Source organism: Bradyrhizobium sp. NBAIM08 (assembly GCF_020193935.1).
Lineage (GTDB): Bacteria > Pseudomonadota > Alphaproteobacteria > Rhizobiales > Xanthobacteraceae > Bradyrhizobium > Bradyrhizobium yuanmingense.
In genome coordinates, this window is the sequence record NZ_JADYVR010000001.1 from 1,178,819 (window position 1) to 1,233,366 (window position 54,548).

Genomic DNA, 54,548 nt, shown 5'->3' on the forward strand with positions numbered 1-54,548 from the left:
GTCCGGGCAAGGACGGCCTGATCGTGCTGATCGCCGAGGACGATCTTCGCGAGATCGTCTCGGTCGGGCGCAGCCGCAAGGCAGCAGCCGAGGAACCGGCAGCCAACGTCTGGTTCGGGCCGTTCAATTCATCGGAGACGACCATCGAATGGCGCGCGGCCGGCGCAAGGCCGTTCGCGATCATCCAGCGCTGGCACATCGCCGACAATTCCGATCCCGACAAGCAGGGTCGGCCGAACACCAAGGCCATGCTGGTCGTGACCCGGCTGCCGCCGGGTCCGGTCTGCCACGTCGCCTATGTCGATGGGATCGCCAACCCGAACGCCAACGAGCTCGCGCGCAAGGCCGCCGACGATCTCGCCCGCGGTTTCGCTTGCGGCAAGGACGAGGTCAAGATCATCGGCGCGCGCGGCCGCGCCGTCGAGCTCGCGACAATGCGCTAGGCATTGTCCTTGATGCGGCGGTAGCGCGCCAGCAGGCGCTCGCCCTTCGCGGCAATGCGCCTGGCCGCTGCCACCGTCCTCGGAACAGGCTCGCCCCAGGCATGTGCCGACAATGCGTGCCGGGTCGGCTGACCCTTGGCATCGACCAGCGGTGGCACTTTGGCGCGGCCGTAGAAGCGAACCGCCCAGCTTCCCTTCCGGCGCATTTCCTGCGGGGTCATCTCGGATTGTTTCTTGGTGACGCCTGGTCGCAGATGGGAACCCTGCTTGCGGGCGAAAGCCTTTCTGCCAGCTGCTGTCAGCCCGCCCCGCGGATCCTTTTCACGCGCGGAGGCGACGCGCTTGCGCGAGGACTTTGAGGTCTTCTTTGCGTTACGCTTGCCGGTTTTCCTGACAGATTTCTTCGCAGACTTTGCCTTGGAGGATTTCGACTTGGAAGGCGTCTTCCTCTTGGAGGTCTTCTTCGCTGCCACGCGCATGTTGTCCACGAGGTTGGGATAGCGTCGCCCGGCGCGGCGGGCGCGTGCCTTCGCCGCCGATTTCTGTGCAGGACTGAGATGCTTGGATGCCTTACCCGCGCGTTTACGGGGGTTGGCACGTTTCCAGGGAGAGCGCGATGCCTTTGCCATGGCGCATCAACGCTTGAATAAAGCAAGAGTTGCGTCACACCTGGTGATCAGGAGCCGGGCAGCTTATCGGTCACTGGAGCGGTCAGCATCGTCTCGAGCAGCCGCTCGGCCGTCGTTCCCTCCGGCAGCCGCGCGAGAATGTCCTTCAGCCGTCCGTCGAGCAGCAGCATGGTGAAGCCGTGAACCAGCGACCAGGCTCGCGCGATCGCGGCGCCCTGGTTCAGCGTCAGCGCGTCGCCGCTGATCTGCTCCTGCCGCATCATGCCGATCGCATTGGTAAGGCCCGCGAAGGATGCCTCGGCCGCCTCGTGCAGCGACGGCCTCGAATAATCCAGCCGCTCGGTGCGGAACATGATGCCGTACATGCCAGGATGGGCCTGCGCATAGGCGATGTAGGCTTTCGGCCGCGCCAGCGCGGCTTCGAGCGGCGTGGTGGCGGCATCGCACGAAGCGTTCATGACCGCGTTGAACTGGCGGAAGCCGACGGCCGCGAGCTCGCTGAGCAGGCCCGTCAGGTCGCCGAAATGATGGGTGGGAGCGGCATGCGAGACGCCGGCCTCGCGCGCCACCGCGCGCAACGTCAGGCCAGCGAGCCCGTCGCGCTCCAGCACCCGTTCGGCGGCCTGGAGCAGCGCCTCGCGGAGCGCGCCGTGATGATACGGCGTCTCGGTCTTGGCGGTTCTGGCGCGCCGCGAGGCGCGCGATGCCGCGGTCGAGGTGGTTTTTCTTAGGGCACGCGGGCTGCGCGCCGCGTCGCCCTTGGTGTCTGTCTTGGCCATTTGCAAGCTATATGACGCAATATTGACAGTGTAAAGATTTCGCTTGACGAAAGCTGCGATCGGGTCTACTCAATCTTTACGATGTAAAGATAAGGGAGGATTCGCCGTGCAGCACGACGCCATGGCCGAGCGCAGCAACAATATCGCGCCGATCCCATTCGAGGCCGACGCGCCCTTCCTGAAGATCGTCGGCGAATTGCCGCGCGAGCTGAACGGCACGCTCTATCGCAACGGCCCCAATCCGCAGTTCGATTCGCCCGGCGCGCACTGGTTCGTCGGCGATGGGATGCTGCACGCCTTCCATCTCGAGAACGGGCGCGCCAGCTACCGCAACCGCTGGGTCCGCACGCCGAAATGGCTCGCCGAGCACGACGCCGGCCGCGCGCTGTTCGGCGGCTTCGGCCGCAAGCTGCCGGATGCGCCGGCAAACCTGACCGATGGCGGCGTCGCCAACACCAACATCGTCTTCCACGCCGGCAAGCTGCTGGCGCTGGAAGAAGCGCACCTGCCGACGGAGATCGAGCCGGGCACGCTGGCGACGCGCGGCTATCACAACTACCAGGGCCGCGTCGCCGGCAGTTTCACCGCGCATCCCAAGATCGATCCCGTCACCGGCGAGCTGGTGTTCTTCGGCTACAACGCTGCGGGCCCGCTGACGCCTGCCCTCTCCTACGGATCGATCGACGCAACAGGCAAGGCGACGCGGTTCGAGCGGTTTGAGGCGCCCTATGCCAGCATGGTGCACGACTTCATCGTCACCGCGAACCATGTGCTGTTTCCGATCCTGCCGATCACGGGCAGCATGGAGCGCGCGATGAGCGGACGGCCGCCTTATGCCTGGGAGCCGGACAAGGGCGCCTATGTCGGGGTGATGAAGCGCAGCGGCACGGCCAAGGACATTGTCTGGTTTCGTGCCGAAGCGTGCTACGTCTTCCATGTCATGAATGCGTGGGAGGACGAAAACCGCATCGTCGCCGACGTCATGCAGTTCGAGGAAGCGCCGCTGTTTCCGCATCCGGACGGCCGCCCCACCGATCCCGAGAAATCGCGCGCCCGCCATTGCCGCTGGACCTTCGATCTCGCAGGCAATACCGACCGCTTCCAGCAGACCTACCTGGACGACCTCACCGGAGAATTCCCGCGCATCGACGATCGCCGCGCCGGGCTGAAGAGCCGTCACGGCTGGTACGCCTGCGCCAATCCGAAACTGCCGATGTTCGGCGCGCTGTCGGGCATCGTCCATGTCGACGGCAACGGCAGGCGGCTCGGCCAATATCTGCTGCCGGCCGGCGACACCATCTCCGAGCCTGTTTTCGTCGAGCGATCCAGGGATGCCGCCGAAGGCGACGGCTGGCTGCTCGCGGTGGTCTGGCGTGCGCGGGAGAACCGCAGCGATCTCGCCGTGTTCAACGCCACCGATATCGAGGCGGGTCCTGCCGCCCTGGTGCAGCTCGGACATCGCGTCCCCGACGGCTTCCACGGCAATTGGGTCGGCGCGGCGTAGCCCTCGTCAACGGGCGCGAGGAGATCGCGATCCCGGAATCCACGTGGATATTGCGTGGTCAAAGAAAGCCCGATGCACATGCTCTCGATCACCGCGTATTCCACCGCTGTCATCGCCCCGGCCGGCGCCGTACTTGCATGCTTGGCGATACGGCTGCGCCGGCGAAGCCTCACGTTCTTCGAAGGCGGCGTCCTGCTCGCTGCCGGCCTTCTACTCGCGGCCGCACTCCCGATGGTGTCGCGCCTGCCCTGGACGGGGTTGGTCGACGAGATGACCAGCCAGCTCGTTGCAGCACTTCATTTTCTGGAGGTCGTTTACGTCGTCTTGACATTGTAAGAGACGGGTGGTCCGGCGCGGCTCCCTGTCTCGCGCATCGCGCTCTGCTTGTTGCGGTTCCGAATCCCGCGCTGCTGGTCCCGGCCTGGCATTCTGGTCGGGGGCTGCCATGCGCTATCTCGTACGCGGTTGTCTTCACAAAGTGATATGCCGGGCATCGCCGGATCAAGTAGGGTGCGGCAGTCTGCGCCCTGCCCACGACCGCGAAACAGGAATGACGATGAAGGACGTATTCGCCCGCCTCGCCTCCGACCTCCTCTCCGTTATCATCTTCCTGGCCGTCTATCTCCTCACCGACAACGTGATCCTCGCAACGGCGGTGGCGATTGCCGGCGCGTTCGCGCAGGTGCTCTATGCGCGCCTCAAGGGACAGCCGCTCCACTACATGACCTATGCGAGCCTCGCTCTGGTCATCGTGCTCGGCGGTATCACGCTGCTGACCAATGATCCGCGCTTCATGCTGGCAAAACCCTCGATCGCACATTTCGCGATCGGCGCGATCATGCTCAAGCGCGGCTGGATGCTGCGCTACATGCCGCCCGTCATCGTCGAGACCGTCCCGGAATATGTCACCATCGCGGGCTATGCTTGGGCGGCGCTGATGTTCGTGATCGGCGCCGGCATGATGGCAGTCGCCGCCACCGGCGATCTGAAGCTCTGGGCGTTCTATCTTATGGTGGTCGCAGGCGGCGCCAAGATCCTGGCTTTTGCCGTGCAGTACTTCGTTCTGCGGCTGATCGTAACCAACCGCCGACGCGCCGCTGCCCGCGCCTAAATGCCCTACCGGAGCGTTAGGCAGGAGCTGCGAGTTGGGCTATAGGCTCGGCCAGGGACGGCCGCGGATCGTCGCGGACCGCCGCAATCTGTTCGGGAGACGGGAATGGCCGTAGACGGCAACTGGAATCTGACCATGACGACGCCGATGGGCGAGCGCCAGGCGACGCTGAGCCTGAAGGCTGCTGGCGGCACGCTCACGGGCACGCAGGGCGCGGAAGGCAATACCACCGAGATCTTCGACGGCACCGTCTCCGGCGACAACGTCTCCTGGAAGGTCTCGATCGACAAGCCGATGCCGCTCACGCTCGAATTCACCGGCACGGTCTCCGGCGACAGCATCAGTGGCGAGATGGGCATCGGCCCGATGGGCAGCTTCCCGTTCACGGGCGCGCGGGCGTAAACCGCGCGCTGCACCGATGCGTGCGCTCCTCCTCATCGCGGCGGCAGTCCTGTCTGCCGTAGCACAGGCCGCGCGCGCAGGTGACAGCGAACCGGCGTGGCGCGCGAGCGCGCTCGCCTTGGTGCCGGCAGGCTATGTTGCCGGCACCGCTTATCGAACCGAGGGGTCGACCGGTTATCTCGCGGTCTATCCCGCGACATCGAACGATCCGAAGACACCGGGGAGCGTCTTTGCGGCGCGCCAGGTTCTGGTCGTCACGCTGACTGCGGACGCGACGCGGGCGACGTCAGCCGAGCTGAAGCCGCGCACCGGGCCGGCCCCTGATAACGACGACAATGATTTCGCCGGGATGCACGCCGAGCTCGCCGCCAAGCGCGCAAAGCTGCCTGCTGGCACCGAGCCCTGCGATCTCGGCGCCTGGTCCATCGACAAGGATTCCAGCGGCCTCAACGTGCGCGCCGAGCCGTCGATCAAGGCGCGCGTGCTTGGCACATTGCCGCCGCCCTACCGGCTGAGGCTCGGCGGCGCCGAGAACACGCCCGAGGGCGGCTGGCTGACCGAATTCCGCATCATCGGCTTCAGGGACGGCTGGTTCCTGATCGAAGACGCGAGGCCGCCGGGCAAGGACTATGAGGACGAGACGCGATATCCGCGCAGCGCGCCGAGGCCCTATGCCGGGCGCGGCTGGGTCGCCTCGAACAAGGTCGGCGCGAACTATGCCAGTGGCACCACGCGCATGGGCGGGCTGTTTCAGGCGCCCTTCATCGATGCCAAATGGATGCCGGCCCAGCGCGAGCTCGGCGGGCCGCTCGACACCGACGGCGGCCCGAAGCGCATCTTCGCCTGCAGTGGGCTCTGGGGTCTGGTCGAGAGCCACGACGGCGTCCGCGGCTGGTGGCGCGCGCTGTGCTCCAACCAGGTCACGAATTGCAGTTGAGGCGCTGAAGCATTGGCTTCGTCATGGCCGGGCTTGTTGTTCAGCCATCCACGGCTTCTTTGCGGCACTAAGAACGTGGATGCCCGGGCCTTCGCCTCGCCGAAGCGGCTTCGGCCGCGCAGGCGGGACAAGCCCGGGCATGACGATCATTGTTACGGCACGAGCATCTTCCCCCGCGCGCGTGCGGGTGAAGCAACTAGCCCAAATTCAACTCCTTGAAGAAGTCGTTGCCCTTGTCGTCGATGATGATGAACGCCGGAAAATCGACGACCTCGATGCGCCAGATCGCTTCCATGCCGAGCTCGGGATATTCGAGCACCTCGACCTTCTTGATGCAGTGCTCGGCGAGGTTCGCCGCGGCGCCGCCGATCGAGCCGAGATAGAAGCCGCCGTATTTCTTGCAGGCCTCCCGCACGCTAGGGGCGCGGTTGCCCTTGGCGACCATCACCATCGAGCCGCCGGCAGCCTGGAACTGGTCGACGAAGGAATCCATGCGGCCCGCGGTGGTCGGACCGAACGCGCCGGAGGCGTAGCCCTCGGGCGTCTTGGCGGGACCGGCATAATAGACCGGATGGTTCTTGAAATAGTCCGGCAGCGGCTCGCCCTTCTCCAGCCGTTCGCGCAGCTTGGCGTGGGCGCTATCGCGCGCGACGATCATGGTGCCCGTCATCGAGACCCGCGTCTTGATCGGATATTTCGAGAACGTCGCCAGAATGTCCTTCATCGGCTGGTTGAGGTCGATCTTGACGACCTCGCCGCCGAGCGACTCTTCGACCTGCGGCAGGTATTGCGCGGGATTGTGCTCGAGCTCCTCAAGATAGACGCCGTCCCTGGTGATCTTGCCGAGCACCTGGCGGTCGGCCGAGCAGGACACGCCAAGCCCGATCGGCAGCGAGGCGCCGTGGCGCGGCATGCGGATCACCCGCACGTCGTGGCAGAAATACTTGCCGCCGAACTGCGCCCCGACGCCGAGTGACTGCGTCATCTTGTGGATTTCCTTCTCCATCTCGACGTCGCGGAAGGCGTTGCCGTCGGGCGAGCCGTGCGTCGGCAACGCATCGAGATAGCGCGCCGAAGCGAGCTTCACCGTCTTCATGCACAGCTCGGCCGAGGTACCGCCGATCACGATGGCGAGGTGATAAGGCGGGCACGCGGCGGTGCCGAGGGTGAGGATCTTTTCCTTCAGGAACGCGAGCAGCCGGTCCTTGGTCAGCACCGAGGGCGTGGCCTGGAACAGGAAGCTCTTGTTGGCGGAGCCGCCGCCCTTGGCCATGAACATGAACTTGTAGGCGTCATCGCCCTCGGCGTAGATCTCGCACTGCGCCGGCATGTTGTTGGCGGTGTTCTTCTCCTCGTACATCGAGAGCGGCGCGACCTGCGAGTAGCGCAAATTGCGGCGCAGGTAGGCGTCACGCGCGCCTTCGGACAGCGCCGCCTCGTCGTCACCGTCGGTGATGACGTTGCAGCCCTTCTTGCCCATGATGATCGCGGTGCCGGTGTCCTGGCACATCGGCAGCACGCCGCCAGCCGCGATATTGGCGTTCTTCAAGAAGTCCAGCGCGACAAACTTGTCGTTCGGGCTCGCCTCGCCGTCCTCCAGGATCGCGCGGAGCTGCTTCAGATGGCCGGGGCGCAGATAGTGGTTGATGTCGCCAAAGGCCGCCTCCGACAGCGCCCGCAGCGCCTCGCGCGACACCACCAGCATGTCCTTGCCGAGCACCTTCTCGACCCTGACGCCCTCGGACGAAATCTTCTTGTAGGGCGTCTCGTCCTTGCCCAGCGGGAACAGCGGGGTGTGCTTGTAGGGCGGAACGGGCTTGGACTGGTCGGGGAAGGCGGTGGGAGCGTTCATGGGGCAAATCTCGGGGTTTTGGGGCCGTGGCGGGCCTCTCAGCATAGAAGCGTTCTAAGCGCATTCTAGCCAGAAAAGAAAGGGAGCGGTGCGCATGGGAGGGGTAGGTTCGGCACGGGAAGGCATTGGCACAGCTCGTGGAAATGCCTCTGCCCACCCTTGCGATTCGCGTCCGCCGACGCTTGAATGCGTGCCCTAAGGGGCTTTTCATCATGACATTGAAACTGAACGTCCGCGGCGCGATCCTGGTCGCCGCCGCCTTCACCGGCCTTGTGGCTCTCGCTTCGCCTGCCCGCGCCGATCGCTGCGACGACAGCGCCAAGGAGCTGGCGAGCCAGGTCGATCGCCTCAAGGTGAATTTTCGCGCCGCCAATGTCGTTTACCTGACGCACCCGGCGGCCAAGGAGCTGTCCGTGGGTTGCCGCGGCGACAAATATTCCATCGAGCTCTACGCCAAGGGTGATCGCAAGCCGAAGCCGGAATTCTACGCGCTGGTCGGCTCGATGGCGGCGATCGTCTTCACCGTGACCAAGGACGACACCACGACGGGAGCGACGCGCTGCCTGAAGCGGATGGGTCTATTGCGCGGCGACAAGGTCACCATGCGCTACCGCCGGCTCAACATGGAATGCACCCGCACCAAGACAGAGGCGTCCATTGCCATCACGCGCGGCAAGGACGAATAGGGCACGCGCCAGCTCTTTCCGCACCCTTGCGGGGTGCGTATCGCGCGATGGCGTCCGCCGCATACTCCGTCATTGCGAGCGCAGCGAAGCAATCCAGTCTGTATCCGCGGAAGCAGTCTGGATTGCTTCGTCGCAAGGGCTCCTCGCAATGACGGGGAGAGGCCTCGTCGTCTGGTTTGCGGATGCCACGCGTGCACAGCCTTCACCGCGCCAATTCCCTCACATTTTAACGATTGGCTTGAAGGAAATTTCGCTCCTCGCAGGGCAGGCTTGATTGTTTCCATGTGTGAGGATTTGCGGATGAAGGTTTCTACCGTTGCGCCCCCGCCGATCGCGATCGTGGTTCCGAACTACGACACGACCAAGCCGCAGGACGATCAGACAAAGGTCAAGGACGAGAATCCGACCTTCAAGCCGCAGCCGCCGGCGCCGCTGCCGCCGGGTCAGGGCACGCGGATCGATCAGCTCGCCTGATCAGGCGTCCCGAGACCGAAGCGCCCGATCCGGTCGATCGGGCTTTTGGCGTGTCCGGCCGCATCTTTGCCGGATAGCTGCACCAGGATCATGCGCCGTTCACTCGGGACCTGCGCATGTTCGCACGGCTGCTATTGCGGAACACCGTGTTCGTCGTCGGCATGGGCGCGCTGCTGTTCGCGTGCGCGGGGACGCTGCATTGGCCGTCGGCCTGGGCCTTCCTCGCAACCTCCGCCCTGCTCGGCCCACTCTGCGGCTGGTGGCTCTACCGGACCGATCCGGCGCTGCTCGCCGAACGCCTGCGGCCGGTGCTTCAAAAGGATCAGCCCGCCGCCGACAAGATGTTCATGGCGCTGTTCATCGTTGCCATCCTGGCCTGGCTTGTCCTGATGGGGCTCGACCGGCGTGTTCGATCCTCTGACATGTCGACGGCGTTGCAGGTGCTCGGACTCGGGCTGTTCCTGGGCTCGACACTGTTCACCATGTGGGTGTTCCGCGAGAACTCGTTCGCCGCGCCCGTGGTGAAGCTGCAAGCCGAGCGCGCGCAGCACGTGATCTCGACCGGACCCTATGCCTATGTCCGCCATCCCATGTACAGCGGCATGATCCTGTTCTTCACCGGCGTGCCGTTGCTGCTGGGATCGTGGTGGGGACTTGCGATGATGCCGCTCCTCCTCGCCTTGCTCGCGGTCCGCATCCCGATCGAGGAGCGCACGCTGCGCGAGGGTCTGCCCGGTTACACCGATTACACGGCGCGGGTGCGCCATCGCCTCATCCCCGGCGTCTGGTGAACGCGCCAACTGCACGAAGTCGCTATCGGTCCAGCTCGCGATAGCGGCGGAAGATGCCCTGCTCGTTGAAGGGAATGCGGCGCTCGCTTGCGAGATAGGCCTGGATGTTGGGCCGTGCGGCGATGCGGTCGTGCAGGCCGACGAGGCCCGGGACATCCTTCTCGAACGCCTTCATGCGCTTGGGGAAAGCATACCGCAGCCCATCGACGAGCTGGAACAGCGAGAGGTCGACATAGGTCAGGCGCCGGCCCGTCACGTAAATGCCGCCGCTCCCGGCGAGGAGCCGCTCGAAATAGCCGAGATATTTCGGCACGCGCTCGTCCCAGAAGTCGGCCGTGCGCTTCTTCGCCGGCGCCTTCTGATCCTCATAATAGAGCGAGGGCCCGAGCGGATGATGGGTGTCGTGGATCTCGACGACGAAGTCGGTGATCGTGAGCTGAAGCTGGTGCACCCAGAGCCTGCCGGCTTCCGTCTTCGGCGCAAGCCCATGGCGGGAGCCGAGATAGAGCAGGATGTTGGCGGTCTGGCCGATGACGAGCTTGCCCGCTTTCAGGAACGGCGGCGCAAAGGGCGGCGTGCCCTTCTGCGCATCCATCATCTTCATCATCGCGGCCGATCCGCGCGGACCGCGCGCGACGTCGACGTAAGCGGCGCCCGCCTCCTCCAGCGCCAGCCGCACATATTCGCCGCGGCCCTGGATCTCGGGCCAGTAGTAGAGCTCGTATGTCATGGGGGAGGTCCGTGAGCGTGGAGGCGATCGGACCAATGTAGCACGTGGCTGAAGGTTCCGTCAGCGTGAGGCGGAACGGCGGTTCAACATACGCCGTCATTGCGAGCGCAAGCGACTTGTCCGCCGAAGCCTTGGCGAAGGCGGAAGCAATCCTGAAATGCCTCCGCGGAGACACTCTGGATTGCTTCGTCGCAAGAGCTCCTCGCAATGACGAATGGAGAGAGCTCCGCGACGGTGGAGAGAACTCAGCGCCTCAATTCGCCGCGAAGCAGTACAGCAGCCCGTCGCCGCCGGTGGTCTTCAAATCGGCCTGCGAGCAGCCGCCGTCGGGACCGCGCGAGGGGTGAGAGCTATTCCAGGATTTCGAGGGTTCGTCGTCGCGCAGACCCCGGCGATCGAAATGGCCGACCATCGCGGCGCCTTGCGTGCTCGACGTCCAGTTCTTGCAGGTGCGATCGTCCGGCCCGGCGAACGCGGTGCCGTCCGGTTGCGATCCCGTGAGGATGTCGTGCCGGTTCGGCTGGTCGCCGGCACCATTGATGACCTCACCCTTTTCGCTGAGCGCGGTCTGCTTGGTGAGATTGTTCGTCGCGCCGTGCAGCTCGGCGACGTCCTTGGCGATCACCGTGCCCTTGGCGTTCTGCCACGGCCCCTTGCCGATGCGATCCTTGGCGTTGACGGCCGGCTTGCCGTCGGCGGCCTGCGTCGACAGATAGGCGCGCCAAGTCTTTGTGCCGGCGCCGGCCGCTTGTGCAAGCTTCTGGCATTGCGCGTCGGCTCCTTCGAGACCGCCGAGATCGGCGCCCTTGCCGGGCCCGTTCGACGTCACGAAGAAGGTCATGTCGGCCGACTGCGCTTGCGCCGATGGGGCAGCAAGCAAGACAATAGCCAGCGCAACACCGGAAATCGTCATGGATTTCTCGATACGGATCATCCTGTCCTCCCAACGTTTTTTTTGTTCGCCGCCTGACTTCAACCCGAGGCGCCCCCGCTTATTCCGATGCCGTGCTGCGAGAGGCCCAAAAGAAAAGGGCGCCGTGCCGAAGCACGACGCCCTGGTTCCTCATCTCGTCCGCGATCAGTTGGTCTGCTGAATCGCTGACAATTCCCAGCCTGTGCCCGGCCGGCGGGCGAAGGTCCAGATCTCGGTCGCCTCGCCCGGCTGCTCGCTGCCGGCGACGATTGCGCCGGTGTTGCGATCCACCGTCTTGTCGGTGAGCGCGAAGCGCAGCGCCACCGTGGCATAGTCGGTCTCGCCTTCGCGCCAGGCTTCCGCGAGGTCGCCCTGCAACAGCTTCACGTCCGCGACCTTGTTGACCACGTTGCGGGCGCGGTTCTGGGCGAGGTCCTGCTCGAAATAGGAGACCATTTCCGGCGTCGCGAGCGTGTGCAGCTTGGCCACGTCCTCGTTCGACCAGGCGGCCTGGACGTCGCCGAGCAGGCGCTCGAACGCCTCATAGTCGTCCGGCTTGATCTCGAGCGGCGCGTTGTTGGCGCCGAAGCCGAAGCCGCCGAGTCCGCTACCAAGGCCGCCACCGAGGCCGCTGCGATAGTTCGTCTGCGGTCCGGGCGCTGCGCCGGCCTCAGCATTGGCGTAAGCCGCCCGCGGAGTGTGACGGCGCTGCCACCAGGACATTGCCAGCCGGACCACGAGCACCACCAGCGCGATCTGGATGATCAGGCCGATGATCGAGGACAGGCCGCCGAGGCCGCCGAACAGGCCGCCACCGAACAGCATGCCGAGCAGGCCGGCGCCGAGGAAGCCGGCCGCAAGGCCGCCCATGAAGCCGCCGGCGCGGCCAAACAGGCCGCCGCGCGCCGGCGCGGTCGCGGCCGAGTTCATGCCTGCGCCCGGCTGGGTGTAGGTGCGGTTGAACTGCGAGGCCGAGCCGGGTGCGGTCGTGGTCGACGGCGGCGCCGAATAGGAGCGCGTACCGCGCGAACCGGACGACATGCCGCCACCCGCGCGGGCGTCGGCCGACGAGATCGTCAGCGCGGTCGGCAGCGCAAGCGCCAGCACGACGGCGATCGTGTTGAAGAATTTCCGGGAGCGAAGCGAGAAAGTCATGTGCGTTTCCCAAATCCCCGGCATGGGGACGTGCCCCTAAGATGGTCAGACTTCCCGAAAAGTGAAGCCGGTTTCGGAACTTGCGGCTGCGGCCCTCAGTCGCGGGGATGTGGCAAAAGCCCATATATGACAGGGGTTTTACGGGAACCATTGGAGGATGCTTACCGCCGGGTTTACGACCCGATTTCCGCTTTTCCCCGGGTCCGCGAGCCGAGCTGGCCCACCAGCCGTCATTGCGAGGAGAGCGGCAGGTCTCACCCCTGCTTCGTCATCGTCTCCTTCACCGCCGCGACCAGCTGGCTGAGCGTGAAGGGCTTTGGCAGGAAGTCGAACTGCTGGCCTTCGGGCAGGCTCTTCTCGAAGGCATCCTCGGCATAGCCGGAGACGAAGATGAACTTGATGTCGGGGTTCTTCTCGCGCATGGCCTTCAACAGCGACGGGCCGTCCATCTCCGGCATGACGACGTCGGAGACGACGAGATCGATCGCGCCACTTTGCTCGTCCAGCACCTCCATGGCCTCGACGCCGTTCTCGGCCTCGACCACGGTGTAGCCGCGCGAGCGCAGGCCGCGGGCATTGAGCGCGCGCAGGCCCTCCTCGTCCTCGACCAGCAGGATGGTGCCCTGCCCGGTGAGGTCGGTACGCGGCTTCGCCTCTGCCGCCGCAGCGGGCGCGGCTTCCTTCGCGGCTCCGCTGGTCGCGCCGATTGCGGCTGCGGGCTGCTCGACCTGCACCTCCGGTTCGGCGATGTGGCGCGGCAGGAAGATGTGGAACGAGGTGCCCTGCCCCGGCTCGGAATCGACGTAGATGAAGCCGCCGGTCTGCTTGACGATGCCGTAGACGGTGGAGAGCCCGAGGCCCGTGCCCTTGCCGACCTCTTTCGTCGAGAAGAACGGCTCGAAGATCTTGTCGCGGATGTCGGCGGGGATGCCGGTGCCGGTGTCGGCGACCTCGATGCGGACATAATCCGCGGCGGGCATACCCTTGTAGGCGAGCTTGCCCGAATCGTCGCTGGTGACGTTGGCGGTGCGGATGATCAGCTTGCCGCCGTCAGGCATGGCGTCGCGCGCGTTCACCGCGAGGTTGACGATCACCTGCTCGAACTGGGAGACGTCGACCTTCACCGGCCAGAGGTCGCGGCCGTGGACGAGGTCGAGCTTGACCTTCTCGCCGATCAGCCGGCGCAGCAGCATGGTGAGATCGGACAGCGCGTCGCCGAGATCGAGCACCTGCGGCCGCAGCGTCTGCCGCCGCGAGAACGCCAGCAACTGCCGCACCAGGGTGGCGGCGCGCGTTGCGTTCTGCTTGATCTGCATGATGTCCTGGAACGACGGGTCGGTCGGCTTATGCGCGTTCAGCAGGAAGTCGTTCGCCATCATGATGGCGGACAGCACGTTGTTGAAGTCGTGGGCGATGCCGCCGGCGAGCTGGCCGACCGTCTCCATCTTCTGCGACTGGTTGATCTGGTTTTCCAGCGCGCGCCGCTCGGTGGTCTCGAGCATGTGCACGATGGCGGCTTCCGCCTCGGTCTCGGCCGAATCGACCGGCGTCACGAAGAACTGGCCCCAGCGTTCCTTGGCCCCTTCCAGCGCCACCTCGACCGGCGCGATATCGGCCTTGCCTTCGGCGGCCTGGTTGATGGCCGCGATCAGGAGGTGCCGGTCGCGCGAATTGACCGCGCGGAAGATCGACTTGGAGGAGGTGTCGAGCCCCAGCGCCTGACTGAGCTTGGCGTAGCGCGCATTGGCGCGCACCACGTTGCCGGCGCGATCGACGGTCGCGATCGCCATCGGCGTGTGGTCGAAGAAGCGCATGAAGCGCACTTCGGCGGCACGATCAGGGTCGCTGCGCTCGTCGCGGGCGCGGCTGATCACGAGCGTGCGCGAGGGCCCCGGCGCGCCGTCGGCGCCGAAGGCGAGCTTGTGATAGAGCCGCACCGGCATGGTCTTGCCGGTGCGCATGCGCAGGTCGATGTCGAACACCTCGGTCTTCACCTCGCCCGGCACCGCCACGATCGAGGTCAAGAGCGAAGCGCCGTCGCCGGAGACGATATCGGTAAGCTTCAGGCCGCCGGAGCCGATCTCGGCGAGGTCGTAGTCGAGCCAGTTCGCCAATGTCGCGTTGACATAGGCGAGCTCGCCGGCCGGATTGACCGAGAAGAAGCCGCACGGGGCGTGATCGAGATATTCGATCGCGTGCTGGAGCTCCTGGAACACGTCCTCCTGGCGTTCGCGGTCGCGCGTGATGTCAGCGATCGACCACACCGCGTATTTCGCCTCGCGCTTGCCGGTGCCGAGCGGGCGCACGCGCATGCGCAGCCAGCGGCCCTGATTGCCGTCATGGCCGGAGATGCGCACCTCTTCCTGCTGCCGCTTGCCCTCGCGGGCGGCCTTGAGCAGCCGGAACACGGCTTCCGAGACGTCGGGATTGCCGATGAAGACGCGCTCGACGGGGCGCACGTCCTGCGGGCCGGTGGCGCCGGTCAGCGTCAGATAGGCAGCATTGGAGTAGACCACGTGTCCGCGCGCGTCGGTGACCGCGAGCCCGTCGAAGGCGTGATCGGAGATGCGGCCGATGACGGGATCGTCGAGATTGCGGTCGGCGAAGCGGATGATGCCGGCGGCGAAGGCGAACAGGTTGAACAGGCCGACCATCGCCAGCACGGCGAGGATACCGAGGATATAGGGCTGCGCCTGCGCGCGCCCGAGCGTCATCAGCCCGACGGCCACGGCGACGAGGCCGGCGGCCACCAGCAGCACCAGCGCAATGCTGCCCGAGCGCGGCGACGGCTCGTGCGCCGCAACGGGCTCGCGTGTGAGGTCGTGGTCGGTCTCGGCGGTCATTCTCGAGCTGGCGCAGCCTGTCGGCAGAGAATCAACGCGCCACCGGGCGCGTGGGGTCCTCCCTGCCTGAATCGGACCCTGAGGTGCAAGGGCAGCAGCGACAAAAGGTACGCTGATTCCCAGATTACGGCCATTTCCGGTTCTTTTCGGGCATCTTATCCCCGCCCGGCGCTGAATCCGCGCTTCAGGCGCATGACGTAGCCGATGACTTCGGCGACGGCATGGTAGTGCTCGGTCGGGATCTCCTGGTCGATGTCCACCGTGGCGTAGAGCGCGCGGGCCAGCGGCACGTTCTCCACGATCGGGATGTCGTGCTCGCGCGCGATCTCCCGGATCTTGAAGGCGAGATTGTCGACGCCCTTGGCGACGCAGATCGGCGCGGTCATGCCGCGCTCGTAGGACAGCGCCACCGAATAGTGGGTTGGGTTGGTGATGATCACGGAGGCCTTGGGAACCGCCGCCATCATGCGCTTCTTGGCGCGCTGCTGCCGCAGCTGCCTGATCTTGCCTTTGATGTGGGGGTCGCCTTCGGACTGCTTGTACTCTTCCTTGATCTCCTGGAGCGACATCTTCTGCCGCTGGAACCAGCTTCGGTACTGGAAGAAATAGTCGGCGATGGCGACGATCGCGAGCGCGGCGACCACCGCGCCGAGCAGTTGGATGGTCATGCTGGTGCTGGCGCCGAGCATGGCGGCCGGATCGAGCCTGACCATCGCCTCCATGCGGTGCCGCTCCGGCCACAGGATCATGGTCATGACCACGGCCAAGGCGACCAGCTTGCCGATGCCCTTGAGAAAATTGGCCGCCGCCTGTTTGCCGAAGATGCGTTTGAAGCCGGCGCCCGGCGAAATCTTGTTGAACTTGGGTTTCAGGGATTCGGCCGACCAAACCAGCCGGTGCTGCAGCATGTTGCCGGCGATGGCCGCCAGCACCAGCATCAACAGGGGCACGCCGATCGCGGCAAGCACGGCGAGCTCGATCTGCTCCATCAGCGCCAGCAGGGCCTTGCCGTCGGTCTTGATCATCCAGGAATTGGCAAGCAGGTTGCGCATCGGCGTCAGCAGCCCGCTGCCGACCGAGCCCGAGAAGGTGGAGACGACGAGCGTGCCGCCTGCCATCATGAACCAGGTGTTGATCTCCTGGCTCTTGGCGACGTCGCCGCGTTCGAGCGCATCGTCGAGGCGCTTTTGCGTCGGGTCTTCTGTTTGACTTTCGGGATCGTTGTCTTCGGCCACCGATCGATCCCCCTCACCTGAGCGGCATCATCTGGTGCATGACACCGATGAAGTAGTCGAGAAAGGTGCCCATCATCGCGGTGAGCACCACGGCAAGCACCAGGAAGCCCGCGAAGATCGACAGCGGCACGCCGACGAAATAGACCTGCATCTGCGGCATCAGCCGCGCCAGCACGCCCAGTCCGATATTGAAGACGAGGCCGAACACGAGGAACGGCCCGGAGAGCTGCAAGCCGAGGCGGAACGCGGCGGAGAAGGCGCGCGTTGCCAGCGAGGCGACGTCGCCGCTCGACACGGTCTCGCCCGGCGAGAAGATCGTGTAGCTGTCGTTCAGCGCCGCGATCACCAGATGATGGCTGTCGGTGGCAAACAGCAGCGTCACGCCCAGCATGGTCAGGAAGTTGCCGACCAGCACGCCCTGCTGGCCCTGCGTCGGATCGACCGAGGTGACGAAGCCGAGCCCCATCTGCTGCGCGATCACGGATCCCGCAACCTGGAGCGCCGACAACGTCACGCGCGCGGTCGCGCCGAGCACGATGCCGATCGCGATCTCATGCAGCATCAGCACCAGCAGCGGCGCCAGCGAGCCCATGTCGACCTGATAGGCGTTGCGATGCAGCGGCAGGATGATCAGCGTGAGCAACAGCGCGATCGACAGCTTGATCCGCGTCGGGATGTTGGTCTCGCCGAGGCCGGGCAGCAGCATCACCATCGCGCCGACCCGGGCGAAGGCGAGCAAGAAGGAAGCGGCGAGCGCCGGCAGCAGCGAGACGTCGATGCGCATAATTCACGCATAGTGCCTCAGCCGCCTATGATTCGCGACGATATCCGCAGCATGTGGGCGTGCATCGAATCGGCCATGAACGGCAGCGCCAACAGCATCGTGGCAAAGATGGCGAGGATCTTCGGCACATAGATCAGCGTCTGCTCCTGGATCTGCGTCAGCGCCTGGAACAGCGACACGATGACGCCGACCACGAGGCCGACCACCATCAGCGGCGACGACACGATCACGATGGTCCAGATCGCATCGCGCGCGACGTCGAGGGTCTCGGGTCCGGTCATTTGGGAGTTCTCACTCTGAAATTGTTTGTGATTCGGGGCTCGCGAAGCGAGAACCCGGAATCCATTTAGCCGCAGCGTTGGTCGCACCATGGATTCCGGGCTCGCGACTTCGTCGCGCCCCGGAATGACGGCGCGCATCAGATCGGCATCTTCATGATGTCTTCATAGGCCGCGATGACGCGGTCGCGGACCGAGACCAGCGTGGACACCGCGACATCGGTGTCTGCGACCGCCGTAACCACGTCCATCACGTTGGCCTTGCCGGCGGCCATTGCGACCGTCTGCGCGTCGGACTTGCGGCCGGATTCCACGACGCTTCCGACGGCGTCCTTCAGCAGCGCGGCGAAGGATTGCCCGTTCGGTTCGCTGCCCTTGCCGGCGCCGGTGTTCTCCAGCACGCGGGCGAGGCTGGCGTAAGCATTGGCGGCAATTGTTGGTGATGCCATGGCTCAAATGTCCTGTTCAGCTCTTGAGGATGTCGAGCGTGCGCTGGATCATCCGGCGCGTCGCACTGATGATGTTGAGGTTGGCCTCGTAGGACCGCTGCGCGTCGCGCATGTCGGTCATCTCGACCACCGAGTTCACGTTGGGATATTTGACGTTGCCGCTGGCATCCGCAGCCGGATTGTTCGGCTCGTATCGGACGCGGAAGGCGGACTGGTCGGGCTTGATCCTGCCGAGGGTGACGACCTGCGCGTCGAGCGTGCGGTCGAGCGCGGATGAGAAGGTCGGCACCTTGCGCCGGTAGGGATCGCCGCCGGCGGTCTGCGCCGTCGAGTCCGCATTCGCGATGTTCTCCGAGATCACCCGCATGCGGCCGGCCTGCGCGCGCAGGCCCGAGGTCGCGATTGCCATGGAGCGGGCGAAGTCGCTGCTGTCATTTGCCATGATCCGCCTCCTTTAGGGCCTAACCTTTGCCGATCGCGGTCTTGAGCAGGCGCAGGCTCTTCGAATAGAGCGAGGTCACCGCGGCGTAGTCCATCTGGTTGCTGGCGGCCTTCATCATCTCCTCCTCGAGATTGACGGCATTGCCGGCGGGGCGGGTCTCGAAACCCGCGTTCTTGTTCTGGTCGAAGGCGGAAGGGGCCCCCGACGGCGCCAAATGCGAGGCGCTGGTCCGGGTCAGGACCAAGGGCCCCATGGACCCCGTGACGGCGCCGGCCTTGTCGAACTTCGGCTCGACCAGGTCGCGCGGCCGGAATTTCGGCGTGTCGGAATTGGAGACGTTCTCGGACAGGACGCGCTGGCGCTCCTGATGCCACTGCATCTTGGTGCGAAGCACCGACAGTTCCGGAATATCGTTGATGGACATCGTCGCGGCTCCCTCCGCCCCGACGGACCCTAGGGACCGCCGCTAGGCAGAATTTGCCGCCTGTATGGTTAACAGCTGGTTAAGGACCGGTCGTGATGCATGTCCCCAGCCGAAACTGATTCTTGCGCCCCCGCGATTCGAGGGCGCGAAAAGTGGCATTAACCCAACCGTTTGGCGAGACGTGCACAGGGCAAGAAGTCGTTTTGGATCGGGCGATTCATGGGTTATTAAGAGTTGGGGACGGCAAAACTTGCCGTGGAACGTTAAGAAATCGCAGTTTGGGGCATCGTCCGCCGGTGGTCGGCTCGACTGACCATGGGCACGAGAAAAGCGCCATTTGTCGGGGACAAGTATGCAAGGCAGCCCTATCACCTTCATCGTCGCGTTCATCGTCGTTCTGGCGTTGATCGGCGTCGCTGCATGGCTGGTTCGCCGATTCGCCGGAAGCCGCATCGGCGCCAACACCCAGCGCGGCCGGATGCCCCGCCTCGCCGTGATCGACGCCGCCGCGGTCGACGGCCGGCGCCGCCTGGTGCTGGTCCGGCGCGACAATGTCGAGCATCTGCTGATGATCGGCGGCCCGACCGACATCGTCGTCGAGCCCAACATCGTTCGCGCCGCGCCCAGCCGCGACCAGATTCCGCAACGTCCGAGTGCCGCCGAACCGCCGCGCCTTGCCCCCCTGCCCGATGCCGGCGGCTGGGCCGACGACGCGCCGCGGCCCGAGCTGCTCGATCATCCCGAGCCGCAAATGCCCGAGCCGCCGCCGCGGCCCGCGCGGCCATCCTTCGCCGACGAAGTGCGTCGGCCTGCGCCTGCACTGGCCGAACGCCGCAGCGAGCCGGCTCTGGGCGGCTTTACGCCGGAGCCGATCGCGCCACGTCCCGAGCGCGAACCGCGGCCCGAGCCGCTGCCGCCGCGCATCGCCCGCGGCGAGCCGCCGCTGATGCCGCGTCCGCCGCGCGGCAGTGAGCCGATGAAGATGCCGCCGGTGCGGGCCGAGCGCGCCGCGGCGCCACCGCCTCCTCCACCCGTGCCGCAGGCTGCCCCCGTTCCGCCGCCGGCAGCGGCTGCCGCGCCCTCGAGCGCCGAGCAGAATCTCGCCGAAATGGCGCAGCGCCTCGAGGCTGCCCTGCGCCGCCCGGCCGGCGAAACGGTCGCGCCTCCGGTTGCGCCGGAGCCGCCGCCCGCTCCGGCGCGCGCCGCCCGCAGCGAGCCGCCGGCACCGCCCGCTGCGCCGGCGAAGCCGGCTGCGGAAAAGACCAGCTTTGAAAATCTCGAAGACGAGATGGCCTCCCTGCTCGGCCGTCCGAAGCCATCTTCGTGAGGTTGCCCGCCCTCCCGCGTAGAGTTCTTTTCCTTTCTGTCCTGGTCGGCGCGGCTTCGCTCGCAATGCCGTCGCATGCCCAGGACATCAGCATCAATCTCGGCGGCGGCGCCGGTGGCGGCGGCGTCACCGAGCGCGCGATCCAGCTGATCGCGCTGCTCACGGTGCTCTCGATCGCCCCGTCGATCCTGATCATGATGACGTCGTTCACCCGCATCGTGGTGGTGCTGTCGCTGCTGCGCACCGCGATGGGCACTGCGACCGCCCCGCCGAACTCGGTGATCATCGCGCTCGCGATGTTTCTCACCTTCTTCGTGATGGGCCCGGTGCTGCAGAAATCCTACGACGAGGGCATCCGCCCGCTCGTCGCCAACCAGATCGGCGTCGAGGACGCGTTTCAGCGCGCCTCCGTGCCGCTGCGCGGCTTCATGCAGAAGAACGTGCGCGAAAAGGACCTGAAGCTGTTCCTGGACCTCTCCGGCGAGCCGCCGCCGGCCACGCCCGACGATCTCGCCTTACGCATTCTCGTCCCCGCCTTCATGATCTCCGAGCTGAAGCGCGCCTTCGAGATCGGCTTCCTGTTATTCCTGCCGTTCCTGATCATCGACCTCGTCGTCGCCTCCGTGCTGATGTCGATGGGCATGATGATGCTGCCGCCGGCGACGATCTCGCTGCCGTTCAAGCTGATCTTCTTCGTGCTGGTCGACGGCTGGTCGCTGGTGGCGGGGAGCCTGGTGCAGAGTTACGGGGGGTAAGGCTTCGTTCGCTGCTGCGTCCTTTCCGCTCTCAGCGACAGCCCCCGCTCCCTCCTCGTCATTGCGAGGAGCCCTTGCGACGAAGCAATCCAGACTGCCGCCGCGGAAAGAGTCTGGATTGCTTCGCTGCGCTCGCAATGACGAGTTTGTGGCGCGGTCGCGGGCCGCGCTTCGCGCGGAGACAGTCCTACCGCGTCATCTTGATCTGCCGCACGACCGGGATCGTGGGCAGCGAGCCGGTGTGGTCGCTCGCATCTTTGGCCTGCGGCGCGCCGGGCGCGCGGGCGGTGGCGTCGGGGAAGCGCTGCTTCATCTCGCGCAGGAAGCCGTCGAGCGTGTCGACGCTGGCAGCGAGCTTGGCGATCTCGGCGAATTCGGCGCTGGAGGCTGCGGCCGGCTTGCTCGCAATGTCGAAGGCGAGACGGTCGGCGCTCTCGCTCATCAGCGGGGCGTATTTCTCGCGGAAGCGCGATAGGCCGATCGAGTCGTCGGCGAGGGCGTAGCCGACGGCGGCGCGGATGATGTCGCTCTTCTCGACCGCATTGAGCGGCTTGAAGTCGCGGAAGCGGTCTCCGTAATAGAGCTCGATCTGCTCGGCGGACTCGCGCCAGCGCCGCGCCGCCCAGAAGATGTCGGAGCGCAGGCGGAGCACTTCCCGCCCGGCGACGTTGGAGACAATGTCGAGCGCAAGATCGTGACGGCCGACGTCGCTCTGCGCACGCGCCTCCAGCAGCAGGCGCTGCTGCCGGAGCTCCCCGGAGAGATCGCTGATGCGGCTCGCGCGCAGCGCGGTGATGGCCAAGTCGGGCTTGCGGTTGGCGAGATAGATCATGGCGAGGCGCGCGGCGACCTGGGCGCGCGCGGCGCCTTCGAGGCGATGATCGATCTGGTATTGCAGGAGCTCGGCGGCCTGATCGAGCAGATCGATCGAGGCGAGACGGTCGGCGAGACGGCGGATCAGCTCGTCGCCGCGGCGGCCGATCGGCGTCAGCTCGCGGAACTCGTAGAACATCCCGAGCGCCTCGACCGGCGGCAGCTCGTCGCCCTTCGGCCCGAGGAAGATCTGCGTGAACAGCTCGGAGGCGAGATCCTGCGCCTGACGCGAGGCTTCGGCATTCGGCTGCAGCCGCGTCGCGGTACGCGCGGCGGTGAGCGCATCGCGGTAGCGCCCGTTCTCGGCATAGAGGCGCGACAGCATCTGCAGCGTCTTGACCTCGATCGCATCGCCGCGCCAGGTCATCGACAGCGTCTCGAGCTCGCGCAGCGCCTCTTCCTTGCCGATCTCGTCGCGCTTCTGACGCAGCGCGATCTCGAGCTGCTTGGCCTCGGCCGCAGCCGGACGGTCATTCGAGGCGACCGCGAGCTTGTAATCGTCGAGCGCATCCTTGTCGTGGCCGAGCGCCTCGGCGAGCCGGCCGCGCAGCACGGCGAAGCCTGGCGCGGCCTCGGGCGGGACACCGACCACCTCGAGCTCGTTGCGGCGCTTGGAGGCGCCGGCATAGTCCTTCACCTCGAGGGATGCGCGCATCGCGTCCATCGTCACGATGCGCTGGATGTCGAGCGGCAGCGAGGCGATGGCGAATTCGACGTTCTTGAACTTTTCGCGCGCATCGGCCCATTTGCCCTGGCGCGCATAAGCGAGCGCCTTCCAAAGCTGGGAATCGTGGCTATTGCCGATCGCAGGATTGGCGAGATCCTTCAGGCCCTGCGCCGGCCGGCCGATCAGGATGTTGGCGATCGCATGCATGATCAGCGCGCCGCTCTCCTCCTTGTTGAGCGGATCGCTCAGCATCACGTCGGTCACGGCCTTGGCCTCGTGATACATGGCGCGCGACATGTAGAATTGCGCAAGATCGAGCCGCGGCAGCGAACGCAGCGCCGGCTCGACCGCCGAGATCGCCGTCATCAGTTCGCCCTGGCGCGCCATGAAGTTTTCCGACTGGCCCTTGCGCCAGCCTTCGGGACTGAAGATCGGGCGCACGGCGGTCGGCGCCCGCTCGGCCGAGATGTCGACCGGCGACAGGGTCAAGCCGCCCTTCTTGCCGAGAATGACCTTGTCGGAGCCGACCTCGACGCCGATCTCGTCGGAGTTCGGCCGGATCGCGATGCCGTGCGCGGATTCCAGCAGCGAGAGATCGACGAGGTCCTGCCGCTTGATGAAGCCGCGCACCGGCCGCAGCGCGGTGACGACATAGAGCGTGTCGCCGGCATCGGGATCGGTGAGCTTGTGCAGTTGGCCTGGATTGGCGAAGGGGATCGCGATATTGGCGAGCGCGGGATCGGTGATGTTGCGCGACATCATCAGCGGCAGCGGCGTCGCCTGGATCTTGTCGGCGAGCGTCAACATCCAGTTGGTCTCCTTGCCGACCTCCTCGCTCGTCAGCGAATAGACCAGCGGACGGGTGAGACGGATGCGCACCGCCTGACCCTTGTCGAGCGGGACGCGGCCGACCTCGCCGATCATCGCGCCGCCCTTGGTGCGGATCGCCTCGATATCGACGGGCTTCGGCGTATCGAACACCAGCCACACCGTGTCGCCGCGGCGGAACGCCGCCGCCGGCGTTGCGACCTGAAACGGGAACGTCACGCGCAAGCCGTCACTGTCGCGGCGCGCATCGACGCTGGCAATCGCGGGCGCGACCGGCACCTCCGCCGGCACAGCCTTGGCAGCATCCTTGCCAGCATCCTTGGCGGCATCCTTGACCGGTTCCTTCGCGACCTCCCTGGGCGCTTCGACGGGCGCAGGCGCAGCCGCCGGCTTCGCAGCTTCCTTGGGCGGTTGGGCCGCTTCGGCCGCGGGAGAGGCTGCCGGTTTCGGCGCTTCGGCGGGCGGCAGCGCGGCGGGCGCTTCCACCTTCACCTCGGGCTTGATGTCGATCCTGGCCTCGCGCGCGATCGTCTCGGAGGTCGGCGGTGGGATCTCGCGATGGGCGTCCTTCTTCTCGGCGGCGGGCTTTTCCGGTGCAGGTGCAGGTGCAGCGGCAGCCGCCGGCCCGCGACCGACCGGCTTCATCTGCGCGATCGTCGCCTCGGGCGTTGTCGCCAACTTCCCCTTGTCGGGCTGGAAGGAGACGTCGACGACGTAGTTCTTCTCGTCGCGGAACGAATGCACGTCGGCATCGCCGATCAGCGCGATCTCGACATTGGTCTGGTCGATATCGGACTTCTGCTTGATCGAGGCGACGTTCGGCGGCGCGGCGAGGACCGCGTCCGCCAGGTCGAAATTGAGATTGGCGTTGAAGACGAGCGTCAGCTTCTGCTCGTTGAGCACGGAGGAGACGCCGACCCCGTCGGGCATCTCGAACACGAAGCGCACGAAGGTCGGCTGCACCGAGGCGCGCACGCGGATCGGCGGACGCTTCCTGGACTCCGCGGCGGCACGCTGGGCGCGCAGCGCACGCTCGGCCGCGCGTGCCCGCTCGGCAAGCTCCTTGACCACGTCCATGGGCAGGCTCGGCGGCGGCCCCTTCCAACCCTCGGGCAGCAGGTCGATGAACGTGCGCTCGCCGGCGTTCATGGTGTTCACGGTGACGCGCCGCGCCAGCGACAGGCGGATGGCGCCGCCGTCAGGGTCGCGGCGGGCGGAATTGACGTAATCGGGCGCGCCTTCTGGAATGCGCTCGACGGGCACATCGACGGGCCGGTCGAAGCGGATGACGAGGATCGAGCCCGCGGTCGTCACCTCGGAGGGAACGTCCTCGCCGAGCTTGATGACGAGACGGGCAAAGCCGCCACCGGCTGAAAACGTCGCCTCGCCCCTGATCGGATCGGCCGCCCGGCCGGGCGCCGCAAGGCCAAGCAGGAGACAGGCCGCCAGCAAGGCCGCGGCGCGGGCGTGACGCGACAAGCTCCGCGCCGATGCGCGGGCTCGCGACACAAATCCAGCGGCAGCCTCTCGCGCCATTGGCGGCATTTCTTCCGGTTCGGCGGTCATGCCGGCACTGACGCCGGCGGTGCCGTCGACTGTAGGTCTCGCCAATTAAGGACTTGTTAATGCTATCTCTTGATTTGCGTCGGGAACAGCACGCCGCGCCGATCGAGCGGGGGGCCGATCCGCCAGTTTGAATTTGAGACGCAGGCGGTTAACCAGTTGTTAACGGCTGCACGACGGTGCCGTCGCGGCTGGTCAGTCCCTTTGCGGCACCCCATAGCGGACAAAGTCTTCGGCGATTCCAGCCTCGATTCTTCTGGCCTCTAAGATATCCGTATTGCCGCCATCGGTGTCGCCGAGCTTGAATCTGGCGACCCCGCGACCGTACAGCGCGCTCGCCAGCTTGGGGGCGTACCGCAGCGCCGCGTTGTAGTCGTCGATAGCCGCGGAGAGTTGTCCCATTTTCAGATTTATCAGGGCTCGCGAATCGTATGTCGCGGCGTTACCCGCTCCCGATCGAAGCACCATCTCGCAATCCTCCATCGCAGCCTGCAAGGCGCCGAGGATGGCCCGGGCCCAACAGCGTCCGCTCCAGGCCGCCTCCAGCTTCGGGTCAAGGCGAATTGCTTCGTCATAGTCCTGCGCTGCACGGTCGTACGCATTCCTCTTCAAGAACGCTGCCGCACGGTTGGCAAAGGCAGTGGCATAGTTGGGGTTGAGCTTCAGCGCCTCCTGAAAAGCGCCAAGGGCAAGGTCGTGCGAGCCCGTCCTCAGATAGGCCACTCCGAGGTTGTTGAAGGCCTTCGCATAATTCGGGTTATGCCGGGTCGCTGCGACGAAATCCTTGATCGCGCCTTCGTAGTCGGCTTTGGCGCTATGGGCATTGCCCCTGTTGTTGTGGGCGACGGCAAAGCCATTTGTGCTCCCCTCGCCCGCATCGATAAAGGCCGTGCAGGCCTCGATGCGAGCTTCGGGCGAGACCCGATCTGACCCGTTACATAGCTCGATATTCTTGAGTGAGCTGCTCTTCTTCGACGTCTGCGCCAAGCCTGACGAACCGGAGAGTCCAACGATCAGAATGAGCATCCCTGCCCTGATGACACTGGCCCGTGCGATTTTCACACCAAGCGCCGAACTCCGCGAGCGAAACGAAGCACTCATGTTGCGTCTCTCTGCCGGGCCGGACGCTGCGCCGGCATCACGGCGGCTTCGGCCGAGCAAACTTCTCAGCATCCCCGACAGATAATGAGCCTGCGATTGGCGCTTCGATCGGGCTCCGGCGCCGCGCCGGCCGGCGGCTTCTTCAGGACCTTGCTTTTGCCCTCTTCGATCAGCGTCGAAAATTTGGCTGACCCGTCATCAGAAATCTCGATGTGCGGCGTCGTACCTCGGATCCCCAACGTGGCAACGGGCGTATCGACCTTCATATCGCCGGTCTTCGCAACATTGCCCGCAACAAAAGTGAACGTTCCCTTGGCAAGACTGAACAGGGTCGCGTTGGACTTGCCGGCCGGCTCATACACATAGTGATCCAGCACCATACGGGCGTTGCTCGATAAATTGAACGAGCTGCCGTCGCTAAGATTTATTCCGACCCGGCCGTCGTCTCCGGTCAGCACCACGTCACCAAGATATACGGGATCACCCCTCTTGGCCTGGCCGGGCTCACTTGAGACATTCGCTTGAACGATCACTGCGCCCGCATGTTCGATCGTGACGGAGCCTGTGGCCGTCGCCACCTTCCCGATCGGTTTGGAAGACGAGCTGGCGACGGCGGGCCCGGTGGAATCGACTTGCGCTTGAGCCGCACTCGGCGAGAAATTGGCTAGCGCCAAGACCAAGCCGGTCGCCAAAGCGGCTGTCGTAGGTCTGCACATGATCCGCCCTTTCCGAGAAGATCCTACCGCTAGCGGCGGCTCACTTCTTGAACCGCGAAGCGCCGCCGCAATAAATAAATTTCTTGTTTAATAATTTTAATCGTTCTAATTTACCGCGGCCCTACGGAAGCGGCCACAAATTAAATAAGCTCTCGTTTGTCAATTTAATCACTTTAGCGGGAGGGATATGCGCCGGGAATGGCATTACGCGCCGCCGTCCCCGCGCCATGCGTCTCTCTGGACCAGACTTGATGATTTCGGCGGGCAAGCCTTCGGCTGCCAGCGCCCAGGATATTTGTCCCTTGGCGAGGGCCGCCCCGAAAGACCATGGCAGCACGCCGAGCCTGAATCGATCACCCAGGCGAGGTCGAGCCATGTTGGTTGCATCCGATGTCCAGGTTGGCAATAGGGCCGCCGCGGCCCTGCCCGTCCAAATCATTGGCCATATTCATACAACGATCGGCTGCGGCACGCTCGCGCGAGCCAGTGGCGTCGCCACACAGGCCGTAGCCGGCGCGCCTGTCTACCGGGCCGACGTGATAGAGACCGACGCCGACGGACAGATCACGATTCGCTTCATCGACGGTACTCTCTTCAACATCTCCTGCGACACGCGCCTGGCGCTGAGCGAATTCGTCTTCGACGTCGAAGGCACGTCACCTACAGCCCTGTTCGACGTGACCCGAGGCAGCTTCAGTTTCGTACCAGGTCGGCTGGGAGAAACCGGGTCTATCCAGCTGAATACGCCAATTGCAGGTATTCGCGCCCGGAGTCACGCGGGCGGTTTCGGAATGCTGACGCTTGCAGCATTGACTTTCTCGGTCGCGGAAAATGCCGAGGCCGCGGACCCGGACGTCACATTCCTGGATGACGACTCCATCACTTACAAGGACCTTGCGCACGGCGCCTTTGAGCTCGTGACCAAGGAGCCGATCCCACGGCACATCATCGTCGATGATCCCGGCGAAACGATCATCGTCAAGAAAGTGGGATCCACCATCAGTGTCAATCAGGTCGCGAACTCGGCCGCTCGCATGGACGAGTTGCGCGCCGCACAGCAGGACGTGCTCGCCAATCTGGACGGACAGGGGCCGCATGGCTCGAGCACGCCTCCCTTCGTCAAAACCCAATCGCTGCAGCCGATCAATTTCATTCAGCCCGACGCGCCCTCGCTGCAGAATTTGCTGGCGCCTGTGTCGCCATTCGCCATTCCCGTTTTCGACCCCATACCGCCGACACTCAGCACCGGAGCGGGGCCGACCGAGCTCGATACGGTGGTGTTTGATACATTCACTGCGACGAGCGGAATCTTCGCTGCCAGCAGCACCAGCGGCAGCGCCAAGCTGACCTTTGGCGTCATAGGGGCAACCGCCGGCGAGACGGTCCTCGGCGGAGTGACATACGACCTGTCAAAGCCCGGTCCGTACGGAACGCTCTACGTCAACAGTACGAGCGGCGCCTACACGTTCGTGCCTGACAGCATCGCGATCAACGCGCTGAAGGCGCCCACGACCGATAGTTTCGTCATCACGGTTTCCGACGGCCTCAGTTCTGCGAGTCAGACGTTCACAGTCACCATCAACGGTGTCGACGACGCTGCAATCATCTCCGGCACCACGACCGGCTCGATCGTCGAGGCTGGCGGCATTGCCAATGGAACGCCCGGCACGCCGATTGCGACCGGCACGCTTTCCGATACCGACGTCGACGACCCACCAAATACGTTCACGGCCGTGAGTTCGCCAACGACGAGCACCGGCGGCTATGGCACCTTCACGATGACGGCTGCCGGCGTGTGGACCTACACCGTGGACAATTCGAACCTCGCAGTGCAGAGGCTCAATGCCGGCCAAACGCTAACCGACAGCTTCACGGTGACCACGATCGGAGGCACGCCCCAGGTGGTGACGATCACCATCCAGGGAGCCAGTGATGCAGCGGTCATCTCCGGCGACACGACCGGCGCCGTCATCGAGGCTGGCGGCGTCGCCAGTGCTAACCCCGGCACGCCCATCGCGACCGGCACCCTCACCGATACCGACGTGGACACGATCGCAAATGCATTCACGGCCGTCGGCTCGCCGACGCAGAGCGCCGCCGGCTACGGCACCTTCACCATGACGGCTGCCGGCGTGTGGACCTACACGCTCGATAACGCCAACGCTGCGGTGCAGGCGCTCAATACCGGCGAAACGCTGACCGACACGTTCACGGTGACCACTCTGGATGGAACCGCCCAAGTGGTGACGGTCACCATCCATGGCACCAACGATGCCGCCATCGTTTCCGGCACCACGACCGGTGCGGTGACCGAGGCCGGCGGCGTTGCCAATGCGACACCGGGCAGCCCGAGCGCAACCGGCACGCTGTTTGCCGCCGACGTCGACAATGCGTCCAATACCTTCACAGCAGTGAGTTCGCCCAAGGCAAGCACGAATGGTTATGGCACCTTTACGCTAACCGCCGCCGGCGCGTGGACCTACATGCTCCACAATGCGAGCGGCGCGGTGCAGGCGCTGAATGTCGGGGACACACTCACCGACAGTTTTACTGTCACGACCCTCGACGGCACGCCACAGGTGGTGACGATCACCATTCACGGCAGCAACGACGCGGCCCTCATTTCCGGCACCACGACCGGCTCAGTGACCGAGGCAGGAACCTTCTCGCCCGGCGCTCCCATCGCGACTGGCACGCTGACCGGTACCGACGTCGACAACGCGCCGAATACGTTCACCGCGATCTCTTCACCGACCGCGAGCGACGACGGATACGGCACCTTCACGATGACCGCAGCCGGCGCATGGACGTACACCCTCGACAACAACAACAGCGTGGTTGAGGCTCTCGATTCCGGCGACACCCTGACCGACACATTCACGGTGACCGCGATCGACGGTACCACGCAGACGGTGACCGTCGCCATTCATGGCGCCAGTGATGCCGACCCCAACGATTTTGACAACCTGGCCACCGGATCCGTCGTGATCTCCGATCCTCCGAACGTGTACGGAACGCCGGGGAGCGAAACCATCGCCGGCGGCGGCGACACAGGTCAGGTCATCTATGCGGGAGCCGGCAGTGATACGGTCAATGGGACCGGCAAGACGGACGTTCTCTATGGCGGCTCAGGCAATGACACGATCAAGGGCAACGATGGCAATGATGCCATCTACGGCGGCTCGGGAAACGATACGGTAAACGCCAACAACGGCGCCGATACCATAACCGGCGGATTTGGTGCGGACCAACTCACCGGCAGCAATGGCAACGATCGTTTCGCATATTTGTTCGTTGCCGATTCCCGTGCCGGTCAGTTCGACACCATCACCGACTTCGCATCGGGAGCGGACAGGATCGACCTGACCGCCTTTGGCGCGCTCGGGTTTGCCATCCTGGCGTTGAGCTCAACCAACACGACGGTGCCGCCACATACGATCGCCTGGATCTATGACAGCGCGTCGAACGAAACCATCGTGTACGTCAACTCAACGGACCAGACCCTGCACATCGGCGATTCCAGTCTGCTCGAAATCCATTTGCAGGGGATTGCAACCGTCGATGCCTCGGACTTCATCCTGGCGCCAGCGGCGCCTGTAGTGGCGGTCGCCAGCGAGCTGACCGACCTCACCGCAACCCTGCAGAGTGATGCGGCCGGGCTAATGACGATCACTTCCGAAATCTCGTCCGACTCCGGAAGCGGCGACGGCACGCTCCTCGCAGAGAGTCCGGACATCCAGTCAAGCGAGCCGCTCCACAACCTGGATACGCCTTCGGACCAGATCGAACAAACTGAATATTCGAGCATCTCCAGTTCGGACCCGATGCAAACGCCCTCGACCGAAACACTCGCTATTGTTGCGGTAGCTCCTTCGGGCAGCGGACCGTCTACGATGTCGCAATACGTCGCCGCACCGACGGAGGCCAGTTTTGTCTTCGACCACCTGGCCGGTCCCGACACAGCATTGCTGGCCAAAAGTGGCGCGATTGCTGGAAGCGGCCACATGCCTGACATTGCCATCGCCGCGCTGAATTTTGACCAGCATGCCGCCGAACAGCACGCCGGGCGCGGGCTTGCACCGGGGAACAATGCCGGGAATCACGGCGCCTCGCCTCAAGGAAACGCCGACGAGGCGGCGCATGGCCACGGTCGTGCCAACGATGGAATGGCAGAGGCGACGCTCAATCCGAGCCTTCTGAAGTCGTCGAGCGGAGGCGCCAACCATTCGCTTGCAAGCGAGACGCAGCAGCTCGGCGAGTCGTTCAAGTTCAAGGATAACGCTTCGCAGGGCTCACAGCACAGCGTGGTGCCGGATCATCTAGACCTCGCCGGTCATCCCGGCCACGCTGGAGGATTCCACGGGCTCGAACTGGCGTTCACGCCTGAACCATCTCCGCCCGATGTTGATCCGCCTCATGGCCCAAGTCCGGCTCACGGCCACGGCTTGCACGATCTGATCTTGTGACGCCCCGAGCCAATGGGCTCTTCAGTGTTGCGTCCCGGCGCCATCGGGCGCCGAGGAGCTCTCTTCGCCAAGAGAAGATTGATCATCGTTGCCGGCCTCGCCATCCGGCGGCGCGGCATGCTGATGGCTTAGCGCGGATGTCCATGCGGATGTCATCGCCGCTATGAGCATCCGGTTGACGGCCTCGATGACGCGTTCTGCTGCGGACGAGTAGTTCATGGCCTCCTCCTGCGCTGCCGACTGGAATGACCGAAGCGTAGGACGGCGCCTTGAGCACCACTGTACGCCACTTCACACCTGCGCGCGTCAAGTCATCGCAGTCCCGGAGGATGCCGCCTGCCCCGGCTGCATCCGCCACGGGATTCTGATTTCCACCTTGACGGGTTGCTGAGCGCGCGCACTCACAACCTTCGGCTCGTTGCGGTTCGCGCGCGACTCTGAATCAGATGTGAATCTCGGCGATGCAAATCGCATTGGTTAGCTCTGGGGGTAATCAATGAGCGGAGAAGCCGGTTGCATTGTGTGTAGCAGAGCAAGAGCGGTCGTCGCGATCGTCCCGATTGCAAGAGGATATGCCCTGAAAACATATGAATGTGCCTGTTGCCACAGCACCCTGCAGCTCGTGACCCGCGTCTCGAAGGCGGCGCTGATCAAGCAGCAGGTCAATATCCTCGCCCAGATGGAGCAGCAGTTGCGCCCGCCTGTTCGCAGGGTGCAACAGGCCTTCGCGAATTAGGCGCACGAGGCATTTCTCTGGGCTTCAGTCGACAGCGCGCGGATTGAAAGCGCGCTTCTCCTCGAGCCCTCAATTCGGCTTTTGCGTCGGCTTGCCGTCGATCTTGGGCAATTCGCCGGCCGAGGCGGACTGATCGCCGCCGCCATTGGCGCGGCGGGCCATCTCGACGGTCAGCCGCTCGGCGGCTTCCGATGACATCAGGCCCAGGATGTCCGACATCTTGCGCGGCGCGATCGCCGAGGCGATCTCGATCAGCACGCCCATTTCGAGCCGGTCGAACACCCGCGCGGCATCCTTGGGCTTCATGCCCTCGTACATGGTCACGAGGCCCTTCATGCGCTGGGCTTCGGCGGCCTTCTGCTCGGCCTGGGTCGCGGAGATGCGGGTTTCCACCGCCTTCATCTCCTCGACCTTGGTCTCGATGCGCTTCTCGGCCGACTTGAGCAGGCTTTCGCGGATGTCGATCTCGCGCTGGCGCGCCTCGATCTCCTGACGCCGCGCCTGCAACCGTTCCAGGATCGCGCGCTCCGCGGCCGAGACCTGCGGCTGCCCCTCGTCGATCTTGACGACGGTGCCACCCTCCATCTTGGTCTCGGGCGCTGCCGGCTTAGGTGCTTCCTTCGGCGCAGGGGTCGAGCCGGTGATGTCGGGATCCTCGCGGCCGGTCGGGAAATTCAGGTTCTCTTCCGCCCAGGATTTCTTGCCCTGGTTCGGCTTGTAGTCGAAGACATAGCCGCCGTTGATCGCAAGGCCCGCCACCTTCAGCGTGGCGAGGCCGGCGACGGCGACCAGGACGACGGGAATGACGCGGATGTTACGAAATGACTTCATACCCAGGCTTCATGCGGCAAGGCCGTTGGATCGTCGGCGCTCGGAGAAGGCTTCGGCGGCCGCCGCCACCGCCTTCGCGGACGACGGCTTGGGCGCGGGCGCGGCGACCGTCTCCGGATTGGTGACGGGACGCGCGGCGATCGCGATCTTGGACAGGCGCCGCACCACGTTGTCGGCCTCGCCGAGCTGCTTGTAGAGCTGATCCGACATCTGCGTCGCGGCGGCGAGCTGGCTGCCGAGGTTCTCGTTGACGTCGCGCACGGCGAGCTTCAGCCCGCCGATCGCGCGCTCGGCAATCTCGGTCGCGGTGATCAGCTCGGCGATGACGGCCTTCAGCGAATGCTCGTCCGCCTTCAGCCGCCTCAAGCGCTTGTTGAGCGTGACGCAGTAGACGATCGTCAGCATCAGCAGGATAGCCACCAGCGTCTCGATCGCCATTCCCAGGGAGTGGTTCATGGGGCCTCCATCATCTTGTTCTGCTCGTCCACCTTCTCGAACATCGCAAGTGTCGTACTTGGCTTGCGCAAGGGTTTCGTCACACGGATCGCGACGCGGTCGCCGACCCGGCCCATCCGCCCCTCAGTCAGCGTGACGTCGCCGCAACGCACGGTGACGTTGGCGTCGGCGCGCATGTCGAGCGGCAGCGTGTCGCCCACCTTGAGCCGCATCAGCTGCTTGAGCGGAATGTCGGCCTCGTAGAGCACGGCGTCGACGGCGATCTCGGCCTGCACGATCTCGGTGGCGAAGTGGCCCTCCCAGACCGGGTCGCGGCCGAACTTTTCGCCCATGAACATCTGGAGCAGGACGCCCCGGATCGGCTCGATGGTCGCATAAGGCAGCAGCAGCTCGATGTTGCCGCCGCGGTCTTCCATGTCGATGCGCAGGCGCACCAGGATCGCGGCGTTGGCGGGACGGCTGATCGCGGCGAAACGCGGATTGGTCTCGAGCCGGTCGATCGAGAAGGTCACCGGCGACAGCGGCCGGAACGCCTGCTCGGCGTCGGCCAGCACCACCTCGACCAGCCGCTTGACCAGCTCGGTCTCGATCGTGGTGTAGGGCCGGCCCTCGATGCGCAGCTGGCTGGTGCCGCGGCGGCCGCCGAGCAGCACGTCGATCATCGAATAGATCAGGTTGGAATCGACCGTCGCCATGCCGAAGTTCTCCCACTCCTCGGCCTTGAAGACGGTGAGGACGGCGGGCAGCGGGATCGAGTTCATGTAGTCGCCGAAGCGCACCGAGGTGATGCGGTCGAGCGAGACTTCGACGTTGTCGGAGGTGAAATTGCGCAAGGAGGTCGTCATCAACCGCACCAGGCGGTCGAAGACGATTTCGAGCATCGGCAGGCGCTCGTAGGAGACCATCGCCGAATCGATGATCGCGCGAATGCCGGAATGGTCGTCGAGCGTGACGTCACCGACGGTGAAGCCGAGGAGATTGTCGATCTCCTCCTGGGACAACACCCGCTCGCCGGAATTCTTGCCGGTGCCGAGATCGCGGCTGCCGTCCTCGACCATGGCGGCCCATTGCAGGGCCATCGTCTCCGATAGCTCGTTCTCGGCGGCAGCCTTTGCCGCCTCGGCGGGATCCTCGCTATCGAGCGAGGCCTCCCACTGGGCGGCAATTGCATCCTGGTCGACTTGGTCGTTGCCCGCCATGATCCCTAGTCCGTCATGCTCACTGGACCACGACTTCCTTGAACAGCACGGCGCTGACCTGGATCGGGGCGACCGCCGCGTTGACGCGCTTGGTCAGCTCCTCCTTGAGGCGGAAGATGCCGGCCGAACCGTTGAGGTCGGACGGGCGCAGCTCGCGCACATAGGTCTGGAAGATGTCGGTGACGCGCGGCATCGTCGGCTTGATCGCCTCGATCTGCTTCTCTTCCTTCAGCTCCAGCACGATCTTCAACCGCAGATATTGCACGCGCTCGCCGGGCGAACCGGCGAGGTTGACCATCAGGTCGGGAACGTCGACGAAGGCCGGCGGCTTCGGCGGCGGCGCGGCCTCGGCATGATGCTCATCGCCGCTATGACGGAAGAAGAAGAACCAGGTCGCAGCACCGCCGCCGAGCACGGCGAGCGCGCCGACGACCATGATGATGAGCTTGAGCTTGTTCTTCGGCGGAGCGGCTTCCGCGCCATCAGCGGCTGCGCCGCCTTCCTCGTTCTCTGCCATGGTTGCCGCGCCCGTTCATCTCTCAAAGGGGTCGAAAGAGCGAAGCCTCCTGGCAGACAATGACGCGATACGAATGCCCCAGCGCAATGCGCTCCTCTGATGCGCAAACGCTACGGTAATAATGGTTAACGGAATCTTTCGATTGGGCCGCCGCTAGGAAAAATCTGCCGGGCAAACATGGCTAACAGAACCTTTCTGCCGCCTGCTCGCGCCGCTCGAAAGTCGCCAACACATTGAAGTTACGTGATTTTCCTGATTGGCACGGCTTTCGCTGAGAAGGGGCCGAGACTTCACGGTTTGGGAGAACCCGACGGTCTCGGTCACGGGGTCCGCCAAGGCGCTTGGGAGAGCGAAATGGCAGATCCGCTCAGGGGAGATTTCCGATGCAGAACGCGCGTCTGATCGGCTTGTCACGGCAGATGACGTTGGAGCGGCAGATGGATGTCATCGCCAACAACGTCGCCAATGCCAACACCAACGGCTTCAAATCCGACCATTCGCTGTTCGAGGAATATCTGAACTCGAACGCGCGTGAGGACAATTTCATCGGCCGCGACCGCCGGGTCTCCTATGTCCAGGACCGCGGCACCTTCCGCAACATCAGCCAGGGGCCGCTGGAGCCGACCAACAATCCGCTCGACATGGCGATTAACGGCGGCGCCTATTTCGCGGTGCAGGCCAACGGCGGCGAGTTCTATACCCGCGACGGCAAGTTCTCGCTCAATAGCACCGGCCAGCTCGTCACCGCCGACGGCAATCTCGTGCTTGGCAATGCCGGCCCGATCACCTTTCAGCCGACCGACCACGACATCAACGTCGCGCCCGACGGCACCGTCACGGTGCTCGAGGGCACGGCGCGGACCGACTCGATCCGCGGCAAGATCCGCATGGTCTCGTTCGACGATCCGGCCAAGCTGACCAAGCTCGGCGCCAATCTCTATGCCGCCGGCTCGGCGAACCAGCAGCCCGACACCAAGTCCACCCTGCAGCAGGGTTATGTCGAGAAGTCGAACGTGAATGCGGTCGGCGAGATGACCCGCATGGTCGAGGTGATGCGCAGCTACGCCGCGGTCGCCAACCTGCTGCAGCAGCAGAGCGACCTCCACAAATCGGCGATCGAGAAGCTCGCCGACGTTCCGGCCTGATTGAAGGAGAACTGAGATGCAGGCGCTTCACACCGCAGCGACCGGAATGGCGGCACAGGAACTCAACGTTCAGGTGATCTCCAACAACATCGCCAACCTCCGCACCACCGGCTTCAAGAAGCAGACGGCGGCGTTCCAGGACCTGATCTACGAGCATGTCCGCCGCGTCGGCGCCCAATCGTCGGACCAGGGCACCATCCTGCCGGTCGGCGTCGACATCGGCGGCGGCGTCAAGACCGTCGGCACGCCGCGCAGCATGACCCAAGGCACGCTGTCGCAGACCGGCAACGACCTCGACCTCGCCATCTCGGGCGAGGGCTTCTTCAAGATCCTGATGCCCGACGGTACCTTCCAGTACACCCGCGACGGCACCTTCCAGATGGACAATCAGGGCCGCGTCGTCACCGCGCAGGGCAATCCGGTGCAGCCCACTATCACCATTCCCAACAACGCCTCGGGCATCTCCGTGAGCGAGCAGGGCCAGGTCTCGGTGACGTTGCCGGGCTCAACCACCTCCTCGATCGTCGGCCAGATCGGCGTCACGCGCTTCATCAACAAGGCGGGCCTGCAGCCGGTCGGTAACAACCAGTTCACCGAGACGCCCTCGTCCGGTGCGCCGCAGGACGGCACCGCGAACACCGAGGGTTACGGCAAGCTCACGCAAGGCAGCCTTGAGCAGGCCAATGTCGACGTTGTCTCGGAGATGAGCGACCTGATCGCCGCCCAGCGCGCCTACGAGATGAACGCCAAGGTGATCAGCGCCGCCGACCAGATGATGCAATCGACCACGGCGTTGTTCCGCTGAGGTGATGACCATGATCCGCGCCACCCTCGCCGCCATCTCCACCCTTCTCGCGCTGGCCTTGCCGGCAGCGGCCGCCGACGATTTCATCGCCGCGCCGACGCTGCGCGCAAGCGTCACGGTGACTTCGGACGTGGTGCGGATCGGCGATCTCATCGACAACGCCGGATCGGCCGCGCTGATCCCGGTCTACCGCTCGCCCGATCTCGGCACCACCGGCACGCTGACGACAGGCCAGGTGCTCTCGGTCCTGCGGGCCAAGCAGGTGATCGGCGTCATGACCGGGGACATCAAAGAGGTCCAGGTCACCCGCCTCGCCCGCACGCTCGCGAGCAAGGATATCGAAAACGCCGTCGCCGCGGCGCTCGAGCGCCGCTTCGGCCTCGGCGACGCCGCCAACATCACCATCACGTTCGACCGCAGCGTCGCCGAGATGCGGCTGGACGCCTCCAACAGCGGCGCGCTGCAGCCGGTCGCAACCCGCTATGATGCCCGCAGCACGCGTTTCGACATCGCCTTCGAGATCGCCAACGACGGCAACGCCGCGCCGACCCAGCTGCGCTTCACCGGCACCGCAATCGAGACGGTGGAGGTGGCCGTGCTGACCCGCGACATCGACCGCGCCGATCTCCTGAAATCCTCCGACCTGTCGTTGGAGCGCCGGCCGAAGGCCGAGGTCGCCGGCGAGCCTGCCTCGCGCGACCGCAGCATCGGCATGCAGCTGCGCCGAGCAATGCGCGCGGGCACGCCGATCCGCGCCGCCGACCTCGTCAGGCCCGACTTCGTGGTGCGCGACCAGGCGGTCACCATCATCTACCAGGTGCCCGGCCTTTATCTCACCACGCGCGGCAAGGCGATCGAGAGCGGCGCCGAGGGCGACACCGTCAGCGTGCTCAATCTGCACTCCAAGCGCACGCTGACCGGCATCGTGACCGGCCGCGGCCAGATCACGGTGCAGGGCGCCAGCCAGTCCGCACCGATGGCACCGGCGGTCGAGCAGACCTCGTCGGTCAAGCGCGACCCCGTGCCGGCGGCCGCTGCCCTGGCGCAGAGCCTGGTCCAGGCACCCGCGTCCGCAGCCGAGATCGCCCAAGCCCAGATTCCGCAAGTCCGCCTCTCGCAAGCTCCAGCCAAGTCAGAGTAGATTCATGTCCACGTTCAGTTCGGCCTCCCGCCTTCGTCGCATCGCGATCTCTGCCCTGCTGCTTGCAATTTGCGGCTTGGCGAGCGGCTGCTCCTCGATCGACCGCCTGTCGCAGATCGGCGAGCAGCCGAAGCTGTCGGCGATCGACAACCCGACGACGCAGCCCGGCTACAAGCCGGTGCAGATGCCGATGCCCAAGCCTGAGGTCGCCTCCTACAATCCGAACTCGCTGTGGCGCAACGGCAGCCGCGCCTTCTTCAAGGACCAGCGCGCCCGCCAGGTCGGCGATCTCCTGACGGTAGCCGTGAACATCACCGACAAGGCCAACATCGAGAACGACACCTCGCGCAGCCGCAGCAACAAGGAAGATTCCGGGATCACGGACTTCATCGGCTCCCAGACGATCACCCAGGCCAACAAGATCCTCCCCGGCCGCATCCTGACCGCCGACTCGACCTCCTCGAGCGAGGGCAAGGGCAGCGTCGACCGCAAGGAAGCTCTGCAGACCAACGTCGCCGCGGTGGTGACCCAGGTGCTGCCGAACGGCAATTTGGTGGTCGAAGGCAAGCAGGAGATCCGCGTCAACTTCGAAATTCGCGAGCTGATCGTCGCCGGCATCGTCCGCCCCGAGGACATCCAGAGCGACAACACCATCGACTCCACCAAGATCGCCCAGGCCCGCATCGCCTATGGCGGCCGCGGCCAGATCACCGACGTGCAGCAGCCGCGCTACGGCCAGCAGGTCATGGACGTGCTGCTGCCCTTCTAAGCCCCTTCAAGAGCTCCCACATCGTGCTCGCGAACTAAAGGCGCGAACGACGATGTACTACGCGGCCCTCGCTAGCTCCCCTGGCGAGGGCCGCATGTATTTTGCCTGCGCCGCCAAAGCGGCGCAGGCTTCTCTCACAGCAGCATGATCCCGCGTGCTTGCGCCCATCGCTGGAGGATCTTGCACTCCTCGGCAAACGGCGGACGGTTCGCAAACCCACGAACCTGAACCGCCCTGGAACGGGTATCAAGCTCGATGGTCAGCAGCCGCTGGACGTCACCCGAGGCACGGCGACGGAGCGACCAGATCGAGGCATGCCCGGCAATGCACTTTGTCGCGTAAGTGGCGACGCAGTGACGCATGCCCCGCGTCTCAGCCACGAGATCGGCTGCGGTCCGCAACTGGACCACGACATATTCTTCGCGCTTGGCGCGGTCCTTGGACGACTTGGTCCATGACCAGTCCGCGATCGCTGCACCGGGCCAACGGTCCTCGCTCTGCTCGGGGCCTGCTGCCAGCCCCCCCGCACGGTTTCGCGCCGCCTCGGCGCGACGGCGTGCGGCCTCGATACGAGCAATCGCATCGAGATCGCGATGCCATTCGCGCATCTGCCGCCCAAGCGAGACCAGTGAACGCCCCTTGAGGGTGTACTCTGGATCACGCCGGTGGCAATCGGCGAGGTAGTCATGGAAGTCATCCATGTCCTCGACCGTGGTGGGTTGCGCGCAGAAGAAGCGCACCACCTCGCGCCAGAAGCGATGCTGAGCGCGCTGCGTCTGCGTGATCCTGGTGCGCGCGATCCGCATCGCAACAGCGGGATCGGTCGCATAGGAACGCGCAATCGCCTGCCAGATCGCAGCCTCGAAGCCGACCTTCCCCAACGGATTGAGGAAGGCATGGACCTCCTTGCGAGACAGCCATTCGGCCGCACCGGCGGCGTAGAGCGAACCGCCGCCGGCCGCCACGACATACCATCGCTTGCGCAACATGATCTCGTCGCGGCTCAGTCCCGCGCTGTCGATCCAGATCTGCTCCAGATGCTCAGCGACAGGATAGCGCGCAAAGAGATAGCGGGCGGCGCCAAGACGAAGACGCGCCGCGTCGCGAGTCTTCAGCTGCGGCTTCCATGCCGAAGCATCGCGAAGGACGTTCGCCTCGAAGCCACGCCTGGCCTCTTTGATCGCGTTCTCGAAATCCGGTGGAGGACGCGTCCGCTGCGACACATGCCGCAGCGACAGCTCGTAGGCTTCAACCCGCGCGCGCTCGGCCTCCCGCCGGCGCTGAATCAATGACTGTGCCATTGTCGTTCAACATGATTGGATGACTGTCAGCCGGACGCACTGAGAGCGTCGGCACGGAATGTGTCGATCGCCACAAAGTACTCACGGCTGGTCTCCTCAATTTTGAACGCGCAGGTTGAATGGGACGGGGCTCATAGACCCGATTGCCGGCGGGCGCAAGATGCCTTTGTCGGGATGTGTCAGAAGCTGCGTACTGCGAGGCAGGTCCGCGACATTATTGCAACGCCGCGACAGCACACTCCGCCATTGCGAGCGCAGCGACTTGTCCACCGAAGCCTTGGCGAAGGCGCGACGTACCGGATTCCCCGCCTTCGCGGGGAATGACTGCGGAGAGGACCAATGCCGCTCACGTAAACTCCGCCTCCACCACGCCGAGCCCGTCCAGCTCCATCCGCACCTTGTCGCCGGCCTTCAGCCACAGCGTCTTCACCAGGCTGCCGGTGAGCACGAGCTGCCCGGCGTGCAGCCCCTTGCCTTCGGCGGCGAGATGGTTGGCGAGCCAGGCGAGCGCGTTGTGGGGATGGCCGAGCACGTCGGCGCCGGTGCCGTGGCTGACCTCCTCGCCGTTGACGATGGCGCGGCCTTTGACCGCCTTGAGGTCCGGCACCAACGAGCGCGGGACCGAGGGACCCAGCACGCAGCCGGCGGCAAAGAAATCGTCGGCGATCAAGGTCGGCGCGCCCATCGTCTCCCATTTCACGTAGCGGTCGTCGACGATCTCGATGGCGGGATGATAGGACTCGACCGCCTCGCCGACCCATTCGGCCGTGAAGGGCGCTTCGCCGGCGGCAAGGTCCCGCTTCAGCCGCACCGCGATCTCGCATTCGACGCCGACGCGGACATAATTGGAGGCGGCGAGCTTGGCGCCGCTGTCATGGACGCCCTTCTGGAACACGCCGCCGCCGCAAGGGTGCGGGATGCCGATATAGTCCTGCATCACCTGGCTGGTGCAGCCGATCTTGTAGCCGACGAGCGGACCGACATGCGGCAGCAGCAGATCGTGCAGGGTGCGCTGGACCTGATAGCCCTCGGCTTCGTCCGCAGGGGGGCGCTCCAGCGCCGCGAGCGGGGCGTGGTTGCGACGCGCCAGCGCGATCGCCTTTGCGGCTTCGAGAATCTTGTCCATCGGCGCCGCCTCCCACGCTACGCAGTCCAAGGCGGCACTTCAGCATCCCCGCCCCGGCCTGACAAGCGCGGGCAGCATGCCCTCACCCCTTGACGAGGCCGAGCCGGATCAGGCTCTCGGCGGTCGCAAGGATCGCCTCCTCATTGGAGCGCGCCTGCCAGCCGAGCAGCGACTTGGCCTTGGCGCTGGTGGAATGCCTGATCATTCCGAGCATCGGCACGACCGCACGCAGCAGCGAAATCCGGCGCGCGGCCAGCCGCACCAGCCAGTCCGGCGCCTGGAGCCGCGGAACCCGGCGCGCTCGCGGCCCGAGTTCCCGCCGCAGCACGCCGGCGATGTCGAGGATCGACATGGTCTCGCCGGAGACCGCGATGAAGCGCTCGCCTTTCGCCTCCGGCGCAGTCATCGCCCGCAGGTGCAGCTCGGCGACGTCGCGGACGTCGACCACGCCGAAATAGACCCGCGGCACGGCCGGCATGGCGCCGTCGAGCAGCGATCTGACGATCTCGATCGAGCCGGAAAAGTCCGGCCCCAGCACGGGCCCGAAAATGCCGGCGGGGTTGATCACCGACAGCTCCAGCCCATCGCCCTCGCGCGCGACGAAATCCCAAGCCGCCCGCTCGGCCAGCGTCTTGGACTTGACGTAGGGTTGGCCGTCGACACCGGCGAGATTGGTCCATTCGGTCTCATCGAACGGCTTGTCGCGCGGCGGATGGCCATAGCCGATCGCGCCCAGCGACGAGGTGATGACGACTCTCTTGACACCGGCCGCGCGCGCGGCCCGGAGCACCCGGATCGTTCCGTCGCGGGCGGGGATGATCATCTCGTTCTCGTCCGTGGGGACGTTGGTCGAGAGCGGGGACGCCACATGGAGAACGTAGTCGCAGCCCGCGACCGCCGCCGCCCAGCCGTCGTCCCGGGTCAGATCGGCGGTGACGAAGGCCACGCTCTCGGGCGTCGCCGCCTCGCCCTCGCGCAGCATGGCGAGCACATCGGCCTGGCGCTCTGGCCGGCGCACCGTCGTCCGCACGGCATGGCCGGCGGTCAGAAGTTGCAGGACGACATGGATGCCGACGAAGCCCGACCCGCCGGTGACCAGAACAGTGCTCATGACCCACGTTCCCCGCAAGCTGGAGACTCTGTTAGCGCTGAAGAACGGCGCGCTTCGTGTTGGCGCCTTTGCGGCGCTCGATCGGCGTACGGCCTGCTGCCGGCGTTTAAGGAAATATTGAGCTGGCCCAGGCTTAATGGGGATACCCGGCTTGGGACGTCGCAGCAGGCCTGATTGCAGCGATGCTTGATGCAGCTGGATCAGCGTCTCAACTTCAGAGTCGATCTCGTTGATGCGACTCGCAAAATCTCCCGCACCTGAAGTGAAGGCTGTTTCTCATCCGAACTCACGTGAGCTCGGAGCAATCCGGTCTAGCCCGTTGATCGCGATTCACTTTTCGCGATCGCGCTGTCGCCATGGTGGGCGCGACGGCAAGCTATGGGCAATATGCGGAGCATGGCGCGAAATGGCGCCCTGCGTCCAAAAACAAAGAGCCGCATCTCTGCGGCTCGGACCTTATTCGTCGCGATAGACCTTCTCGCGTTTCTCGTGGCGCTCCTGCGCTTCCACCGAGAGCGTCGCGATGGGCCGGGCCTCGAGCCGCTTCAACGAGATCGGCTCGCCGGTTTCCTCGCAATAGCCGTAGGTGTTGTCCTCGATACGCTGGAGCGCGGCATCGATCTTGGCGATCAATTTGCGCTGGCGGTCGCGGGCGCGGAGTTCGATGGCACGGTCGGTTTCGGACGAGGCCCGATCGGCGAGATCGGGGTGGTTCACGTTCTCCTCCTGCAGAGCCTGCAGGGTGAGCTTGGATTCTTTGAGGATCTCATCCTTCCAGGCGAGGAGCTTCAAACGGAAGTACTCCTTCTGCCGGTCGTTCATGAAAGGCTCTTTGTCGGTCGGTCGGTAGTTTTTCAACTTTTCCAAGGGAGGCCTATCTTCTTAAGCAACGACTCGCGGACGGACCGGGGTCCGTTGAGCCGGGCCTTATATAGTGGCCTCCCGTGACAGACAATATTTCCCTCACCGCCCGATCCGCGCCCCCAAGCCCTTGCACAGGAAGGTTTATCCTTGAGGGCTTGGAGGCAGCTGGCCGCCCTTAATAGCCGACCGTGAAGCGCTGCTTCAGGTGGGCCGGCTTTTCGATCTCGTCGGCGAGCGCAATGGCGTAGTCGGCGAAGGTGATCCAGCTCTTGCCGTTCGCATCTGCGAGAAGCTGGTCGGTCCCGAGCCGGAACTTGCCGGTGCGCTCCCCCTCCTCGAACAGCGCCGAGGGCGAGATGAAGGTCCAGTTCAGGTCCTTTTCCTGCCGCAGCAGATCCAGGAAGGCCGAGCCCGCCTCCGCTTCGGCCTTGTATTGGGCCGGAAAATTGGGAGTCGTGACCAGCTTCACGCCCGGGGCAACCTCGAGGCTCCCGGCGCCGCCCACCACGAGGTAGCGACCGACCTTGGAGTCCTTCGCCGCACCGATCAGCTTGAGCGGATCACTGGCCAGGAAGTGCACGGAACTCACGGCGACGTCGTGACCGGCCCACAGTTTGGCGAGGCCCGCCTGGTCGAGCACATCCCCCTTGGTTGGCGTGACGTTCGGCAGGGCCGCAATCTTTTCCGGGTTCCGGGCGATGGCCGTGACCGTGTGGCCGCGGCGGGACAGTTCCCTGGTGATCTCCGACCCCGCCCGGCCCGAGGCGCCGGCGACTGCGATTTTCATGGAAGGCTCCTTTGCTTCTATGGTAACTGACAGAGACTAGATATCGCAAAGAATGCTGGTGTTAAGAGAGCACTTTGTGCTTACCTGATTACGCTGAGGTAACTGATCGCGTACAACCGGCACGCAGATGCCAAGCAACGGTATGGATTTCCGAGAACCGACGATGAAACCCGACGTCTACGCAGCGAACTGCCCCACCCGCCAAATCCTCGATCGCGTCGGCGACAAATGGGCGGTGCTGATCCTCTTGCTCCTGCGCGAGGAGCCGATGCGCTTCAATCAATTGCGCCGCACGATTGAAGGCATCTCGCAGAAGATGCTGAGCCAGGTGCTCAAGTCGCTCGAACGCGACGGCCTGATCAGGCGCCGCGCCATCGCGACCGTGCCAGTGACGGTGGAATATTCGATCACCCAGCTCGGCCTGACACTGGCGGCGGCTGTGGATCCCTTACGCGATTGGGCCGAGCAAAATCTGAAAGACGTGCTCGCCGCCCAGCGCCGCTATGATGCGCAGTTGAAGGAGGAAGCGGCGTAAGAGCCTCCGTGACTACGCCTGCCCGGCCTTCGCCAGTTCGACCTCGACTCGCAGCTCGATCTCGGAGAGCACCGCATCGAGACCGGCATCGCCTGAGGACGATTTCAGGTGGGCCGCCGCATCACGCAGCCGCATCACGGTCGAGGCGTCGAGATTGCCGGACAACAGGCCCATCTTGAGATCGTCGAGCACGTCGAGCGCAGTCCTGCCGCGGGCGACCGAGCGCTTGCGGCGCTCGACCGGATCCTCCTCGACACCCTGCAACGCTAGCAGCGCATCGATGTTGGCGGCCGCCTTCGGTGCGGCAGCGCTCCGCGTCTCCTGCGCAGATGAGGTGTCGGGCAGCACGAAACTGCCGGAGCCCGTCCGCTTGGCCTGGCTGGCCGGCGTGCCAAGCGTCGTACCGTTCGGTCCGTAGATGCGCATCGGAAAGAATCCGGGTGATCGATGCCTCACCTTCGCTGTCTTATGGTTAACGCTGCGTAAACGGCCCGGCAAAATCTGCCGACAGCCGGCAGTTTCGCTCCCCAGGGCGAACGAGTGCTGACAGCGGACGCAACAGATTTATTCAAGCTATTCAGCCACCTAGCTCGCCACCAGGCGTTGGCACAGCGCTCGCAAGGAAAGCGCCGGACCAGCTCGTCATGGGAGTGTCGTGCAAGTCCTGTCCGATTTGAGGAGCCTTTTCTAGGGGCCTTGGGGAGCAGAGATGCCAGGCGTTCGTTGGGTGAGGATTGTTGGGTTGGCCTGCGCCGCGCTGTCGGCGCTGGCGCTGTCGGTCACCTCGGCGGCGGCGACCTCGCGCATCAAGGACCTCGCCAATATCGAGGGCGTGCGGCAGAACCAGCTCATCGGTTATGGCCTCGTCGTCGGCCTCAACGGCACCGGCGACACTCTCAACAACATCCCCTTCACCAAGCAGTCGCTGCAGGCGATGCTCGAGCGCATGGGCGTCAACATCCGCGGCGCCACCATCCGCACCGGCAACGTCGCCGCCGTCATGGTCACGGGCAACCTGCCGGCCTTCGCCACCCAGGGCACGCGCATGGACGTCACCGTGTCCGCGCTCGGCGACGCCAAGAATCTCCAGGGCGGCACACTGCTGGTCACCCCCCTGCTCGGCGCCGACGGCAACGTCTATGCGGTGGCGCAGGGCTCGCTCGCGATCTCCGGCTTCCAGGCCGAGGGCGAGGCCGCCAAGATCGTGCGCGGCGTGCCGACGGTAGGACGCATCGCCAACGGCGCCATCATCGAGCGCGAGATCGAGTTCGCGCTCAACCGGCTGCCGAACGTCCGCCTGGCGCTGCGCAATCCCGACTTCACCACCGCCAAGCGCATCGCGGCCGCAATCAACGACTATCTCGGCGTCAAGACCGCCGAGCCGATCGATCCCTCGACGGTGCAGCTGTCGATCCCGCCCGAGTTCAAGGGCAACGTCGTCGCTTTCCTCACCGAGATCGAGCAGCTCCAGGTCGACCCTGATCTCGCCGCCAAGATCGTCATCGACGAACGCAGCGGCATCATCGTGATGGGCCGCGACGTCCGCGTCGCCACCGTCGCGGTGGCGCAGGGCAACCTCACGGTCACCATCTCCGAGAGCCCGCAAGTGAGCCAGCCCAATCCGCTGTCACGCGGCCGCACCGTGGTCGCGCCGCGCAGCAGCGTCACCGTCACCGAGGACGGCAAGAAACTGGCGCTCGTCAAGGACGGCGTCTCGCTCCAGCAGCTCGTCGACGGCCTCAACGGCCTCGGCATCGGCCCCCGCGACATGATCAGCATCCTCCAGGCGATCAAGGCCGCCGGCGCCATCGAAGCCGACATCGAGGTGATGTGATGCAGACCAGCGCGATCAACACCCCGCGCCTCGCCACCAGTTCGGCCTTCTCGGTCGAGAGCCGGAACGGCCGGCCGGACTTCGAGCTCGCCGCCGCGCTGCAAAGGGTCTCGCCGCAGCAACAGGCCAAGGCCCAGAAGACCGCCACCGACTTCGAGGCAATGTTCCTCAACAGCATGTTCGCGCAGATGACCTCGGGCCTGAAAGGCGAAGGCCCGTTCGGCGACACGCCCGGCACCGGCGTATGGCGCTCGATGCTGACCGAGCAATATTCCAAGAACTTCGCCCAGGCCGGCGGCGTCGGCATCGCCAGCGACGTCTACCGTACCCTCATCCTGCAGCAGGCGAAAACGATCCGCACGGCATAAGGTCAAACGAGATGAACCATTTCAACGCCTCACGTCAGCCGATGCAGGCCCAGCGCCCGGGCAGCGCGCCCGTCAGCAGCGAGGCGCGCAAGCTCGCCGAAGGCCTAATGGACGCGATGAGCGCCCTGCTCGGATTGATCGAGCGCGAGACAGAGCTCGTCCGCGCCGGCAAGGTCCGCGAGGCGATGACGCTCGAGGGCAAGAAGCAGGAATTGTCGCGCAGCTACGTCAGCGCAGTCGGCCAGCTGAAGGCAAACCAGGACCAGCTCGCGAAGTCCGCGCCGGAGCTCCTCTCGACGCTGCATCGCCACCACGATGCGTTCCGCGCGATGCTCCAGGTCAATCTCACCGTGCTCGCGACCGCGCACGCGGTTTCCGAAAGCGTCGTGCGCGGCGTCAACGCCGAGATCCAGAAGCGCAACGTGCCGAACACCTATACCGCCGCCGGGCGCAGCGCAGCGCCAGGTCCGCGCCATATCACGCCGCTTGCGGTCAGCCGCTCGCTCTGAGCAGCACGAGAACAACCGACAATTTTAGGAAAAACCGCGCGGCGATGGCGTCGCGCGGTTAGGCACGTTTCCTTACCGGGTGTTCAGTCCTGGTGTTCCATGCTTGCGTGATTAGAGGGGTTGGGATTTGACTCACGTAAGGCAACCAGGAGGCTGCCATGAGTACAGATTTCAGCATCAGGCCGGTGGGGATCCCGGCCCCCGTGCAGATCGTACCGACGTCGAATTCGGCGGCGAACGAGGCTGTGCAAACTGATCTTCCGGTGAGGCAAACGGTCGCCGCGAGCGATACGAGCGCGCCGGTGCGCAATGATTTGCCGAACCACGAGAACATCTCGCGCCAGGTCGTGTTCGACCAGGCGGCCGCGTCCTTCGTCTTTCAGGTCGTCAACGACAAGACCGACACGGTGGTGAACCAGTTCCCTGACGAGGCGATGCTCCGCCGGCGTGCCTATTTCCACGCACTGGACATGAAGTCCGAGCCCCCGCGTCCGCTCAGCACGGATCTCAGCGCCTAACGATCACGCGAGCGATGCCGATGTTTCTGCTCTGCGTCTGGCCGTCATCGGTCAGCGCGGAGTTCGCGTGCCGAGGCAAGACCACTGGCCGCGATCAGCTCCTGCCTAAATTGCGAGTTTCGCCGATGTGCTCGTGATGCGACCATCACGAATTCCGTCACGGCCGTCCGGACAGCCCTGCCGCGATATTGCGGTTGATCTCGATCAGCGGACGGAAGTGATCAAACTGCGGGCTCATCTGCAGCGCGGCGGTCTGGCTCAACACGAACACGCTGATGTTGGCGATCTTCTGCCGGACGTCGATCGGCTGCGGATTGCTGTCGCGCATCGCCTCGCTCAGGAAGATGGTCCAGAGCTTGCGGTTGAACATCAGGGCCTGCATGGTCTGCTCGCTGAGCGGATCGGCGTTGTTCACCGCGTCCTGGAGCTTGTTGGCGGCCTTGAGCAGAGTCTGCGCCTCGATGTCGCGAGGAGATGCGGTGGTGGTTGCAACACGCGCATAAGCCGAGGCAGCGGAATTCGACATCAATCACACCCTGGAGGTTACCTAGCGCGTTGTACGCGCTTAAGGATTTCTTTCCCAACCCTAGGCAGCACCGCTTAAGATTTGCTTACGTATCGTGCTTGGAAGTACTCCGCAGAATTACGGGGCACGGAGTCCTTCGTCAGCGCAACGCTAGATCTACGCACGCACGATGTAAACTCGCCTGGCGTGATGCGCGTCGATCTCGGCTAATCTCGTCTTAGCGATCTTCCTCAAAAGAACGGCGGAGCATCAGCTCCGCCGCGTAATCTCGAATAGCGAAGTTGCGCTGCGGAATTAGCGGAGCAGCTGCAGCACGCTCTGTTGCGACTGGTTGGCCAGCGACAGCGCGGAGACCGCGATCGACTGGCGCGTCGACAGCGCCTGGCTGTTCGCCGCTTCCTCATTGGTGTCGGCAAGCGTCAGGTTGGCTGAGCCGGTCTGCAGCACGTTGATCAGGTTCTTGGAGAAGTCCTGACGCACCTGCACGATCGACAGGTTCGAACCGAGCGTGGAACCTTGCGAACGCAACGTGCTCGAGGCCGCGTTCAGGCTGGCCAGCACCCTGTTGGTGGCACCGTTGTCGATGAAATCGACGCCGTTGACGAGATTGCTGAGACCGAGGCCCGCCGCATTGAACACCACGCCGTTGATGCTCAGCGTGGAGCTGCCGGTCTCGTTGAAGACCAGCTTCAGCGTGTCGCCATTGAGCAGGTTGACGCCGTTGAAGGAGGAGTCCTGCGAGGTCGTGTCGATCTGGGCCAGAATGTTGTTGAACTGGTTGACCAGGTTGGAGCGCGCGGTCTGCGCCACGGGATCCTGGACCGGCGGCTGCGCGGTGGTGAAGGCGAGAACGCCGGTGATCGTGCCGCCGACCGCGCCGCCCGCGATCGTCGAGCCGAGCGTCGAAGAGGCGTATTCATTGACGGTGGTCACCGTGAGCACGCCGTTGGCATCGATCGTGGCCGTCAGGTGATTGGCCTGAAGCTGCGCGTTGAGTTGGTCAAGCGTCTTGACGGTGCCGTTGGTGCCGTCGCCGAAGGTGACGTTGACAGGCGTGCCGCCGTTGAAGGAGGTGAAGGTCAGGGTCTTGCCGCTGATGCCGCCGACGCCCGAAGTGCGCGCCGCGGTGAAGGCCGTCGCCGTTCCCGTGTTGCCGCTGAGGCCGAAGGCGCTGAGCGCATTGCCGGTGCCAGTGATCGACAGGTCGGCATTGATGCCGGTCGAGAGCGCAAGCTGACCGCTGCTGTTGACCGACGACGGGATCTGGCCCGCGGTGGTCGAGATGGTTGCCGCGCCGTTGAAGATGCTGGCGGTCTTGACGCCGGTGGCGAGGTCGACCGCGTTAAGCAGATCGGTCAGCGTCGCGCTCTGGATGTAGACCGTCGAGTTACCGTTGCCGTCTGTGACGACGTTGCCGCTGACGCCATAGCCGGTGGCCACGCTCGCTGTCGATTGCGGCGTCTGCGCGTTCTTGAAGGTGATGGTCTTGCCGCCGATGTTCAGCGTCGAGCCGTCCTGGACCAGGGTGCCGAGCGAACCCGCGGTCGTCGAGCGGTTCGCGGTCACGTTCGCGTTGCCCGCGCCGGTCGCAGAGGTCAGGCCGAGCGCCTTGAGGAAGTCTGCCTTTCCGGTCACGCTGAGATCGGCGCCGGTCGAACTCTTCAGCGTCACCGCGCCACCACCCGATATGGACGATGCTACCTGAAGCGTGCCGACAGGGCCGGCCGAGCCGCTGACCGCGAATGTCGCCGCGCCTGCGCTGATGGTTGCGGTCTTGACGCCGCTGGCGAGGTCGATGGCGGTGAGGACGTCGTTGACGGTCGCTAGGGGCGCCGCCGCCGTTCCCTGATAAATGATTGAATTGCCGTTGCCATCGGTGGCGATGTGCCCGCTGGCGTCGAGGCCCCAGCCGGTCGGCTGGGCGCTCGGAGCAGCGCCGGTGCGGAACGTGATGGTCTTGCCGTTCACCGTGATGGTGTCGCCGTCCGCGGGCGGCGTGCCGAAGGTGGTCGATGCCGTAGTGCCGACCAGCGTCGCCGTGCCGGACAGCGCGGTGGTGCCGTCGGCGGCGAGCGCGGCCGTGCCGGTGAAGGTGCCGGCGGTCGAGCCGAGCGAGGCGCCGAGTGCGGCAGTTCCCGTGACCGGGGTCACGCCGCCGGCCGCGCCGGTATAGAGCACGTTGCTCTTCGCGGTCGCACTCGCATAGGAGGTCGTGCCGCGCAGGTCGGCCGGGGTCGCGCCGGGAATCGTGGTGGAGACGTTCGACTTGGTGGAATAGCCGACCGTGGTCTGCAGCGCCTGGTTGGCGATCGACTTGGCGCTGTCGATCAGTTTCTGCAGCGAGGTGATGCCTGTGTTGGCGGCCTGCAACACCTGGACGCCGTTATTGATGCCGTCGAGCAGGTTGCTGATGTCGCTCGCCCGGTTGTCCAGCCCCTGCGCCGTGAAGAAGTTGGTGGGATTGTCGAGCGCCGTGTTGACCTTCTTGCCGGTCGACAGCCGCTCCTGCGTCGTGGCCAGCAAGTCGGCCGTCGACTGCAGCGACAACAGGTTCTGGCGAACTGACGCCGAGAGAACGATGTTGGACATTGGCGAGTCTTCCTCTTGAACCGGATACGAATCGGCCGCGCGGACTGGAAAGCCGGCCTTTTGTCCAGTTTTAGGAGGTGTCCTTTAAAGTATGGTTAACGGCGGTTTAAGGGATAGGGTTAACCGCCGATGAACGCCCCTGCCCGCCCCCGGACGCAAAGAAAAAGCGGCGGAGCCAAGGCCCCGCCGCTCGATTTTAGTCAGTGATTTCAGCCGCTTGTTAGCGGAGCAGCTGCAGCACGCTCTGCTGCGACGTGTTGGCCAGCGACAGCGCCGAGACCGCGATCGACTGCCGGGTCGACAGTGCCTGGCTGTTGGCCGCCTCAACATTGGTGTCGGCCAAGGTCAGGTTGGACGAGCCGGTCTGCAGCACGTTGATCAGGTTCTTGTTGAAGTCCTGACGGATCTGCACCACCGAGAGGTTCGAGCCGAGGCTCGAGGCCTGCGAGCGCAGCGTGCTCGATGCGGCGTTGAGGTTGGTCAGCACCCGGTTCGCGGCGGCGTTGTCGATGAAGTCGACGCCGACCGTCAGCGAGGCGAGGCCGAGACCCTTGGAATTGTAGGTCACGCCCGTGATGTTCAGGCTCGACTTGGCGGTCTCGTCGAACACCAGCTTGAGCTGGTCGCCGTTCAAGAGGTTGACGCCGTTGAACGAGGAGTCCTGCGCGGTGGTGTCGATCTGGTTGAGGATATTGTTGAACTGAGTCACCAGATTGGCACGCGCCGTCTGGGCAACGCCATCCTGGACAGGCGTGGAAGCGGTCGAGAAGGTCAGGGCCGAGGTGAGCGTGCCGCCGATCGCACCGCCGGCAGCCGTCGAGCCGAGCGTCGAGGACGCATAGTCGTTGGAGGCGGTGATGGTCAGCAGGCCGTTGGCGTCGATCGTTGCGGACAGGTTGTTGGCCTGCAGCTTGGTGTTGAGTTGATCGAGCGTCTTGATCGTGCCGTTGGTGCCGTCGCCGAAGGTGACGTTGACCGCCGTGCCGCCGTTGAAGGAGGTGAAGGTCAGGGTCTTGCCGGCGATGCCGCCGATACCGGAGGTGCGTGCCGCGGTGAACGCGGTCGCATTACCGGTGTTGCCGGCGAGGCCGAACACGTTCAGCGCATTGCCGGTGCCGGTGATCGACAGATCAGCGTTGACGCCGGTCGAGATCTTGAGCTGACCGGACGTATTGATCGTCGAGTTGGACTGGCCGGTGGCCGTCGCAAGCGTGGCAACGCCGGCGGCGCTGATGGTCGCGGTCTGCACGCCGGTGGCGAGGTCGATCGCCTTCAGCACGTCGTTGACCGTACCGGCCTGCAGATAGACGGTCGAGTTGCCGTTGCCGTCGGTGACGACGTTGCCGTTGACACCGAAGCCGCTCGGAACGCTGGGAGCACCGGTCGAGCCCGGAACCGGCGCATTCTTGAAGGTGATGACGTGACCGTTGACGTTCAGCGTCGAACCGTCGGTGATCGTCGCACCCAGCGAGGCCGCGCTCGTGGTCCGGTTGACGTTGACAGTGGCGTTGCCTGCACCTGTCGACGTCGTCAGGGCGAGAGCCTTGAGCAGGTCGGCCTTGCCGGTGACGCTCAGATCCGCGCCTGTCGAGCTCCTCAGCGTGACGGCGCCCGCAGCGACGGTCGAAGCGGTCTGGCCGTTGCTCGTGGCGATCGTCGCCGCACCCGAGGTGATCGAGACCGTCTTGACGCCGCTGGCGAGATCGATCGCGCTCAACAGGTCGTTGACGGTCGCGGTCGGAGTGCCGGCGGTGCCGAGATAGACGGTGCTGTTGCCGTTGCCGTCGGTGACGATGTTGCCGCTGACGCCCGAGCCGGCCGGAACGGAGGACGCGCCCGGAGCCGAGCCGCTGCGGAAGGTGATGGTCTTGCCGTTCACGGTCAGCGTGTCGCCGTCGGCAGGCTGGGCGTTGCCGGCGAGGCCGGTCGCGGTCGTGCCGTTGGTGGCGATCAGGGTCATGGTGCCGCCCAGCGCCGTGGTGCCGTCACCGGCCGTTGCGCCCGTGCTGGCGAAGACGCCGATGGTGGCGCCGAGTGTGCTGGTGCCGTTCGCCGCCGTGGTGCCGCCGGCGGTGCCGTTATACAGCACGTTGCTGCTCGCCGTCGCGCTGGCGAACGAAGTCGTGCCGCGCAGGTCCGCCGCCGTCGCACCGGCGATCGTGGTCGAAACGTTCGACTTGGTGGAATAGCCGACCGTGGTCTGCAGCGCCTGGTTGGCAATCGACTTGGCGCTGTCGATCAGCTTCTGCAGCGAGGTCAGGCCGGTGTTGGCAGCCTGCAGCACCTGCACGCCGTTGGCGATGCCGTCGAGCAGGTTGTTGATGTCGCTGGCGCGGTTGTCGAGCGACTGGGCCGTGAAGAAGTTGGTGGGATTGTCCAGGGCCGAGTTGACGCTCTTGCCGGTCGACAGACGGTTCTGTGTGGTGGCGAGAAGATCGGCGGTGGACTGGAGAGACAGGAGGTTCTGACGAACCGACGCAGAGAGAACAATACCGGACATGACTCTTACCCTTCTGGCTTACGCGTCTTCGTTCGATCGCTTCCGGATCGAGTGACGGGGCTAGCGTGCCGTGACATGGCTAACAAAGGGTGAAACGCATGAAGCCCGCATAAGCGCCGGTTCACCATAAGCGAGCGGACCGTGCGCGCACGGCGCGCAATCCATCTGAAATCATTGGCAATTCCTGGCGACTACGATCCATTAACCATAACCGCTGGTTACTTTTTCGAGCGGCGCCTGCTCTCTCGAAATCTCCGAACAGTGCGCAAAAAGAAAGCGGCGGGGCCGAAGCCCCGCCGCCGTAATCGTCTTGCGACGTCGTCCGCGACTTAGCGGAGCAGCTGGAGCACGCTCTGCTGCGACTGGTTGGCCAGCGACAGCGCGGAGACCGCGATCGACTGTCGGGTCGACAGCGCCTGGCTGTTGGCCGCCTCGACGTTGGTGTCGGCCAAGGTGAGGTTGGACGAGCCGGTCTGCAGCACGTTGATCAGGTTCTTGTTGAAGTCCTGACGGACCTGCACAATCGTCAGGTTCGAGCCGAGGCTCGAGGCCTGCGAGCGGAGCGTGCTCGAGGCGGCGTTGAGGTTGGTCAGCACCTTGTTGGTGGCAGCGTTATCGATGAAGTCGACACCGCTGGTCAGCGAGGCGAGGCCCAGACCCTTGGAATTGTAGGTCACGCCGGTGATGCTGAGGCTCGACTTTGCAGTCTCGTCGAACACCAGCTTGAGCTGGTCGCCGTTCAAGAGGTTGACGCCGTTGAACGAGGAGTCCTGCGCGGTCGAGTCGATCTGGTTCAGGATGTTGTTGAACTGAGACACCAGGTTCGCACGCGAGGTCTGGGCAACCGTATCCGCGACGGGGCTGGAAGCCGTCGAGAACGTCAGCGACGAGGTCAGCGTGCCGCCGATCGCACCACCCGCGGCGCTCGAACCGATGGTCGAGGACGCGTAGTCGTTGGTGGTCGAGATCGTCAGCAGCCCGTTGGCGTCGATCGTCGCCGACAGGTTGTTGGCCTGCAGCTTGGTGTTGAGCTGATCGAGCGTCTTGACCGTGCCGTTGGTGCCGTCGCCGAAGGTGACGTTGACCGCCGTGCCGCTGTTGAAGGAGGTGAAGGTCAAGGTCTTGCCGCTGATGCCGCCGATGCCGGAGGTGCGCGCCGCGGTGAAGGCGGTCGCCGTTCCGGTGTTGCCGGCAAGGCCGAGCGCGTTCAGCGCATTGCCCGTG

At 65.0% G+C, this 54,548-nt stretch carries 54 protein-coding genes (1 of these 54 cut by a window edge); 23 read left to right on the forward strand and 31 right to left on the reverse strand.

All coding sequences use genetic code 11. The features are described 5' to 3' along the window. A protein-coding gene (locus I6F37_RS05865) for a hypothetical protein (RefSeq protein WP_225124707.1) crosses the window boundary here: on the forward strand, nt 1-443 show its 3' portion. 163 nt of this gene lie to the left of the window's left edge; 443 of the gene's 606 nt are visible here — the last part of the coding sequence; its start codon lies off the left edge, out of view; it ends in the stop codon at nt 441-443. Here I6F37_RS05865 and I6F37_RS05870 read toward each other — a convergent pair. Then, the gene (locus tag I6F37_RS05870) at nt 440-745 is read right to left on the reverse strand and encodes a DUF6321 domain-containing protein (RefSeq protein WP_225125314.1); all 306 of its coding nucleotides are present in this window, start codon (nt 743-745) and stop codon (nt 440-442) included. The two genes, I6F37_RS05865 and I6F37_RS05870, sit on opposite strands and share 4 nt — an antisense overlap. Here I6F37_RS05870 and I6F37_RS05875 point away from each other — a divergent pair. Beyond that, on the forward strand, nt 711-944 hold the full coding sequence (locus I6F37_RS05875) for a hypothetical protein (RefSeq protein WP_225114263.1): 234 nt from the start codon (nt 711-713) through the stop codon (nt 942-944). The genes I6F37_RS05870 and I6F37_RS05875 overlap by 35 nt on opposite strands. Before the next feature lie 175 nt (nt 945-1,119). Here the strand turns inward: I6F37_RS05875 and I6F37_RS05880 are convergent, their stop codons facing one another. Further along, nucleotides 1,120-1,851: a TetR/AcrR family transcriptional regulator gene (locus I6F37_RS05880; RefSeq protein ID WP_225124705.1), complete on the reverse strand. Its 732-nt coding sequence runs from the start codon at nt 1,849-1,851 to the stop codon at nt 1,120-1,122. Nucleotides 1,852-1,957: 106 nt separating this feature from the next. Between I6F37_RS05880 and I6F37_RS05885 the strand changes: the two genes are divergently transcribed. From I6F37_RS05885 to I6F37_RS05905, 5 genes are all read left to right on the forward strand, one after another. Beyond that, complete coding sequence (locus tag I6F37_RS05885) at nt 1,958-3,355, forward strand: carotenoid oxygenase family protein (RefSeq protein ID WP_225124704.1); 1,398 nt, start codon at nt 1,958-1,960, stop codon at nt 3,353-3,355. Between the two features lie 72 nt (nt 3,356-3,427). Then, nucleotides 3,428-3,691 (forward strand): hypothetical protein, encoded by a 264-nt coding sequence (locus I6F37_RS05890; protein ID WP_036043814.1) that lies wholly within the window; start codon nt 3,428-3,430, stop codon nt 3,689-3,691. A gap of 220 nt (nt 3,692-3,911) precedes the next feature. Then, on the forward strand, nt 3,912-4,466 hold the full coding sequence (locus I6F37_RS05895; RefSeq protein WP_036013049.1) for an inner membrane-spanning protein YciB: 555 nt from the start codon (nt 3,912-3,914) through the stop codon (nt 4,464-4,466). Nucleotides 4,467-4,571: 105 nt separating this feature from the next. Continuing rightward, a complete protein-coding gene (locus I6F37_RS05900; protein WP_036013050.1) occupies nt 4,572-4,868 on the forward strand; it encodes a hypothetical protein in 297 nt (98 codons plus the stop codon). A gap of 16 nt (nt 4,869-4,884) precedes the next feature. Beyond that, a complete protein-coding gene (locus I6F37_RS05905; protein WP_225150555.1) occupies nt 4,885-5,805 on the forward strand; it encodes an SH3 domain-containing protein in 921 nt (306 codons plus the stop codon). A 196-nt stretch (nt 5,806-6,001) separates the two neighbouring features. On the opposite strand, the gene I6F37_RS05910 is transcribed toward I6F37_RS05905, so the two are convergent. Next, the gene (locus I6F37_RS05910) at nt 6,002-7,657 is read right to left on the reverse strand and encodes a fumarate hydratase (RefSeq protein WP_036027899.1); all 1,656 of its coding nucleotides are present in this window, start codon (nt 7,655-7,657) and stop codon (nt 6,002-6,004) included. A gap of 212 nt (nt 7,658-7,869) precedes the next feature. On the opposite strand from I6F37_RS05910, the gene I6F37_RS05915 reads away from it, so the two are divergent. The 3 genes from I6F37_RS05915 to I6F37_RS05925 all read left to right on the forward strand — a co-directional run bounded on the left by I6F37_RS05915 (nt 7,870) and on the right by I6F37_RS05925 (nt 9,608). Continuing rightward, the gene (locus I6F37_RS05915; protein ID WP_036013057.1) at nt 7,870-8,343 is read left to right on the forward strand and encodes a hypothetical protein; all 474 of its coding nucleotides are present in this window, start codon (nt 7,870-7,872) and stop codon (nt 8,341-8,343) included. 300 nt (nt 8,344-8,643) lie between these two features. Beyond that, nucleotides 8,644-8,817: a hypothetical protein gene (locus I6F37_RS05920; protein ID WP_167361693.1), complete on the forward strand. Its 174-nt coding sequence runs from the start codon at nt 8,644-8,646 to the stop codon at nt 8,815-8,817. A gap of 116 nt (nt 8,818-8,933) precedes the next feature. After that, nucleotides 8,934-9,608: an isoprenylcysteine carboxylmethyltransferase family protein gene (locus I6F37_RS05925; protein ID WP_036027901.1), complete on the forward strand. Its 675-nt coding sequence runs from the start codon at nt 8,934-8,936 to the stop codon at nt 9,606-9,608. A gap of 22 nt (nt 9,609-9,630) precedes the next feature. Here the strand turns inward: I6F37_RS05925 and I6F37_RS05930 are convergent, their stop codons facing one another. From I6F37_RS05930 to flgB, 10 genes are all read right to left on the reverse strand, one after another. Then, nucleotides 9,631-10,338, reverse strand: coding sequence for a glutathione S-transferase (locus I6F37_RS05930; protein ID WP_036027902.1), 708 nt, complete (start codon nt 10,336-10,338; stop codon nt 9,631-9,633). 253 nt (nt 10,339-10,591) lie between these two features. Further along, complete coding sequence (locus I6F37_RS05935; RefSeq protein ID WP_036013064.1) at nt 10,592-11,272, reverse strand: lectin; 681 nt, start codon at nt 11,270-11,272, stop codon at nt 10,592-10,594. Between the two features lie 144 nt (nt 11,273-11,416). Beyond that, entirely contained in the window at nt 11,417-12,430 is a 1,014-nt protein-coding gene (locus I6F37_RS05940) for a Tim44 domain-containing protein (RefSeq protein ID WP_036013065.1), read from the reverse strand. Nucleotides 12,431-12,660: 230 nt separating this feature from the next. After that, complete coding sequence (gene cckA / locus I6F37_RS05945; RefSeq protein ID WP_036013067.1) at nt 12,661-15,249, reverse strand: cell cycle histidine kinase CckA; 2,589 nt, start codon at nt 15,247-15,249, stop codon at nt 12,661-12,663. A gap of 155 nt (nt 15,250-15,404) precedes the next feature. Further along, nucleotides 15,405-16,484, reverse strand: coding sequence for a flagellar biosynthesis protein FlhB (gene flhB, locus I6F37_RS05950; RefSeq protein ID WP_036027905.1), 1,080 nt, complete (start codon nt 16,482-16,484; stop codon nt 15,405-15,407). 13 nt (nt 16,485-16,497) lie between these two features. Next, nucleotides 16,498-17,268 carry a flagellar biosynthetic protein FliR gene (fliR, locus tag I6F37_RS05955; protein WP_225150557.1) on the reverse strand — a complete coding sequence of 257 codons (771 nt, stop codon included), beginning with the start codon at nt 17,266-17,268 and terminating at the stop codon, nt 16,498-16,500. Nucleotides 17,269-17,285: 17 nt separating this feature from the next. Then, complete coding sequence (gene fliQ, locus I6F37_RS05960; RefSeq protein ID WP_025037372.1) at nt 17,286-17,549, reverse strand: flagellar biosynthesis protein FliQ; 264 nt, start codon at nt 17,547-17,549, stop codon at nt 17,286-17,288. A 137-nt stretch (nt 17,550-17,686) separates the two neighbouring features. Continuing rightward, complete coding sequence (gene fliE, locus I6F37_RS05965) at nt 17,687-17,995, reverse strand: flagellar hook-basal body complex protein FliE (RefSeq protein WP_036013071.1); 309 nt, start codon at nt 17,993-17,995, stop codon at nt 17,687-17,689. Between the two features lie 16 nt (nt 17,996-18,011). Continuing rightward, entirely contained in the window at nt 18,012-18,437 is a 426-nt protein-coding gene (gene flgC, locus I6F37_RS05970) for a flagellar basal body rod protein FlgC (RefSeq protein ID WP_036013073.1), read from the reverse strand. 19 nt (nt 18,438-18,456) lie between these two features. Next, entirely contained in the window at nt 18,457-18,861 is a 405-nt protein-coding gene (flgB, locus tag I6F37_RS05975; RefSeq protein WP_036013075.1) for a flagellar basal body rod protein FlgB, read from the reverse strand. A 352-nt stretch (nt 18,862-19,213) separates the two neighbouring features. Here flgB and I6F37_RS05980 point away from each other — a divergent pair, with 352 nt between their 5' ends. Both I6F37_RS05980 and fliP read left to right on the forward strand, forming a co-directional pair. After that, nucleotides 19,214-20,188 (forward strand): flagellar biosynthetic protein FliO, encoded by a 975-nt coding sequence (locus I6F37_RS05980; RefSeq protein ID WP_225124698.1) that lies wholly within the window; start codon nt 19,214-19,216, stop codon nt 20,186-20,188. After that, nucleotides 20,185-20,943, forward strand: a complete 759-nt coding sequence (gene fliP, locus I6F37_RS05985; RefSeq protein ID WP_036013079.1) for a flagellar type III secretion system pore protein FliP — start codon at nt 20,185-20,187, stop codon at nt 20,941-20,943. The genes I6F37_RS05980 and fliP overlap by 4 nt, the downstream gene beginning before the upstream one ends. Nucleotides 20,944-21,130: 187 nt before the next feature. Here fliP and I6F37_RS05990 read toward each other — a convergent pair whose 3' ends face one another. From I6F37_RS05990 to I6F37_RS06000, 3 genes are all read right to left on the reverse strand, one after another. Continuing rightward, nucleotides 21,131-24,847 (reverse strand): tetratricopeptide repeat protein, encoded by a 3,717-nt coding sequence (locus I6F37_RS05990; RefSeq protein ID WP_225150595.1) that lies wholly within the window; start codon nt 24,845-24,847, stop codon nt 21,131-21,133. A 222-nt stretch (nt 24,848-25,069) separates the two neighbouring features. Further along, nucleotides 25,070-25,975, reverse strand: a complete 906-nt coding sequence (locus I6F37_RS05995; RefSeq protein ID WP_225114655.1) for a tetratricopeptide repeat protein — start codon at nt 25,973-25,975, stop codon at nt 25,070-25,072. A gap of 65 nt (nt 25,976-26,040) precedes the next feature. After that, on the reverse strand, nt 26,041-26,667 hold the full coding sequence (locus I6F37_RS06000; protein WP_306469098.1) for a FecR family protein: 627 nt from the start codon (nt 26,665-26,667) through the stop codon (nt 26,041-26,043). A 398-nt stretch (nt 26,668-27,065) separates the two neighbouring features. Between I6F37_RS06000 and I6F37_RS06005 the strand changes: the two genes are divergently transcribed. Further along, nucleotides 27,066-31,157 carry a VCBS domain-containing protein gene (locus tag I6F37_RS06005; protein ID WP_225150559.1) on the forward strand — a complete coding sequence of 1,364 codons (4,092 nt, stop codon included), beginning with the start codon at nt 27,066-27,068 and terminating at the stop codon, nt 31,155-31,157. 21 nt (nt 31,158-31,178) lie between these two features. Here the strand turns inward: I6F37_RS06005 and I6F37_RS06010 are convergent, their stop codons facing one another. Further along, complete coding sequence (locus I6F37_RS06010) at nt 31,179-31,376, reverse strand: hypothetical protein (protein WP_074448248.1); 198 nt, start codon at nt 31,374-31,376, stop codon at nt 31,179-31,181. 277 nt (nt 31,377-31,653) lie between these two features. On the opposite strand from I6F37_RS06010, the gene I6F37_RS06015 reads away from it, so the two are divergent. Then, nucleotides 31,654-31,893 (forward strand): hypothetical protein, encoded by a 240-nt coding sequence (locus I6F37_RS06015; RefSeq protein WP_036013084.1) that lies wholly within the window; start codon nt 31,654-31,656, stop codon nt 31,891-31,893. Nucleotides 31,894-31,962: 69 nt separating this feature from the next. Here the strand turns inward: I6F37_RS06015 and I6F37_RS06020 are convergent, their stop codons facing one another. The 4 genes from I6F37_RS06020 to fliL are packed head-to-tail and all read right to left on the reverse strand — an operon-like array spanning nt 31,963 to nt 34,896. Beyond that, a complete protein-coding gene (locus tag I6F37_RS06020; protein ID WP_036013086.1) occupies nt 31,963-32,724 on the reverse strand; it encodes a MotE family protein in 762 nt (253 codons plus the stop codon). A gap of 9 nt (nt 32,725-32,733) precedes the next feature. Then, complete coding sequence (locus tag I6F37_RS06025; RefSeq protein ID WP_074448249.1) at nt 32,734-33,180, reverse strand: DUF6468 domain-containing protein; 447 nt, start codon at nt 33,178-33,180, stop codon at nt 32,734-32,736. Next, complete coding sequence (fliM, locus tag I6F37_RS06030; RefSeq protein ID WP_036027916.1) at nt 33,177-34,379, reverse strand: flagellar motor switch protein FliM; 1,203 nt, start codon at nt 34,377-34,379, stop codon at nt 33,177-33,179. The genes I6F37_RS06025 and fliM overlap by 4 nt, the downstream gene beginning before the upstream one ends. Nucleotides 34,380-34,398: 19 nt before the next feature. Further along, the gene (gene fliL, locus I6F37_RS06035) at nt 34,399-34,896 is read right to left on the reverse strand and encodes a flagellar basal body-associated protein FliL (protein WP_036027917.1); all 498 of its coding nucleotides are present in this window, start codon (nt 34,894-34,896) and stop codon (nt 34,399-34,401) included. A 383-nt stretch (nt 34,897-35,279) separates the two neighbouring features. On the opposite strand from fliL, the gene flgF reads away from it, so the two are divergent. From flgF to flgH, 4 genes are read left to right on the forward strand one after another with little or no spacing between them, the layout of a single operon-like run. Continuing rightward, nucleotides 35,280-36,041 carry a flagellar basal-body rod protein FlgF gene (flgF, locus tag I6F37_RS06040; protein ID WP_128264476.1) on the forward strand — a complete coding sequence of 254 codons (762 nt, stop codon included), beginning with the start codon at nt 35,280-35,282 and terminating at the stop codon, nt 36,039-36,041. A gap of 16 nt (nt 36,042-36,057) precedes the next feature. Continuing rightward, nucleotides 36,058-36,846 (forward strand): flagellar basal-body rod protein FlgG, encoded by a 789-nt coding sequence (gene flgG / locus I6F37_RS06045; RefSeq protein WP_036013098.1) that lies wholly within the window; start codon nt 36,058-36,060, stop codon nt 36,844-36,846. A 10-nt stretch (nt 36,847-36,856) separates the two neighbouring features. Beyond that, complete coding sequence (gene flgA, locus I6F37_RS06050; RefSeq protein ID WP_225150561.1) at nt 36,857-37,987, forward strand: flagellar basal body P-ring formation chaperone FlgA; 1,131 nt, start codon at nt 36,857-36,859, stop codon at nt 37,985-37,987. 4 nt (nt 37,988-37,991) lie between these two features. Further along, nucleotides 37,992-38,756: a flagellar basal body L-ring protein FlgH gene (gene flgH, locus I6F37_RS06055; protein ID WP_225150563.1), complete on the forward strand. Its 765-nt coding sequence runs from the start codon at nt 37,992-37,994 to the stop codon at nt 38,754-38,756. Nucleotides 38,757-38,890: 134 nt separating this feature from the next. Here flgH and I6F37_RS06060 read toward each other — a convergent pair whose 3' ends face one another. The 5 genes from I6F37_RS06060 to I6F37_RS06080 all read right to left on the reverse strand — a co-directional run bounded on the left by I6F37_RS06060 (nt 38,891) and on the right by I6F37_RS06080 (nt 43,945). Further along, entirely contained in the window at nt 38,891-40,057 is a 1,167-nt protein-coding gene (locus tag I6F37_RS06060; protein WP_225150565.1) for a PcfJ domain-containing protein, read from the reverse strand. A 346-nt stretch (nt 40,058-40,403) separates the two neighbouring features. Next, nucleotides 40,404-41,183, reverse strand: coding sequence for a 2-keto-4-pentenoate hydratase (locus tag I6F37_RS06065; RefSeq protein ID WP_225147600.1), 780 nt, complete (start codon nt 41,181-41,183; stop codon nt 40,404-40,406). Between the two features lie 82 nt (nt 41,184-41,265). Then, nucleotides 41,266-42,294, reverse strand: coding sequence for an aldehyde reductase (locus I6F37_RS06070; RefSeq protein ID WP_225150567.1), 1,029 nt, complete (start codon nt 42,292-42,294; stop codon nt 41,266-41,268). 456 nt (nt 42,295-42,750) lie between these two features. Beyond that, nucleotides 42,751-43,116 (reverse strand): RNA polymerase-binding protein DksA, encoded by a 366-nt coding sequence (gene dksA / locus I6F37_RS06075; protein WP_085966600.1) that lies wholly within the window; start codon nt 43,114-43,116, stop codon nt 42,751-42,753. 217 nt (nt 43,117-43,333) lie between these two features. After that, on the reverse strand, nt 43,334-43,945 hold the full coding sequence (locus tag I6F37_RS06080; protein WP_036013109.1) for an NAD(P)-dependent oxidoreductase: 612 nt from the start codon (nt 43,943-43,945) through the stop codon (nt 43,334-43,336). A 163-nt stretch (nt 43,946-44,108) separates the two neighbouring features. On the opposite strand from I6F37_RS06080, the gene I6F37_RS06085 reads away from it, so the two are divergent. Further along, complete coding sequence (locus I6F37_RS06085) at nt 44,109-44,480, forward strand: helix-turn-helix domain-containing protein (protein ID WP_025037390.1); 372 nt, start codon at nt 44,109-44,111, stop codon at nt 44,478-44,480. A gap of 12 nt (nt 44,481-44,492) precedes the next feature. Here I6F37_RS06085 and I6F37_RS06090 read toward each other — a convergent pair whose 3' ends face one another. Then, the gene (locus I6F37_RS06090; RefSeq protein WP_036027923.1) at nt 44,493-44,906 is read right to left on the reverse strand and encodes a flagellar assembly protein FliX; all 414 of its coding nucleotides are present in this window, start codon (nt 44,904-44,906) and stop codon (nt 44,493-44,495) included. A 283-nt stretch (nt 44,907-45,189) separates the two neighbouring features. Here I6F37_RS06090 and I6F37_RS06095 point away from each other — a divergent pair, with 283 nt between their 5' ends. From I6F37_RS06095 to I6F37_RS06110, 4 genes are all read left to right on the forward strand, one after another. Beyond that, nucleotides 45,190-46,314: a flagellar basal body P-ring protein FlgI gene (locus I6F37_RS06095; protein WP_036027924.1), complete on the forward strand. Its 1,125-nt coding sequence runs from the start codon at nt 45,190-45,192 to the stop codon at nt 46,312-46,314. Next, nucleotides 46,314-46,682, forward strand: coding sequence for a flagellar assembly peptidoglycan hydrolase FlgJ (flgJ, locus tag I6F37_RS06100; protein WP_225124687.1), 369 nt, complete (start codon nt 46,314-46,316; stop codon nt 46,680-46,682). Before I6F37_RS06095 ends, flgJ begins: the two co-directional genes overlap by 1 nt. Nucleotides 46,683-46,693: 11 nt before the next feature. After that, on the forward strand, nt 46,694-47,191 hold the full coding sequence (locus tag I6F37_RS06105; RefSeq protein WP_036013118.1) for a hypothetical protein: 498 nt from the start codon (nt 46,694-46,696) through the stop codon (nt 47,189-47,191). A 158-nt stretch (nt 47,192-47,349) separates the two neighbouring features. Continuing rightward, on the forward strand, nt 47,350-47,709 hold the full coding sequence (locus I6F37_RS06110) for a hypothetical protein (RefSeq protein WP_225150569.1): 360 nt from the start codon (nt 47,350-47,352) through the stop codon (nt 47,707-47,709). Between the two features lie 157 nt (nt 47,710-47,866). On the opposite strand, the gene flaF is transcribed toward I6F37_RS06110, so the two are convergent. The 4 genes from flaF to I6F37_RS06130 all read right to left on the reverse strand — a co-directional run. Continuing rightward, the gene (gene flaF, locus I6F37_RS06115) at nt 47,867-48,235 is read right to left on the reverse strand and encodes a flagellar biosynthesis regulator FlaF (RefSeq protein ID WP_018642830.1); all 369 of its coding nucleotides are present in this window, start codon (nt 48,233-48,235) and stop codon (nt 47,867-47,869) included. A gap of 294 nt (nt 48,236-48,529) precedes the next feature. Continuing rightward, complete coding sequence (locus tag I6F37_RS06120) at nt 48,530-50,824, reverse strand: DUF1522 domain-containing protein (RefSeq protein ID WP_036027928.1); 2,295 nt, start codon at nt 50,822-50,824, stop codon at nt 48,530-48,532. Between the two features lie 220 nt (nt 50,825-51,044). Continuing rightward, nucleotides 51,045-53,324 (reverse strand): DUF1522 domain-containing protein, encoded by a 2,280-nt coding sequence (locus I6F37_RS06125; protein WP_225150570.1) that lies wholly within the window; start codon nt 53,322-53,324, stop codon nt 51,045-51,047. Nucleotides 53,325-53,653: 329 nt separating this feature from the next. Further along, nucleotides 53,654-54,548 (reverse strand): flagellin (locus I6F37_RS06130; protein ID WP_275945360.1); only part of this gene is annotated, 895 nt, incomplete at its 5' end.

Bases quoted from the DNA above. Each gene is read 5' to 3' on its own strand.
- I6F37_RS06125 (WP_225150570.1), bottom strand. From the start codon at position 53,324: ATGTCCGGTATTGTTCTCTCTGCGTCGGTTCGTCAGAACCTCCTGTCT.
- I6F37_RS06025 (WP_074448249.1), bottom strand. From the start codon at position 33,180: ATGAACCACTCCCTGGGAATGGCGATCGAGACGCTGGTGGCTATCCTG.
- flgC (WP_036013073.1), bottom strand. From the start codon at position 18,437: ATGGCAAATGACAGCAGCGACTTCGCCCGCTCCATGGCAATCGCGACC.
- I6F37_RS06060 (WP_225150565.1), bottom strand. From the start codon at position 40,057: ATGGCACAGTCATTGATTCAGCGCCGGCGGGAGGCCGAGCGCGCGCGG.
- I6F37_RS06015 (WP_036013084.1), top strand. From the start codon at position 31,654: ATGAGCGGAGAAGCCGGTTGCATTGTGTGTAGCAGAGCAAGAGCGGTC.
- I6F37_RS05905 (WP_225150555.1), top strand. From the start codon at position 4,885: ATGCGTGCGCTCCTCCTCATCGCGGCGGCAGTCCTGTCTGCCGTAGCA.
- fliQ (WP_025037372.1), bottom strand. From the start codon at position 17,549: ATGACCGGACCCGAGACCCTCGACGTCGCGCGCGATGCGATCTGGACC.
- flgA (WP_225150561.1), top strand. From the start codon at position 36,857: ATGATCCGCGCCACCCTCGCCGCCATCTCCACCCTTCTCGCGCTGGCC.
- I6F37_RS05915 (WP_036013057.1), top strand. From the start codon at position 7,870: ATGACATTGAAACTGAACGTCCGCGGCGCGATCCTGGTCGCCGCCGCC.
- flaF (WP_018642830.1), bottom strand. From the start codon at position 48,235: ATGTCGAATTCCGCTGCCTCGGCTTATGCGCGTGTTGCAACCACCACC.
- flgJ (WP_225124687.1), top strand. From the start codon at position 46,314: ATGCAGACCAGCGCGATCAACACCCCGCGCCTCGCCACCAGTTCGGCC.
- fliL (WP_036027917.1), bottom strand. From the start codon at position 34,896: ATGGCAGAGAACGAGGAAGGCGGCGCAGCCGCTGATGGCGCGGAAGCC.
- cckA (WP_036013067.1), bottom strand. From the start codon at position 15,249: ATGACCGCCGAGACCGACCACGACCTCACACGCGAGCCCGTTGCGGCG.
- I6F37_RS06090 (WP_036027923.1), bottom strand. From the start codon at position 44,906: ATGCGCATCTACGGACCGAACGGTACGACGCTTGGCACGCCGGCCAGC.
- fliE (WP_036013071.1), bottom strand. From the start codon at position 17,995: ATGGCATCACCAACAATTGCCGCCAATGCTTACGCCAGCCTCGCCCGC.
- I6F37_RS05900 (WP_036013050.1), top strand. From the start codon at position 4,572: ATGGCCGTAGACGGCAACTGGAATCTGACCATGACGACGCCGATGGGC.
- I6F37_RS06020 (WP_036013086.1), bottom strand. From the start codon at position 32,724: ATGAAGTCATTTCGTAACATCCGCGTCATTCCCGTCGTCCTGGTCGCC.
- flgG (WP_036013098.1), top strand. From the start codon at position 36,058: ATGCAGGCGCTTCACACCGCAGCGACCGGAATGGCGGCACAGGAACTC.
- I6F37_RS05935 (WP_036013064.1), bottom strand. From the start codon at position 11,272: ATGATCCGTATCGAGAAATCCATGACGATTTCCGGTGTTGCGCTGGCT.
- I6F37_RS05910 (WP_036027899.1), bottom strand. From the start codon at position 7,657: ATGAACGCTCCCACCGCCTTCCCCGACCAGTCCAAGCCCGTTCCGCCC.
- I6F37_RS06080 (WP_036013109.1), bottom strand. From the start codon at position 43,945: ATGAAAATCGCAGTCGCCGGCGCCTCGGGCCGGGCGGGGTCGGAGATC.
- I6F37_RS05895 (WP_036013049.1), top strand. From the start codon at position 3,912: ATGAAGGACGTATTCGCCCGCCTCGCCTCCGACCTCCTCTCCGTTATC.
- I6F37_RS05930 (WP_036027902.1), bottom strand. From the start codon at position 10,338: ATGACATACGAGCTCTACTACTGGCCCGAGATCCAGGGCCGCGGCGAA.
- fliR (WP_225150557.1), bottom strand. From the start codon at position 17,268: ATGCGCATCGACGTCTCGCTGCTGCCGGCGCTCGCCGCTTCCTTCTTG.
- I6F37_RS06010 (WP_074448248.1), bottom strand. From the start codon at position 31,376: ATGAACTACTCGTCCGCAGCAGAACGCGTCATCGAGGCCGTCAACCGG.
- fliM (WP_036027916.1), bottom strand. From the start codon at position 34,379: ATGGCGGGCAACGACCAAGTCGACCAGGATGCAATTGCCGCCCAGTGG.
- I6F37_RS05890 (WP_036043814.1), top strand. From the start codon at position 3,428: ATGCACATGCTCTCGATCACCGCGTATTCCACCGCTGTCATCGCCCCG.
- I6F37_RS05990 (WP_225150595.1), bottom strand. From the start codon at position 24,847: ATGGCGCGAGAGGCTGCCGCTGGATTTGTGTCGCGAGCCCGCGCATCG.
- flgF (WP_128264476.1), top strand. From the start codon at position 35,280: ATGCAGAACGCGCGTCTGATCGGCTTGTCACGGCAGATGACGTTGGAG.
- dksA (WP_085966600.1), bottom strand. From the start codon at position 43,116: ATGAACGACCGGCAGAAGGAGTACTTCCGTTTGAAGCTCCTCGCCTGG.
- I6F37_RS05995 (WP_225114655.1), bottom strand. From the start codon at position 25,975: ATGAGTGCTTCGTTTCGCTCGCGGAGTTCGGCGCTTGGTGTGAAAATC.
- I6F37_RS06085 (WP_025037390.1), top strand. From the start codon at position 44,109: ATGAAACCCGACGTCTACGCAGCGAACTGCCCCACCCGCCAAATCCTC.
- I6F37_RS05980 (WP_225124698.1), top strand. From the start codon at position 19,214: ATGCAAGGCAGCCCTATCACCTTCATCGTCGCGTTCATCGTCGTTCTG.
- I6F37_RS06120 (WP_036027928.1), bottom strand. From the start codon at position 50,824: ATGTCCAACATCGTTCTCTCGGCGTCAGTTCGCCAGAACCTGTTGTCG.
- flgB (WP_036013075.1), bottom strand. From the start codon at position 18,861: ATGTCCATCAACGATATTCCGGAACTGTCGGTGCTTCGCACCAAGATG.
- I6F37_RS06105 (WP_036013118.1), top strand. From the start codon at position 46,694: ATGAACCATTTCAACGCCTCACGTCAGCCGATGCAGGCCCAGCGCCCG.
- I6F37_RS05920 (WP_167361693.1), top strand. From the start codon at position 8,644: ATGAAGGTTTCTACCGTTGCGCCCCCGCCGATCGCGATCGTGGTTCCG.
- I6F37_RS06070 (WP_225150567.1), bottom strand. From the start codon at position 42,294: ATGAGCACTGTTCTGGTCACCGGCGGGTCGGGCTTCGTCGGCATCCAT.
- I6F37_RS06095 (WP_036027924.1), top strand. From the start codon at position 45,190: ATGCCAGGCGTTCGTTGGGTGAGGATTGTTGGGTTGGCCTGCGCCGCG.
- I6F37_RS06110 (WP_225150569.1), top strand. From the start codon at position 47,350: ATGAGTACAGATTTCAGCATCAGGCCGGTGGGGATCCCGGCCCCCGTG.
- I6F37_RS06005 (WP_225150559.1), top strand. From the start codon at position 27,066: ATGTTGGTTGCATCCGATGTCCAGGTTGGCAATAGGGCCGCCGCGGCC.
- I6F37_RS05880 (WP_225124705.1), bottom strand. From the start codon at position 1,851: ATGGCCAAGACAGACACCAAGGGCGACGCGGCGCGCAGCCCGCGTGCC.
- I6F37_RS05940 (WP_036013065.1), bottom strand. From the start codon at position 12,430: ATGCCGGGGATTTGGGAAACGCACATGACTTTCTCGCTTCGCTCCCGG.
- I6F37_RS05925 (WP_036027901.1), top strand. From the start codon at position 8,934: ATGTTCGCACGGCTGCTATTGCGGAACACCGTGTTCGTCGTCGGCATG.
- I6F37_RS06065 (WP_225147600.1), bottom strand. From the start codon at position 41,183: ATGGACAAGATTCTCGAAGCCGCAAAGGCGATCGCGCTGGCGCGTCGC.
- flgH (WP_225150563.1), top strand. From the start codon at position 37,992: ATGTCCACGTTCAGTTCGGCCTCCCGCCTTCGTCGCATCGCGATCTCT.